The following is a 55,094-nucleotide window of genomic DNA, read 5'->3' as shown; positions in this document are numbered from 1 at the left end:
GATGCCTTGCAGGATGTTCATGTCGTAGGTCACGGCGGCCTGGGTTTGCGCATCGCCGGTGAGCCGGTAGTTCCAGCTGGCCCAGGCGAGTTTGCGGTCGGGCAGCAGGCGCGTGTCGGTGTGCAGCACCACGTCGTTGTCGGCGTAGGGCAGGGCACCGAGAATCTCCTGTTCGGCCTGGCTTGGGTCGGCCAGCAGTGCCAGTGCCTGGTCGCTGTGGCAGGCGAATACCACCCGATCAAAAGCCTCGCTGCCGGCGACGCTGTGGATAACTACGCCGTCCTCTGCGCGCTCGACTTTATGCACAGGGCAATTGAGGCGCACCTGCTCGCGAAAGCTGCGTGTCAGCGGTTCGATGTAACTGCTGGAGCCGCCTTCGATCACGCACCATTGCGGCCGGTTGTTCACCGAGAGCAAGCCGTGGTTCTTGAAGAAGCGTACAAAGAACTGCAGCGGAAAGCCGAGCATGTCGGTCAGGGACATTGACCAGATCGCCGCACCCATCGGTACGATGTAGTGCCGGATAAAACGCTCGCCGTAACCGCCGGCTTCGAGGTAATCGCCCAGCGTCATGTCGGCGCTGATGCGTTGCTCTTGCAGGTCCAGCGGCGCCTGGCGGTTGAAGCGCAAGATGTCGCGCAACATGCCCCAGAACCCCGGCGACAAAATATTGCGGCGCTGGGCAAACAAGCTGTTGAGGTTATTGCCGTTGTATTCGAAGCCTGCGTTTTGATCGCACACCGAAAAGCTCATCTCGGTGGGTTTGAAGCTGACGCCAATCTGCCCCAGCAGGCGAATGAAGTTGGGGTAGGTCCAGTCGTTGAACACGATAAAACCGGTGTCCACCGCGTAGCGTTCACCCTCGACCGTCACATTGACCGTGTGGGTGTGCCCACCGATGCGCTCGCCGGCTTCGAACAGGGTGATGTCGTGGCGGCGGCTGAGCAGGTAGGCGCTGGTGAGCCCGGCGATGCCGCTGCCGATAATGGCGATCTTCACAGGTCGTCCTTCTGCGGCGGCGGGCTGCGCAGCATGCGTTTGCCGATGATCAGTTGCGCACGGTTGGGCAGCTTCGACAGCGGCCACAGGGTGGCGATAAACAGCGCGGGAAAGGCGATTTCCAGCGGGCGTTTATCCAGCTTGGCGAAAATATGCCGCGCGGCCTTGTCGGCGGACCAGCTCAAGGGCATCGGGAAGTCATTGCGTTCGGTCAACGGCGTGTCGACAAAGCCTGGGCTGATCACCGTGACGTCGATGTTCTCCGGCGACAGGCTGATGCGCAGCGACTCGAACAGGTAGCGCAGCCCGGCCTTGGACGCGCCATAGGCTTCGGCGCGTGGCATTGGCAGGTAGGTCACGGCGCTGGCCACGCCGACCAGGTGTGGCGTTTGCCCTTTGCGCAACAGCGGCAGCGCCGCTTCGATGCAATAGCTGCTCGCGAGCAGGTTGGTGCGTACCACGTGCTCGACGATAGACGCGTCAAACTGCCGCGCGTCTACGTATTCACAGGTGCCGGCGTTGAGGATCACCGTGTCCAGTGAGCCCCAGGCCGCTTCGATTTGCTCACCGATTTCGCGCACGGTCTGGCTGTTGGTCAGGTCGCCGGCCACCACCAGCACTTGGCCTGGGTAGCGTTGGGCGAGGGCTTGCAGCGGGCCTTTGGTGCGTGAACTGAGCGCAACATGAGCGCCGCTGTTGAGTAACTCAACGGCCAGTGAGGCGCCGATGCCACTGCTGGCGCCGGTCAGCCAATAACGACGGGGCAATGAATGGCTCATCCGACTCTCCTTTTCAGCCAACTGACAACACGGCCGAGTACCGGCAGGTGTTCATAGAGCAAAGCGCCAGCGTCGAAATAATCGCGATGCCGGTAGACCTTGTCGCGCCACAACAGGTGCGAGCAGCCTTCCACCCGGATCACTTGGCCGCTGTTCAGCCGCGGGTGGCAAAAACTCATTTTCCAGCGCAGGTAGCCTTCGCCTTCGGCCACTTGGTCGAAGCCGTGGAAGTCGAAGCGCAGTTGGCTGACATTGCTGTACAGCTCAGTGAAGTAGCGGTGCATCGCAGGCAGCCCGTGCACTTCGTGCAGTGGGTCGGCGAAGGCGATGTCTTTGCTGTACAGGCTGTCGAGCAGGTGCAGGTTGTGCTTGTCCAACGTGGCAAAGGCCTGGGCGAACCTGCGCAGGAAGTCACTCATGCTCGGCGACCTCCTGGCGTGAAGGCAGGCTGCGGAAGGCGGCCAACGCGCGTTCGCGGGATTTTTTCAGGTCGACAATCGCGCGCGGGTAATCCGCTACGCTAAACAGGCCGCCGACCGCTTCGGGGTTGTGCACTTCCTTTTTATTCAGCGCGGCCAGCTCCGGCAGCCAGTGCTTGATGAATACGCCTTCGCTGTCGAATTTCTCCGACTGGCTCAACGGGCTGAAAATCCGGAAATACGGCGCCGAATCCGTGCCGGTGGATGAGCTCCACTGCCAGCCGCCGTTGTTGGCGGCCAGGTCGCCGTCGATCAGATGGCGCATAAAGAAACGCTCGCCTTCACGCCAGTCGATCAGCAGGTTCTTGGTCAGGAACATTGCCACTACCATGCGCAGGCGGTTGTGCATCCAACCGGTTTCCAGCAATTGGCGCATGGCGGCGTCGATGATCGGCAGGCCGGTGCGCGCCTCTTGCCACGCGGCGAGGTCCTTGGGCGCATTGCGCCACGCTACGGCTTCGGTCTCGGGGCGAAACGCACGGTGGCGGGAAACCCGTGGGTAGCCCACCAGAATGTGCTTGTAGAACTCGCGCCACAGCAGTTCGTTGATCCAGGTAATTGCGCCAATATCGCCGCTTTCGAACTCGCCCTGGTTGCTTTGCAAGGCGGCATGCAGGCATTGGCGCGGTGAAACCACACCGGCGGCGAGGTAAGCGGAAAGCTGGCTGGTGCCGGGCTTGGCCGGGAAATCACGCTCATCTTTGTAGTAGCTGATCTGCTGGTCGGCGAACGCGTCGAGGCGGCGCCGGGCTTCGTCTTCACCGGCAGGCCAGAGTGCGCGCAGGGTTTCGCTGGGCGGCTCGAAACCTTCAACCTGCGTTGGAATGGGGTCGCTTTTCAGGTCCAGCCTGGCCTGGGCTTTGGGGGTTGCCACCACGCGCGGCAAGGCACTGTGCAGGCGCGTGTAGCAGACCTTGCGGAACTGGCTGAAGACCTGGAAGTAAGTGCCGGTTTTGGTCAGCACACTGCCGGGTTGGAAAAACAGTTGGTCCAGGTAGCTGTGAAAGGTCACGCCGTCGGCTTCCAGGGCCTTGGCCACAGCAGCATCGCGGCGGCTCTCGTGGATGCCGTATTCCTCGTTGACGTGCACCGACTCAACCGACAGCTCCCGGCACAGCGCGCTCAGCACGCCCGGCGCCTGGTTCCAGGTGGCGGCGCTGCGGATCAGCAGGGGAATGTTCAGCTCGCCGAGCTTGTTGCTCAAGTGCTGCAGGTTGCGCAGCCAGAAGTCGACTTTGCACGGCGCATCATCGTGGGCCAGCCATTGCTCGGGGGTGATCAGGTACACGGCCGCCATCGGGCCTCGCTGGCGTGCGGCGGCCAGGGCGGTGTTGTCGTGTAGGCGCAGGTCGGTGCGCAGCCAGATCAAATGCATTTAAACAATTCCACGCTGGATCAGTAGCTGGTGGGCCGACAACGGGTCTTCGGCCAAGCACAGTTCAGGGATGTCACGGGTAAATACGGCCAACTCGGTCTGATGGATGCATACCGTTGGTCCGGCAATCAAAATTGGGCAACTGATGCCGCTCAACAGTTTGCCGAGTGCCGACAAGTGGAGGGCTTTGCTCGAGTACAGCAGCACGGCGCGCGGTTGCAGGTGTTCCACCGCCAGTGCCAGTTCGCCGGCCGGCAGTGGCCAATCGAAGACTTCTACCGGGCAGTCGGCGCTGCTGGCCAGCCAGGCGCTGAGCCACAGGTGCGGCTCCAGCGGCAGGTCGGAATGGTTGACCAGCAACAATGGCGGGCCTTGGAGCTGGCGGTTGTTGTGGTAAATCCGCGCGCCAAACTTGCTGCGCAGCCAGGACAGGAAAAACACCCGCTCCATCTGCGCGCCGAATTGGCCCTGCCATCTTTGCTCAAGCTCCTTGAGCAGTGGCAATAACAATTGCTCACACAAAGTCCGCGGCGGGTACAGCGCCATGGCCTGGTTGAAGGCGTCGTCGACCCGGCGTTCGGCCAGTTCGCTGATTGCGTTCAGCAGGTTCTGGCGCAGGGCATGCCATTCGTTTTCGACGGTGTCGGGGCTGGCCTGGGCGGAGTCAATCAGGCCTTTTACCTGGCTGACCGGTACGCCGCGGTTGAGCCAGGTCAGGATGGTGTGGATGCGTTGTACATGGTCGGCGCTGAACAGCCGGTGCCCCTTGGGCGTGCGCTGGGGCACGATCAAACCGTAGCGCCGCTCCCACGCGCGCAGGGTCACGGCGTTAACGCCGGTCTGACGCGCCACTTCGCGAATCGGCAGCCAACCGTCTTCGAGGGCTTGGGCGATGTCTTCGCCGGGTTCGTCTTGCAAGGCAGCTTTCATGGTCTAGATCGCATTACGCAGGCTGAGATTTTCCGGGTGCGGCTGCAGGTAGGCCTGCTGCGCGATGTAGCGATCCGGGTGTTGGCGAAAGTGGTGTTTGAGCAGCGTCAACGGCACCACCAGCGGCACGATGCCGTGGCGATACTGGCCAATGACGGTTTGCATTTCCTGTTTGTCATCGGCGCTGATGGCCTGCTTGAGGTAGCCGCTGATGTGTTGCAGCACGTTGGTGTGGGTGCCACGGGTGGCGCACTTTTTCAGCCCGATCATCAACTCGCTGAAATAGCCGGCGGCCAGTTCGTTGAGATCAATGCCCTTGCCCATGCTGCCGAGCAGCTGGCCGAGGCTTTTGTAGTGCGCCGGGCTGTGGGCCATCAACAAGTATTTGTAGCGTGAATGGAAGGCCAGCAGCCGGTGGCGGGTGAGGCCTTCGGCGAGCAATTGCTGCCAGCTGGCACACACGAAAACGCGGGTCAGGAAGTTTTCCCGCAGTACCGGGTCATTCAGCCGACCGTCTTCTTCCACCGGCAAGTTGGGGTGACGTGCGCAAAACGCCTGGGCGTAAATGCCACGCCCGCCACCGTCGACGGGCGTGCCGTTGTCGCGATAGACCTTGACCCGCTCCAGCCCGCACGACGGCGATTTCTGCATGAAGATGTAGCCGCACAAATCGGTGTGTTCCTGGGCCATTTGCTGGCCGTAGTCGTCGAGTGGCTGCGTGACGTTCAGCTCGCGGTGCACGGTGCCGATGGCTTGCGGGTGGGCAGGGTCGCCGACCAAGCGAATCGGTTCGCGGGGAATGCCCAGGCCGATGGCGACTTCGGGGCACAGCGGCACAAAGTCGAAGTAGTCGGCGAGGGTCTGGCTGCACAGCAGGGATTGTTTGTGTCCGCCGTTGAAGCGCACGTTTTCGCCCAACAGGCAGGCGCTGATGGCGATCTTCGGTTTGACGGTGCTGGACATGGCCGAACCTCTGCAAAATTCCTATACAAGCTAGAAAGCTTGTACAACTAAATCTCATCATAGATTTGATGCTGTACAAGTCAAATATTTTGTACAAGTATTTTCAGGGGCACTACTTCCAGCCGATTTTCCAGGCCTCGGCGTTTTGCAGCGTTTGCCAGGCCAGGCGTTCAGCGCGACGCGTCATGACGGCTTGCAGCTCGATTTCGAGCACGGTGCCTTCTTCGTCACGAAACAGTTCGGTGACCAGGAAGTGTTTTTCCTTGTTGCGAGGCGCGGCTGCTGTCCACTTCGACAGCAGCAACTTGGCGGGATTGATGCGGTTCATTGCAGGTGCTCGATCAGGCGTCGCGCGGCTTCCTGGCCGCTGAGCCAGGCGCCTTCGACCCGCCCGGACAGGCACCAGTCGCCACACACGTACAGGCCCAGGTCGGCGTCGGCCAGCACCCCGAATTCATGCGCGCTGGACGGTCGTGCATACAGCCAGCGATGCGCCAGGCTGAAGGACGGTGCGGGCATGGCGCTGTGCAGCAGTTCGGCGAAGGCACCGTGCAGGTGTTCGATCACGGCTTCCTTGGGCAGGTCGAGGTGCGCCTTGCTCCAGGTGCTGGTGGCGTGCAGCACCCAGGTGTCGAGGGTGGTGTCGCGCCCCGGTTTGCTGCGGTTGCGCGCCAGCCAATCCAGAGGGCTGTCTTGTACGAAGCAGCCTTCCATGGGCGTATCCAGGGGCTTGTCGAAGGCCAGGGCGATGGCCCAGGTCGGGTCCATTTTCACCCCGGCGGCGGCACTTGCCAGTTTGGGTGCGGCGGCCAGCAGCGCCGTGGCCTGTGGTGCCGGCGTGGCGATCACCACATGGCTGAACGGGCCGTGATTGCCGCCGTCTGCGTCGAGCAGGTTCCAGTGCTGTTTGCCCTGGAACACTTCGGTAATACGGCAACCGAACTCCACCGGCAAATCATCCAGCAGCGCACGGGTGATCGCACTCATGCGCGGCGTGCCGACCCAGCGAATCTGCTCATCGGGGGAGGGCGTGAGTTGCCCGGACTTGAAGTTGTAGAGCTGAGGCTTCCACTGCTCGACCCAGCCGTTGCTTTGCCAGCGTTGCACTTCGTTGACGAAGCGCCGGTCGCGGGCGGTGAAGTACTGCGCGCCCATATCCAGTGCGCCGGCATCACTGCGCTTGCTGGACATGCGGCCGCCACTGCCGCGGCTTTTATCGAAGAGTTGCACAACGTGCCCCGCGTCTTGTAACGCTCGGGCGGCGGAGAGACCGGCGATGCCGGTGCCGATGATCGCGATGGGAACAGTCATGGGAGGCCTCGTTTTACCGTTGGGTACAGACTACGCCGACGCCCATAGCTGTACAATATTGTTTTTTGGTATAAGTTTTGGCGTACCTGTTCTTACGGCGTGGCCTATGGTTAAACCCTGGGCTTCAACCAAAAACTGCGCCGGATACAAATGATCCCTCTCTATAAAATAGACCAGTGATCGGCCGCGAACGTTACATGAGGAGTGTCCCATGCACATTTTGCTGACCGGCGGTACAGGCTTGATCGGGCGTCAGCTTTGCATGCGCTGGCTTGCCCAAGGGCATCGCCTGACCGTGTGGAGCCGCGAGCCGGACACCGTCGCCCAATGGTGCGGCCCTGAGGTGTTGGGAGTCGGCCGCTTGCAGGACGTGATCGGCCATGTGGACGCGGTGGTCAACCTGGCCGGCGCGCCCATCGCCGATCGCCCGTGGACGAAAAAACGCAAGGCATTGCTGTGGAGCAGCCGCATCAGCCTCACCGAAACCTTGCTTACCTGGATGGAAGGCCTGTCGCAGAAACCGGCGGTGTTGATTTCCGGTTCCGCAGTGGGCTGGTACGGCGACGGCGGCGAGCGTGAATTGACCGAAGCCAGCGGCCCGGTGCAGGACGACTTCCCCAGCCAGCTGTGTATCGCCTGGGAAGAAACCGCCCTGCGCGCCGAAGCCATGGGCATTCGTGTGGTGCAGGTGCGCACGGGGTTGGTGCTGGCGGCCAAGGGCGGCTTTTTGTCGCGGCTGTTGCTGCCGTTCAAACTGGGGCTGGGCGGGCCTATCGGCAATGGTCGGCAGTGGATGCCGTGGGTGCATATAAAAGATCAAATCGCCCTGATTGATTTTCTTCTGCACAAGGAAGACGCCCGCGGTCCTTATAATGCCTGCGCGCCACACCCGGTGCGTAACCGCGACTTTGCCAAGACCTTGGGCCAGGTGCTGCACCGCCCTGCGTTTATGCCGATGCCGGCGTTTGCCTTGAAGGTCGGGCTGGGCGAGTTGTCCGGGTTGTTGCTGGGCGGGCAGAAGGCGGTTCCCGAACGGCTGCTGGCGGCCGGTTTCACTTTTCAGTTCACTGAGTTGCATGCGGCCCTGGAAGACTTGTCCAGCCGCCTCTAGCCATAGGATGTTGCATGACGGATCACGCGTTGTTACTGGTCAACCTGGGTTCACCGGCGTCCACTTCGGTGGCCGATGTGCGCAGTTACCTCAATCAGTTCCTGATGGACCCTTACGTGATCGACCTGCCGTGGCCGGTGCGACGGTTGCTGGTGTCGCTGATCCTGATCAAGCGCCCTGAGCAGTCGGCGCATGCCTATGCGTCCATCTGGTGGGACGAAGGCTCGCCGCTGGTGGTGCTGAGCCGTCGCCTGCAACAGCAAATGACGGCGCAGTGGACGCAGGGCCCGGTGGAATTGGCGATGCGTTACGGCGAACCGTCCCTTGAAACGACGTTGACGCGCCTCGCCGCCCAGGGCATTGAGAACGTCACCTTGGCGCCGTTGTACCCGCAGTTTGCCGACAGCACCGTGACTACCGTAATTGAAGAAGCCCGGCGCGTGGTGCGCGAGAAAAAGCTCAAGGTGCAGTTCTCGATCCTGCAGCCGTTCTACGATCAGCCGGAATACCTGGATGCGCTGGTGGCGAGCGCCCGGCCGTATGTCGAGCAGGAATACGATCATTTACTGCTGAGTTTTCACGGCCTGCCGGAGCGTCATCTGACCAAGCTCGACCCTACCGGCCAGCATTGTTTCAAAGATGCGGACTGCTGCAAGAACGCCTCGCCGGAGGTGCTTGCTACCTGTTATCGCGCGCAATGCTTCAGCGTCGCCCGGAATTTTGCCGCGCGCATGGGCTTGCCGGAGGGTAAATGGTCGGTGGCGTTTCAATCCCGTCTGGGCCGCGCCAAGTGGATCGAACCCTACACCGAGGCGCGCCTTGAGGCCTTGGCCCAGCAAGGCGTGAAAAGGCTGCTGGTGATGTGCCCGGCGTTTGTGGCGGACTGCATCGAGACACTGGAAGAGATTGGTGATCGCGGGCTGGAGCAGTTCCGTGAAGCGGGCGGCGAGGAGTTGGTGCTGGTGCCGTGTCTTAATGATGATCCGCAGTGGGCGGCGGCGCTGAATACGCTGTGCGAGCGCGCGCCGTTGTAACTCTGACCAAGCCAAACGAGGATTAAATGTGGGAGCGGGCTTGCTCGCGAATGCAGTGTGTCAGCACCTAATGTATTGGCTGACCCACCGCCTTCGCGAGCAAGCCCGCTCCCACACTGACTGTGCCCACTCTAGATTTTGGTGTTATTCGTGATGCGGTTCACCGAGGAACGTCAGCGAAGTGAACAACCCGCGCGTCGCCACATCGGCATTGTCTTTGAGCGGGATCTCCACCTGCGCCGCAATCACATTCAACCCTTCATTCCTCACCAGCACCTGGGCGCGGCCATCCTTGTCGGTCTCGGTGCTCAAGGTGTTTGGCGCATTGCGATAGTCGCCCACCAACTTGATCCCCGCCGCCGGCTTGCCATCCAGCAGCACCCGCACCGGCAGTGAATGGCCCGGCCCTACGGTCAGCGGGTCGACTTCCGGCAGGATCAGCAGCTTGATCTGATCCAGTTTCGGCAACTTCGCCTCCGGCTGGTAAATCGCCAGGCTGTACTTGAACGTCTGCGTTGATTGAATGGCTCCCGGTACGTGGCTGCGGCCCTGGTTAATCCACTGCTTGTCCGGCGTTTGCGACCACATGCCGTTATCCAGGGCCACGGCTAACACGGCGGGCGCTTTGAGCGGCTTGAGGCGTGCGTGGTCGGCCAGGCGCTCCACGGTGACCGGGATCATCCTGGCGCTGGCGTCATACGCCCAGGCGCCGCTGATTTTTTGTGCCTTGAAGGCGTTGTCCTCGGCGCCGTGTCCGTAGATCACTTCGATATTGCCGCGCCGTTGTTCGGTCCACAGGCCGTGGGCAGATACGTGGCTGGCAAACAGCAGGCCGAGCACGGCCAGGGATTTCAGGGCTTGCATGGGGTCGTCCTTTTACAGGTTGAGGGTCAGGCTGACGGTGACGTTGCGCGGCTCGCCGGGTGTGACCCAGTAATTGCTGTAGGAGCGCTCGTAGTACTTTTCGTCAAATACGTTGTTGAGGTTCAGGCCCACGGTGACGTTGTCGCTGGCCTTGTAATGCGCCAGCAGGTCGACGGTGTGGTAGGCGGGCAACTCAAACCGGCTGCCGGCTTCGCCGGAACGATCGCCAACGTAGGTGAACGCCGCACCCAGGTCCGAACCGCGAAGCAGGCCATCCTGAAACTCATACACACCCAACAGACTGCCGCTGCGCTTGGCCACGCCAAGAATGCGGCTGCCGGTGGGGATGGCTTTGTCACCCTTGGTCACTTCGGCGTCGATGTAGGCGAAGGCGCCGATGACCCTTACCGCGTCAGTCAATTGCCCGGTCAGTTGCAGGTCGAAACCCTGGCTGCGTGCCTTGCCCATGGCGCGGTTAGTGTCGGTGGCCGGGTCCAGGGCCAGGACGTTTTGCTTGTCGATATGGAAGGCGGCGAGGGTGGTGCTCAAGCGGTCGTCGAACAGCTCGCTCTTGATCCCCACTTCATAGCCCACGCCTTCTTCCGGCTTGAAGGATTTGCCGCCGGCGTCCAGGCCGTTGTTGGGCTTGAACGAGGTTGAGGCGTTGGCGAACACTCCGACTTGCGGGGTGAGCTGGTAGAGCAAACCGGCGCGCTGGGTGAGGGCGTCATGGGTTTGCCGGCTTTTGGCGTGGTTGCGGGCGAAGTCGTCGGTGCTTTGTTCGACGTGCTCGAAGCGCGCACCGAGCATGCCGCGCAGGCGGTCGGTGAAGATGATCTGGTCCTGCAGGTTCAGCGCCTGGCTTTTCGTCTGTTCGAAGAAGTCGGTGCCGGTGCGTGCGCCGTTGGGTTTGGCCTGGCCATAGACCGGCTTATAGATGTCGATGGGGTAGAGGCTGCCGCCGATGGCCGTCACGCGTTCCTTTTTGCGGTAGTCCTCGTACTCGGTGCCGATCAACAGTTCGTGCTGCCAACTGCCGATGTCGAACAACCCGCGCAGTTCCAGTTGGGTAATGCTGTCGTGCCAACCGCTGGAGCGTTCGCGGTAGCGGCGGTTGACGGTATGGCCGTCGGCGTTCAGCGCGCGACTTTCCGAGGCGTCGCCCCACAGGCTGCCCTGTTTGTAGTGGCTGGCGAGGCGCAGTTGCCAGGCGTCGTTGAGGTGATGTTCAAGGGCCGCCTGGAGGCGGTTGTTGTGGTTGCGGATGTTGCCGTCGTTGGGCTCGCCGAGGAAGGTGGAGCGCGACATACCGTGCGGCGCGACAATGCCGCGGTCGAAGGTTGAGCTGTGGCGTACGAATTCGCTTTCCACCAGCAGGCGCGTGTCCGGGCTCAACTGCCAACTGAAGGATGGCGCGACGAAGACGCGCCGGGCATCCACGTGATCGCGAAAGCTGTGGTTGTCTTCCACTGCCAGGTTGACCCGCGACAGCACGCGGCCTTCGCTGTCCAGCGGGGTATTTACGTCCAAGGCGGTGCGATAGCGGTCCCAACTGCCGGCGCTGGTTTGCACGGTGGTGAAGGCTTGCGGTTGGGGTTTCTTGGTGACGATATTGACTGTGCCGCCCGGATCGCCGCGCCCGTACAGGCTGGCAGCGGGGCCTTTGAGCACTTCAATGCGCTCGATATTGGCGGCGTCCGGCGTGCTCGGGTAGCCACGGTTGGCGCTGAAACCGTCCTGGTAGAACTCAGAGGTGGTGAAGCCACGCACGCTGTATTCGTAAAGCGTCAGGCCGCCGAAGTTGTTTTGCTTGGACACGCCGCCAGCAAATTCCAGCGCGCGCTCCACGCTGGTGCTGCCCAGGTCCTTGAGCACTGTGGCGGGAATTACGCTGATCGATTGCGGGATGTCGCGCAGAGCGGTGTCAGTCTTGGTCGCGCTGGCCGAGCGGGTGGCGCGGTAGCCTTTGACCGGGCCGGTGGCGGACTCATAGGCGTCGGAGGTGACGCTGGTGGTGTCCAGTTCTACGGTGTTGTCTTCGGCGTAGGCGGGGTCGAGCAGCAAACCCAAGGCCAGGCCGGCCATGGGGGCAATTCTTCGAGACGGCATGATAGAGCGTTCCAATGTCTATATTGAAACAATATAACATGCCTAATGAGAATGGATTTCTTTTGAAATATTAGGTTACAGGAGCCCGCGAACGGGCTCCCAACACTGTTATTCCTCTTCTTTCACCGGCGCCGGTGGTGGGCGCAAGCCGATTTCCGCCAGCAGTTTGATCTCTTTACCGTTGCGCATCACCTGGATTGCCACCTTGTCGGTCGGCTTGATCCGCGCCACCTGGTTCATCGACTTGCGGCCATCACCGGCCGGTTCGCCATCGATGCTGAGGATCACATCGCCCAACTGCAGGCCGGCTTTCTGCGCCGGGCCGTCGCGGAAGATACCGGCGACCACGATGCCTGGGCGTCCGGTCAAGCCGAACGACTCAGCCAACTCTTTAGTCAGCGGCTGTACTTCAATGCCCAGCCAGCCGCGAATCACCTGGCCGTGCTCGATGATCGACTTCATCACTTCCATCGCCAGCTTCACCGGGATCGCAAAACCGATGCCCTGGGAGCCGCCGGACTTGGAGAAAATCGCGGTGTTGATGCCGGTCAGGTTGCCATTGGCATCCACCAACGCGCCGCCGGAGTTGCCCGGGTTGATCGCCGCGTCGGTCTGGATAAAGTCTTCGTAGCTGTTGAGCCCCAACTGGTTACGCCCGGTGGCGCTGATGATGCCCATGGTCACCGTCTGGCCGACGCCGAACGGGTTGCCGATGGCCAGCGCCACATCACCGACGCGCAGCCCTTCGGAGCGGCCGATGGTGATCGACGGCAGGCTCTTCAAATCGATTTTCAGCACCGCGAGGTCGGTTTCCGGGTCGCTGCCGACCACGCGGGCCAGGGTTTCGCGGCCGTCGCGCAAGGCCACCACAATCTGGTCGGCGCCGGTGGTCACGTGGTTGTTGGTGAGGATGTAGCCTTCCGGGCTCATGATCACCCCGGAACCAAGGCTGGACTCCATGCGGCGCTGCTTGGGCCCGTTGTCGCCGAAATAGCGGCGAAATTGCGGGTCTTCAAACAACGGGTGCGCCGGTTTGTTGATGACTTTGGTGGTGTACAGGTTGACCACCGCGGGCGCGGCGATGACCACGGCGTCGGCGTAGGTCACCGGACCTTGCACCACCGAGCTGCTTTGCGGGGCTTGTTGCAGGTTCACATCCAGGCTGGGTAAGCCCACCCACTGGGGATAACGCTGAATAATCAGCATCGCGATCAGCACGCCAGCCAACAATGGCCATCCAAAAAAACGCAGTGCCTTGAGCATCAAGTAAGTCCTGACAGGTTGCAGGGGGCGGGAGAGCGCCCATAATGTCGCGCATTATACGAGGCTGCGAGCGCCTCGGAACGGGATATTTAGGAGTCTTTTATGGCCGTCCCCCTTACCACCCTCGTCGAGGAAGCGGACCGCTACCTCGGCAGTGCAAAAATTGCCGATTATTGCCCCAATGGCCTGCAGGTCGAGGGTCGCCCGCAGGTGATGCGCATCGTCAGCGGCGTGACCGCAAGCCAAGCCCTGCTGGACGCCGCTGTCGAGGCTCAGGCCGACTTGGTGCTGGTGCACCACGGTTATTTCTGGAAAGGCGAAAACCCGTGCATCACCGGCATGAAGCAGCGCCGCCTGAAAACCCTGCTCAAACACGACATCAGTTTGCTCGCCTACCACCTGCCGCTGGACCTGCACGCCGAGGTGGGCAATAACGTGCAACTGGCCCGCCAGCTGGACATCACCGTCGAAGGCCCGCTGGACCCGAGCAACCCGAAAATCGTCGGCCTGGTCGGCTCCCTCGCCGAGCCGTTGTCGCCTCGCGACTTCGCCCGCCGTGTGCAGGACGTGATGGGCCGCGAGCCACTGCTGATCGAAGGCAGCGAAATGATCCGCCGTGTCGGCTGGTGCACGGGCGGTGGCCAGGGCTACATCGACGACGCGATTGCGGCCGGCGTCGACCTGTATTTGAGCGGCGAAGCCTCCGAGCAAACCTTCCACAGCGCGCGGGAAAACGACATCAGTTTCATCGCCGCCGGGCACCACGCCACTGAGCGCTACGGTGTCCAGGCATTGGGCGATTACCTGGCCCGACGGTTTGCCCTGGAACACCTTTTCATCGATTGCCCCAACCCGATCTAAAGAACACCAAGGATCAAATGTGGGAGCGGGCTTGCTCGCGAAAGCGGTGTGCCAGTTGATACATATGTCGACTGACACTCCGCTTTCGCGAGCAAGCCCGCTCCCACATTCGACCGAGTAGGGCCAAACTCGGAGGCATATTCATATACCGTTTCGATCTAGCCAGCTCCCTGAATAGAAGAAGGTGCTGTGCTAGCATGCCTCGCTCGAACACGGCCCGCTGGCCGTCCATAAGATCGTTTTTCCGTGAGTAGCCATGGTCGACAAACTGACGCATCTGAAACAGCTGGAGGCGGAAAGCATCCACATCATCCGCGAGGTCGCCGCCGAGTTCGACAACCCGGTGATGCTCTACTCGATCGGTAAAGACTCCGCCGTGATGCTGCATCTGGCGCGCAAGGCTTTCTTCCCGGGCAAGCTGCCGTTCCCGGTGATGCACGTCGACACCCGCTGGAAATTCCAGGAGATGTACAAGTTCCGCGACAAAATGGTCGAAGAGCTGGGCCTGGACCTGATCACCCACGTCAACCCGGATGGCGTGGCGCAGGGCATCAACCCGTTCACCCACGGCAGTGCCAAGCACACCGACATCATGAAAACCGAAGGCCTCAAGCAGGCCCTGGACAAGCATGGTTTCGACGCAGCCTTTGGCGGTGCCCGTCGCGATGAAGAAAAATCCCGCGCCAAAGAGCGTGTGTACTCGTTCCGCGACAGCAAGCACCGCTGGGACCCGAAAAACCAGCGCCCGGAGCTGTGGAACGTCTACAACGGCAACGTCAACAAGGGTGAGTCGATCCGTGTGTTCCCGCTGTCCAACTGGACCGAGCTGGACATCTGGCAGTACATCTACCTCGAAGGCATCCCGATTGTGCCGCTGTATTTTGCCGCCGAGCGGGATGTGATCGAAAAGAACGGCACGTTGATCATGATCGACGACGACCGCATCCTCGAGCACTTGTCTGACGAAGACAAAGCCCGAATCGTCAAAAAGAAAGTACGTTTCCGTACCCTTGGCTGCTACCCATTGACGGGCGCGGTGGAGTCCGAAGCCGAGACGCTGACGGACATCATTCAGGAAATGCTCCTGACGCGAACTTCCGAGCGCCAGGGCCGTGTCATCGACCACGATGGTGCAGGCTCGATGGAAGATAAAAAACGTCAAGGCTATTTCTAAGGGGCTGTCATGTCGCACGTATCTGATTTGATCAGCGAGGACATCCTCGCCTACCTGGGCCAGCACGAGCGCAAGGAAATGTTGCGCTTCCTGACCTGCGGCAACGTCGACGACGGCAAGAGCACCCTGATCGGGCGCCTGCTGCACGACTCCAAGATGATCTACGAAGATCACCTGGAAGCCATCACCCGCGATTCGAAGAAGTCCGGCACCACCGGTGACGACATCGACCTGGCCTTGCTGGTCGACGGCCTGCAGGCCGAGCGCGAGCAGGGCATCACCATCGATGTTGCCTACCGCTACTTCTCCACCGCCAAGCGCAAATTCATCATCGCCGACACCCCCGGCCATGAGCAGTACACCCGCAACATGGCCACCGGTGCCTCTACCTGTGACCTGGCGATTATCCTGATCGACGCCCGCTACGGCGTGCAGACCCAGACCCGTCGCCACAGCTTTATTGCTTCGCTGCTGGGTATCAAGCACATCGTGGTGGCCGTGAACAAGATGGACATCAATGGCTTCGACCAAAGCATCTTCGAGCAGATCAAGGCCGATTACCTGAAGTTCGCCGAGGGCATCGCGTTCAAGCCGAGCACCATGGCGTTCGTGCCGATGTCGGCGCTCAAGGGCGACAACGTGGTGAACAAGAGCGAGCGTTCGCCTTGGTACACCGGCCAGTCGCTGATGGAAATTCTCGAAAGCGTCGAGATCGCCAACGACCGCAACTACACCGACCTGCGTTTCCCGGTGCAGTACGTCAACCGTCCGAACCTGAACTTCCGTGGTTTCGCCGGCACCCTGGCCAGCGGCATCGTGCACAAAGGCGACGAAGTCGTGGTGCTGCCGTCAGGCAAGAGCAGCCGCGTCAAATCCATCGTCACCTTTGAAGGTGAGCTGGAACACGCCGGCCCAGGCCAGGCCGTGACCCTGACCATGGAAGACGAGATCGACATCTCCCGTGGCGACCTGCTGGTGCATGCCGACAACGTGCCGCAAGTGACCGACGCCTTCGACGCCATGCTGGTGTGGATGGCCGAAGAACCGATGCTGCCGGGCAAGAAATACGACATCAAGCGCGCCACCAGCTACGTGCCGGGTTCTATCACCAGCATCGTGCACCGCGTGGACGTGAACACCCTGGCCGAAGGCCCGGCGAGTTCGCTGCAATTGAACGAGATCGGCCGGGTCAAGGTCAGCCTCGACGCCGCCATCGCGCTCGACGGCTACGACAGCAACCGCACCACCGGTGCGTTTATCGTCATCGACCGGTTGACCAACGGCACCGTGGCTGCGGGCATGATCATTGCGCCGCCGGTCAATCATGGCGGTTCTGCGCAGCACGGCAGCCTTGCTCATGTCGCCACCGAAGAGCGTGCTCTGCGCTTTGGCCAGCAGCCGGCCACGGTGTTGTTCAGCGGCCTGTCGGGCGCGGGCAAAAGCACCTTGGCCTACGCGGTTGAACGCAAGCTGTTCGACATGGGTCGTGCAGTGTTTGTACTGGATGGCCAGAACCTGCGTCACGACCTGAACAAGGGCTTGCCGCAGGACCGCGCCGGGCGTACCGAGAACTGGCGTCGTGCCGCTCACGTGGCGCGCCAGTTCAACGAAGCCGGCCTGCTGACCCTGGCTGCTTTCGTTGCTCCGGATGCCGAAGGCCGTGAACAGGCCAAGGCGCTGATCGGTGCCGACCGCCTGCTCACCGTTTACGTGCAAGCGTCGCCGCTGGTGTGCGCCGAGCGTGACCCGCAAGGCTTGTACGCTGCCGGCGGGGATAACATCCCTGGCGAATCCTTCCCGTACGACGTGCCGTTGAATGCCGATCTGGTGATCGACACCCAGGCCCTGTCGCTGGAAGACAGCGTCAAGCAAGTGCTGGAACTGTTGCGCCAGCGCGGCGCGCTCTAAACCTCGCCGCCACAAAAAAGCCCGCCACCGATTACTCGGTGGCGGGCTGATCGTTCCCATGCTCTGCGTGGGAATGCCGCTCTGGACGCTCTGCGTCCGCTCTTGAAGTTGTGACGCGGAGCGTCACAGGAAGCATTCCCACGCAGAGCGTGGGAACGATCATCTGGCTGGGTAATCCCTGTGCAGCTTGTCCAGCAACGCATCCTTGTCTTCCCACAGCTGGTTGATCCAGCCCTGAAACGCCAACCGATACTCACCATCCTGCTCGTAATTCTTGCCAATAAACCCGGCCGGAATCTGCACCTCTTCAAAGTGCACCACCACGTCCTTCACATTCCCACAGAGTAAATCCCAATACCCCGGGCGCCCGGCAGGGTAGTGAATCGTCACGTTCACCAGTGATTTCAACTGCTCACCCATGGCATCCAGCACAAACGCGATCCCGCCGGCCTTGGGCTTGAGCAAATAGCGAAATGGGGATTTCTGCTGGGCATGCTTGCCCGGCGTAAACCGTGTGCCTTCGGCAAAGTTGAATATGCCCACCGGGTTGTCGCGAAACTTCGCACAGGTCTTGCGCGTGGTTTCCAGGTCTTTGCCTTTCTTCTCCGGGTGCTTCTCCAAGTAGGCCTTGGTGTAGCGCTTCATGAACGGAAAGCCCAACGCCCACCACGCCAGGCCGATCACCGGCACCCAGATCAACTCCTGCTTAAGGAAGAACTTCAACGGGCGAATGCGTCGATTGAGCACGTACTGCAGCACCATGATGTCCACCCAACTCTGGTGGTTACTGGTCACCAGGTATGAGTGCTGATAGTCCAACCCCTCAAGGCCAGTCAGGTGCCAGCGCGTGCGGCGTACCAGGTTCATCCAGCCCTTGTTGTTGGTGACCCAGGCTTCATGGGTGTGGTTCATCAGCCATTCACTGAAGCGCTTGGCAAACGGCAGCGCCTTGAACAGCGCGACGATAAACAGAAACGAGCACAGCAGGATCGTGTTCAGCGCCAACAACAAGGACGCGATCACCCCGCGCACGGCGGCAGGTAGAAAATCCAGCATTTAGATATCCATAGGTCGGTTGGCGGCTTGAATCGCAGTCAGTGCGATGGTGTAAACGATGTCGTCGACCTGAGCGCCGCGCGGCAGGTCGTTCACCGGTTTGCGCAGGCCTTGCAGCATCGGCCCCAGGCTTACGCAATCGGCGCTGCGTTGCACGGCTTTGTGCGTGGTGTTGCCGGTGTTCAGGTCCGGGAACACAAACACCGTGGCTTTGCCGGCGACCAGGCTGTTGGGCGCCAGCTGCCGTGCGACGGTTTCGTTGGCGGCGGCGTCGTACTGCAACGGCCCGTCGATCAGCAACGAGCTTTGCTGTTCGTGGGCGAGCAGGGTGGCTTCACGAACTTTTTCCACTTCTTCGCCGCTGGCCGAGTCACCGCTGGAATAGCTGATCATTGCCACGCGCGGGGTAATGCCGAACGCGGCGGCCGAGTCGGCGCTTTGCAGGGCGATTTCCGCGAGTTCCGCAGCGCTCGGGTGCGGGTTCATCACGCAGTCGCCGTACACCAGCACCTGCTCGGGGAACAACATGAAGAACACCGACGACACCAGGGTGCAGCCCGGCGCCGTTTTGATCAGTTGCAGGGCAGGGCGGATGGTGTTGGCAGTGGAGTGAATGACGCCGGAGACCAGGCCGTCCACTTCGTCCAACGCGAGCATCATCGTGGCGATCACTACGGTGTCTTCCAGTTGCTGCTCGGCCATCGGCGCGTTGAGGCTCTTGCTCTTGCGCAGCGCGACCATCGGTTCGACATAACGCTGGCGGATCAGGTCCGGGTCGAGAATCTCCAGACCATCAGGCAGCTCGATACCGTGGGCGCGGGCGACCGCTTCTACATCTGCTGGCTTGGCCAGCAACACGCAGCGAGCAATGCCGCGCGCCTGACAGATGGCGGCAGCTTGCACAGTCAGCGGCTCGCTGCCTTCGGGCAACACAATGCGTTTGTTGGCGGCCTGGGCGCGCTGGATCAGTTGATAACGGAATACGGCAGGCGACAGGCGCATCTCCCGTGGCGTGCCGCAGCGTTGGTGCAGCCAGCGCGCATCGAGGTGGCTGGCGACAAAGTCAGTGATGATTTCCGCGCGTTCGCGGTCATCAATCGGGATCTCTTTGTTCAGGCTGTTGAGCTGATTGGCGGTGTCGTAGGAGCCGGTGCTCACGGACAGTACTGGCAGCCCGGCCTGGAACGCGCCACGGCACAGATCCATGATGCGTGGGTCGGGCAGCGTGTCGCTGGTCAGCAACAGCCCGGCCAGCGGTACACCGTTGATTGCGGCCAGGCTGACCGCGAGGATGATATCGTCGCGATCGCCTGGGGTTACCACCAGCACGCCGGGTTTGAGCAGCTCCACGGTGTTACGCATGGTGCGGGCACAGATGATGATCTTGGTCATGCGTCGGCTTTCATAGTCGCCGGCGTTGAGGATCTGTGCGCCCATCAGGTCAGCCACGTCGCGGGTGCGCGGCGCGTTGAGTTCGGGCTGGTAGGGAATGCAGCCGAGCAGGCGGAAGTCACCGCTGCGCAACAGGGGCGAATGCTCTTTGAGGCGCGCCGAGAAGGCTTCCATGCTTTCGTCGGTGCGCACTTTATTGAGGATTACGCCCAGCACTTTCGGGTCTTTGGGGCCGCCGAACAGCTGGGCCTGCAACTCCACGCGGCCGGACAGCTCGGTGAGCACTTCGTTTTCCGGCGCCGAGACCAGGATCACTTCGGCATCGAGGCTCTTGGCCAGGTGCAGGTTGACCCGCGCCGCATAGCTGGCGCTGCGGGTCGGCACCATGCCTTCGACGATCAGCACGTCCTTGCCCACAGCGGCTTGCTGGTAAAGAGTGATGATCTCTTCGAGCAGCTCGTCGAGCTGGCCGTCGCCGAGCATGCGCTCAACATGGGCCAGGCCCAGCGGTTGTGGCGGTTTCAGGCCGTGGGTGCGCGCCACCAGTTCTGTGGAGCGTTCGGGGCCGGTGTCGCCCGGGTGCGGCTGGGCAATCGGTTTGAAGAAGCCGACTTTCAGCCCGGCCCGTTCAAGGGTACGCACCAGCCCAAGGCTGATGGAGGTCAGACCCACACCAAAATCGGTGGGCGCGATAAAAAAAGTCTGCATGCGAATTCTCTGGAGGTGCATGGCTTCGGTGGCGCTCTATGGCTGAGCACCTACCGGGAATCAGACGCCAAGGTTATCGTTATTCGTGCTGTTGCGCACACCAGCCGCACGCAAAGGGTTGGCCTATTTTTTCAAGGCGTTGCGCGGGGTCGAGTACCCAGGCGCGGGACTGCCAGGGCGGCTGGTGGCGCAGGTGTTGGGTGTGGCCGCAGGACAGCTCGGCGACCCAGTGCCCGTCGTCATCCTGTCGAAAGCCGATGATGAAGGATGCCGTTGATCGGCCCCGTCTGTCCGGGTTGTGTTCGCTTTCGGGCAAATCCTTGTTTAGACTTGTCCGTTCTTCATTCTTATGCAAAAGGTCTCGCCCCATGACGATCGCCGCTAACAAGGCTGTCTCCATCGACTATACCCTGACCAACGACGCTGGTGAGGTCATCGACAGCTCCGCCGGCGGCGCGCCGCTGGTCTACCTGCAAGGCGCAGGTAACATCATCCCGGGCCTGGAGAAGGCTCTGGAAGGCAAGAGCGTCGGTGACGAGCTGACCGTCGCCGTAGAACCTGAAGATGCTTACGGCGAATACTCCGCCGAACTGGTCAGCACCTTGAGCCGCAGCATGTTCGAAGGCGTTGACGAGCTGGAAGTGGGCATGCAGTTCCACGCTTCCGCGCCGGACGGCCAAATGCAGATCGTCACCATCCGCGACCTGGACGGCGACGACGTGACTGTCGACGGTAACCACCCTCTGGCTGGCCAGCGCCTGAACTTCCAAGTGAAGATCGTTGCCATCCGTGACGCTTCTCAGGAAGAAGTGGCCCACGGCCACGTTCACGGTGAAGGCGGTCATCACCATTGATTGTGGTTTGATCAATAGGTAGCAAAACGCCCCGACTGGTTCGGGGCGTTTTTTTTTGCCTGCAATACGCCGCGGTCAAGAATGTGGGAGCGGGCTTGCTCGCGAATGCGGTGGGTCAGTCAGCACATGCATTAACTGATGCACCGCATTCGCGAGCAAGCCCGCTCCCACAGGAGACTGTGGTGATTCTGTAGGCAAACAAAAATGCCCCGGACCTTTCGGTACGGGGCATTTCTTAACTGTTACGCAACCTGGGTTACGCGGCAGTTGTTACCACTTAGGCTGCTGCAGCGACGTTCAGAGCCTTGATGTGGCCATTCAGGCGGCTCTTATGACGAGCGGCCTTGTTCTTGTGGATGATGCCTTTATCGGCCATACGGTCGATAACTGGCACGGCCAGAACGTAAGCAGCTTGGGCTTTTTCAGCGTCTTTGGTGTCGATGGCTTTAACTACATTCTTGATGTAGGTACGAACCATGGAACGCAGGCTGGCGTTGTGGCTGCGACGCTTCTCAGCCTGTTTTGCACGTTTTTTGGCGGAAGGTGTGTTGGCCACCGTCGAGCTCCTCGAAAGACTTTTTAGGAAATAGCAAACAAAATAGGCCGCGAATCATGCCGATGACTTGATGGGTTGTCAAGGGCGGCTGATGCGAACTGCTGAGTGGTCGATCTGAAGAGGCGGGTGATTTATTTCCGGCGCTTGACCTGTAAACTCGCGAGCTTTGGCTCTGTGCTGTTGCAGGCGCGCAGTATCGCATAAGTGGGCGCTTTGTTCGCCTGCTCTTTATCTATAGGCGCAAACTCTTTCAATGAATCTGCTCAAATCGTTGGCTGCCGTCAGCTCTATCACGATGATCTCCCGGGTTTTGGGGTTCGTGCGTGACACCCTGCTGGCGCGCATTTTTGGCGCCAGCATGGCCACGGATGCGTTCTTTATTGCCTTTAAATTGCCCAATCTGCTGCGGCGAATCTTTGCCGAAGGCGCATTTTCCCAAGCGTTCGTGCCGATCCTGGCCGAATACAAGACCCAGCAGGGCGAAGAGGCCACCCGCACCTTTATTGCCTATGTATCCGGCCTGCTGACCCTGGTACTGATGCTGGTGACCATCGCCGGCATGCTCGCCGCGCCTTGGGTGATCTGGGCCACCGCCCCCGGTTTCGCCAATACCCCGGAAAAATTCGCGCTGACCACTGATCTGCTGCGGGTGACCTTTCCTTATATATTGCTGATTTCCCTGTCGTCCCTGGCCGGTGCGATCCTCAACACCTGGAACCGCTTCTCGGTGCCGGCCTTCGTGCCGACATTGCTGAACGTCAGCATGATTATTTTCGCGCTGTTTCTCACGCCGTACTTCGACCCGCCGGTGATGGCCCTGGGCTGGGCGGTGCTGGCCGGTGGCCTGGCGCAATTGCTGTACCAGCTGCCGCACCTGAAAAAGATCGGCATGCTGGTGCTGCCGCGCCTGAACCTCAAGGACACCGGCGTCTGGCGCGTGATGCGCAATATGCTGCCGGCGATCCTTGGCGTCTCAGTCAGCCAGATTTCGCTGATCATCAACACCGCCTTCGCCTCGCTGCTGGTTTCAGGCTCGGTATCGTGGATGTATTACGCCGACCGTCTGATGGAGCTGCCGTCCGGCGTACTTGGCGTAGCGTTGGGCACGATTCTGCTGCCGACCCTGGCGCGCACCTACGCCAGCAAAGACCGTCAGGAATACTCGCGCATTCTCGACTGGGGCCTGCGCCTGTGCTTCATGCTGGTGCTGCCATGCTCCCTCGCGTTGGGGATTCTGGCCGAGCCGTTGACTGTCTCGCTGTTTCAATACGGCCAGTTTGACGCGCATGACGCACTCATGACCCAGCACGCGCTGGTCGCTTATTCCGTCGGGCTGCTCGGTATTATCGTGATCAAAGTGCTGGCCCCAGGCTTTTACGCCCAGCAGAACATCCGCACGCCGGTCAAAATCGCGATTTTCACGCTGATCGTCACGCAACTGCTCAACCTGGTGTTTATCGGCCCGCTGGCCCACGCTGGCCTGGCGTTGGCGATCAGCGCCGGCGCCTGCATCAATGCCGGCCTGCTGTTTTATCAACTGCGCAAGCAGCAGATGTACCAACCGCAGCCGGGCTGGGGCATGTTTGCCCTCAAGTTGCTGGTGGCGGTTGCGGCCATGTCGGCGGTACTGCTCGGCCTGATGCACTTTATGCCAGCCTGGGACCAGGGCCATATGCTGGAGCGCTTCATGCGCCTGGGCGTGTTGGTGGTCGCAGGCGTGTTGGTGTACTTCGGGATGTTGCTGCTGCAGGGTTTCCGACTGCGCGATTTCAATCGCAAGTCGTTGGGATAGAGAGTTTGCCGCGATAAAACGGATGTTTTATCGATTCGATCCATTTGGCCTGCGCTGTTGCCTGTCGTCCGGGGCTGGGTGTGGTTATAATCGACCACTTTATGAGCAAGAAGCGCGTTATGCAGCTGGTTCGAGGTCTCCACAACCTGCGCCCCGAGCATCGGGGCTGCGTCGCCACTATTGGCAACTTTGACGGTGTTCACCGTGGCCACCAGGCTATCCTGGGCCGGCTGCGTGAACGTGCGGTCGAGTTGGGCGTGCCCAGCTGCGTGGTGATTTTTGAGCCGCAGCCACGGGAATTCTTTACCCCTGAAACGGCACCGGCCCGCCTGGCGCGCTTGCGCGACAAGCTGCAGCTGCTGGCGGAAGAGGGCGTAGACCGTGTGCTTTGCCTGGCCTTCAACCAGCGTTTGCAAAGCCTCAGCGCCGCCGAGTTCGTCGACCGTATTCTGGTGGATGGCCTGGGCGTACAGCACCTGGAGGTCGGCGACGACTTCCGTTTCGGTTGCGACCGCGTCGGGGATTTCGACTTTCTGCAACACGCCGGTGTGAATCAAGGTTTTACCGTCGAAGCCGCGCAAACCGTCGAACTGGACGGCCTGCGCGTGAGCAGTACCCAGGTGCGTAACGCCCTGGCCGCTGCCGACTTCGCCTTGGCCGAGCGCTTGCTCGGTCGCCCGTTCCGCATTGCCGGGCGGGTATTGCACGGTCAGAAGCTGGCGCGCCAACTCGGTACGCCAACCGCCAACGTGCAACTCAAGCGCCGTCGTGTGCCACTCACCGGGGTTTACCTGGTGAGCGTCGACATCGACGGCCAATCGTGGCCGGGAGTCGCCAACATAGGCGTCAGACCCACGGTTGCAGGTGATGGCAAGGCCCACCTGGAAGTTCACCTTTTGGATTTTGCCGGTGATTTGTATGACCGGCGTTTGACGGTGGTTTTCCACCAGAAGCTGCGTGAAGAGCAGCGTTTCGCCTCCCTTGAGGCGTTGAAAACGGCGATCAATGCGGATGTCGCCGCCGCCCGTGCACTAGCCGCACCTAGCGCCCATCGCTAACCGAAGAGCCTTAAATGACCGACTATAAAGCCACGCTAAACCTTCCGGACACCGCCTTCCCAATGAAGGCCGGCCTGCCACAGCGCGAACCGCAGATCCTGCAGCGCTGGGACAGTATTGGCCTGTACGGAAAGTTGCGCGAAATTGGCAAGGATCGTCCGAAATTCGTCCTGCACGACGGCCCTCCTTATGCCAACGGCACGATTCACATCGGTCATGCGCTGAACAAAATTCTCAAGGACATGATCCTGCGCTCGAAAACCCTTTCGGGTTTCGACGCACCTTATGTTCCGGGCTGGGACTGCCACGGCCTGCCGATCGAGCACAAAGTCGAAGTGACTTACGGCAAGAACCTGGGCGCGGATAAAACCCGCGAACTGTGCCGTGCCTACGCCACCGAGCAGATCGAAGGGCAGAAGTCCGAGTTCATCCGCCTGGGCGTGTTGGGCGAGTGGGACAACCCCTACAAGACCATGAACTTCAAGAACGAGGCCGGAGAGATCCGCGCCTTGGCCGAAATCGTCAAGGGCGGCTTTGTGTTCAAGGGCCTCAAGCCTGTGAACTGGTGCTTCGACTGCGGTTCGGCCCTGGCCGAAGCGGAAGTCGAGTACGAAGACAAAAAGTCCTCGACCATCGACGTGGCCTTCCCGGTTGCCGATGACGCCAAGCTGGCCGAAGCCTTTGGCCTGGCATCGCTGGCCAAACCGGCCGCCATCGTGATCTGGACCACCACGCCGTGGACCATCCCGGCCAACCAGGCACTGAACGTGCACCCGGAATTCACCTATGCCCTGGTGGACGTCGGTGACCGCCTGCTGGTGCTGGCCGAGGAAATGGTCGAAGCCTGCCTGGCACGCTACGAACTGCAAGGTTCGGTGATCGCCACCACCACCGGCACCGCGCTGGAACTGATCAACTTCCGTCACCCGTTCTATGACCGTCTGTCGCCGGTGTACCTGGCCGACTACGTCGAACTGGGTTCGGGTACGGGTGTGGTTCACTGCTCGCCCGCTTATGGCGTGGACGACTTCGTGATCTGCAAGAAGTACGGCATGGTCAACGATGACATCATCAACCCGGTGCAAAGCAACGGCGTCTACGTGCCTTCGCTGGAGTTCTTCGGCGGCCAGTTCATCTTCAAGGCCGACCAGCCGATCATCGACAAGCTGCGTGAAGTCGGTGCGCTGGTGCAAACCGACACCATCAAGCACAGCTACATGCACTGCTGGCGTCACAAGAGCCCGCTGATCTACCGCGCCACCGCGCAGTGGTTCATCGGCATGGACAAAGAGCCAGTCAATGGCGACACCCTGCGTGTGCGCTCGCTCAAAGCCATCGAAGACACCAAGTTCGTCCCGGCCTGGGGCCAGGCGCGCCTGCACTCGATGATCGCCAACCGTCCGGACTGGTGCATCTCCCGCCAGCGTAACTGGGGCGTGCCGATCCCGTTCTTCCTGAACAAGGAAAGCGGCGAGCTGCACCCGCGCACCGTCGAACTGATGGAAGTCGTGGCCCAGCGTGTTGAGAGCGAAGGCATCGAAGCCTGGTTCAAGCTGGACGCCGCCGAGCTGTTGGGCGACGAAGCGCCGCTGTACGACAAGATCAGCGACACCCTCGACGTGTGGTTCGACTCCGGCACCACCCACTGGCACGTGCTGCGCGGCTCGCACCCGATGGGCCACGAAACCGGCCCGCGTGCCGACCTGTACCTGGAAGGTTCGGACCAGCACCGTGGCTGGTTCCACTCCTCCTTGCTGACCGGCTGCGCCATCGACAACCACGCGCCGTACCGCGAGCTGCTGACCCACGGCTTCACCGTCGACGAGACGGGCCGCAAGATGTCCAAGTCGCTGAAAAACGTGATCGAGCCGAAAAAGATCAACGACACCTTGGGCGCCGACATCATGCGTCTGTGGGTAGCGTCGACCGATTACTCGGGCGAAATCGCCGTGTCGGACCAGATCCTGGCCCGTAGCGCCGATGCCTATCGCCGTATCCGTAATACCGCACGCTTCCTGCTGTCGAACCTGACCGGTTTCAACCCGGCCACCGACATCCTGCCGGCCGAGGACATGCTCGCCCTGGACCGCTGGGCCGTGGACCGTACCCTGTTGCTGCAGCGCGAGTTGCAGGAACACTACGGCGAATACCGGTTCTGGAACGTCTACTCGAAGATCCACAACTTCTGCGTGCAGGAGCTGGGCGGTTTCTACCTCGACATCATCAAGGACCGCCAGTACACCACCGGCGCCAACAGCAAGGCACGCCGTTCGGCGCAGACCGCGCTGTACCACATCTCTGAAGCGCTGGTGCGCTGGATCGCGCCGATCCTGGCCTTCACCGCCGACGAACTGTGGGAATACCTGCCGGGCGAGCGTAACGAATCGGTCATGCTCAACACCTGGTACGAAGGCCTGACCGAACTGCCGGCCGACTTCGAACTGGGTCGCGAGTACTGGGAAGGCGTGATGGCCGTCAAAGTGGCGGTGAACAAGGAGCTGGAAGTTCAGCGTGCGGCCAAGGCCGTCGGTGGCAACCTGCAAGCCGAAGTCACCCTGTTTGCCGAGGAAGGCCTGAGCGCCGACCTGGCCAAGCTGAGCAACGAATTGCGCTTCGTGCTGATCACCTCGACCGCCAGCCTGGCACCGTTTGCCCAGGCGCCAGCGGACGCCGTGGCCACCGAAGTACCGGGCCTCAAGCTGCAAGTGGTCAAGTCGGCCTTCCCTAAGTGCGCCCGTTGCTGGCACTGCCGTGAAGACGTTGGCGTAAACCCTGAGCATCCGGAAATCTGCGGTCGTTGCGTGGACAACATCAGCGGTGCCGGTGAGGTTCGCCACTATGCCTAACACCAGCCGTTTCGGACGTCTGGGCTGGCTCGTACTGAGCGTGCTGGTGCTGGTCATTGACCAGGTCAGCAAAGCTCATTTCGAAGGCGCCCTGGAGATGTTCCAGCAAATCGTGGTGATCCCGGATTACTTCAGCTGGACCCTGGCCTACAACACCGGCGCTGCCTTCAGCTTCCTCGCCGATGGCGGCGGCTGGCAGCGCTGGCTGTTCGCCGTGATCGCCGTGGTGGTCAGTGCCGTGCTGGTGGTCTGGCTCAAACGCCTGGGCCGCGATGACACCTGGCTCGCCATCGCCCTGGCATTGGTGCTGGGCGGCGCGCTGGGTAACCTTTACGACCGCATTGCCCTGGGCCATGTGATCGACTTTATCCTGGTGCATTGGCAGAACCGCTGGTACTTCCCGGCGTTCAACTTTGCCGACAGCGCCATCACCGTCGGTGCAATCATGCTGGCGTTGGACATGTTCAAAAGCAAGAAAACCGGAGAGACCGTCAATGACTGATCAGGTATTGGCTGAGCAACGCATCGGCCAGAACACGGAAGTCACTTTGCATTTCGCACTGCGCCTGGAGAACGGCGACACGGTCGACAGCACGTTCGACAAAGCCCCGGCGACCTTCAAGGTCGGCGATGGCAACCTGCTGCCGGGTTTCGAAGCGGCACTGTTCGGTTTCAAGGCCGGTGACAAGCGCACCCTGCAGATTTTGCCGGAAAATGCTTTTGGCCAGCCCAACCCGCAAAACGTACAGATCATCCCGCGTTCGCAGTTCCAGGACATGGACCTGTCGGAAGGCCTGTTGGTGATTTTCAACGATGCGGCGAATACCGAGCTGCCCGGCGTGGTGAAAACCTTCGATGACGCGCAAGTGACCATCGACTTCAACCACCCGTTGGCCGGTAAAACCTTGACGTTTGACGTCGAAATCATCGACGTTAAAGCGCTCTGATCAACGACGCTGGCTCCTGTGGGGCTGGTTTATGTGGGAGCTGGCTTGCCTGCGATAGCATCACCTCGGTGTACCTGATACACCCAGTCGTCTGCATCGCGGGCAAGCCCGGCTCCCACAGGGGCTCACTCCTGTAGAGTTGAGTCGATCCAATTTCTTGCCCTGCAAGACACGAGGCACAGCATGCAAATCAAACTCGCCAACCCCCGTGGCTTCTGCGCTGGTGTGGACCGGGCGATCGAAATCGTCAACCGCGCCCTGGAAGTCTTCGGGCCGCCGATTTACGTGCGCCATGAAGTTGTCCATAACAAATTTGTGGTTGAAGACCTGCGCGCGCGCGGTGCCATCTTTGTCGAAGAACTCGATCAGGTGCCGGACGACGTCATCGTCATCTTCAGCGCCCACGGCGTTTCCCAGGCCGTGCGCACCGAAGCTGCCGGCCGTGGCCTGAAAGTATTCGATGCCACCTGCCCGTTGGTCACCAAGGTGCACATCGAAGTCGCGCGTTACAGCCGCGACGGCCGTGAATGCATCCTGATCGGCCACGCCGGCCACCCGGAAGTCGAAGGCACCATGGGCCAGTACGACGCCAGTAATGGTGGCGCGATCTACCTGGTGGAAGACGAAAAAGACGTCGCCAACCTGCAAGTGCAAAACCCAGAGCGTCTGGCCTTTGTCACGCAGACCACCTTGTCGATGGACGACACCAGCCGCGTAATCGATGCCCTGCGCACGCGATTCCCAGCCATTGGTGGTCCGCGCAAAGACGACATCTGCTACGCCACGCAAAACCGCCAGGACGCGGTCAAGCAACTGGCGGACGAATGCGATGTGGTACTGGTCGTCGGCAGCCCCAACAGCTCCAACTCCAACCGCCTGCGCGAACTGGCTGAACGCATGGCCACGCCCGCGTACCTGATCGACGGCGCCGAAGACATGCAGCGCAGCTGGTTCGACGGCGTCGAGCGTATCGGCATCACCGCGGGCGCTTCGGCTCCCGAAGTGCTGGTGCGCGGCGTGATCCAGCAACTGCAGGCCTGGGGTGCCACCGGCGCCGATGAGTTGGCCGGTCGTGAAGAGAACATCACGTTCTCGATGCCCAAGGAGCTGCGGGTTCGCTCGCTGCTCTGAGTGCCGAGGTGCCGGAGTCCATCCGGCACAGCGCCTGCTCGGTGGTGTCGCTGCGCAGGCTGATGCGCCCGCTGGGTGCAAGTACTACCTGAAACAGGCTTTGCGCCTGGCCCGTGTCGCACACATGCACGGTGCCTGCACGGAAACCTCCGGCTGAAAATATCGGTTCGCCCAAGCCGCTGAAGCGCACCTGGCTCTTGACCGGCCCATTCCCGACAATCGGTATTTTCCCGCTGTCCTGTCGTTCCAACAGGACTGGGTTGTTGTCGTCCGAGTGGCCGCGTCCGCTTTCGTCCACGATCACTCGCCAGCCCAGGCTCCAGTCCTCCTGCCGTGCATGAATGACCACCGCACGATTGCGCGCAATCGCCTCGGTGCGGGCGTAGCGCAGCCCGCTGGCCAGCGACTGCGCAGCGGTTTGTCGTTGCTGCGACTCAAGCAAACCCCTGAAACCCGGCACTGCCAGGTTCGCCAGGATGCCGCTCAGAAGCAGGCTCAGCAGCAGTTCAATCAGGGTGAAGCCGCGTTGTCTCATGTGCCGTCCCTCCGTGGACGTAGTCAGTGTTTCAGGTGATAGGCCTAGGTATAGCGCCACTCTCTGGGTGTGCAGTGATGGCCTTTATGTCCAAAGTATTTCCCTTTGTTCCGAGAGCAGCGCCGGCCCAAAACCGACGCTAGTCTTGGGCCGCACAGCAGGTTTCTCCTGCTTTTTTTCGGCCTTCGACACGGATGACGACGGTAATGCTTGTTTGCCCCAACACAAACGCTGCCCGTGCTTTGCCCCGGCGCCAATCCGGCATGACGCTGATCGAGGTACTGGTGGCTGTGCTGATTCTTGCCGTTGGCCTGCTGGGCGCGGCGGTTATCCAGCTCAATGCACTCACGTACACCGACAGCTCAAGGATGATCAGCCAGGCCAGCTTCATTGCCTACGACATGCTCGACCGCGTTCGGGCCAACTCGGGCGCCGATTACTCTGGGGGCCGAAACGAAGGGAGCCGAAACGAAGGCGGCCCGCCCAGTACGGCTACCGCCAGCGTACGTGACCTGGACCTGCATGATTTCGAAGCCAATATCATCGGCTTTGCCGGGGCGAGCGCCAAAGGCTCTGTGGTGGTCAGCGGCAGCGAGGTCACCGTGAGTATCAGTTGGGACGATGCCAGGGCAGCGAAAAGCCGCGGCGCGCGGGAAACCTTCACCCTCACCAGCCGCATTGCCGGCGCGCGGGAGGTGGCGCAATGAGTCGCTGTGCGCGGGGTTTCAGCCTGGTGGAGTTGTTGCTGGCGCTGGCTATCGGGTTGGTGCTGATACTCGGGGTCAGCCAGGTCGTCATCAGCGCACGGGCCACCCATGCCAGCCAGCAGGCCGCCATGTTGCTGCAGGATGATGCGCGGTTTGTGCTGGGCAAGATCATTCAGGATGTGCGCCAGGCGGGCATGTTTGGCTGCCTGGCGACGGCCTATATCGATAACGCACCGGCCGCGTTTGAGCGGCCGGTCAGCTGGAGTGCCGCAGGGAGCGCCAGGTCACTGACGCTGGTCACCGCCGATTCGGGAGGCGAGGGCGGCAAGCCCGACTGGACGGTGCTCTCCGATTGCACCGGTACAGCCCAGGCCTATGCGGGCAGCTCGCCAGCACCGGCGCCTGGGCAGATCCGGTTTGCGCTACGCCAGCTCACCTACACCTTTGAAGCCGGGCAGTTGAAGGTCAGTACACCCGCAGCGCCGGCCAGGACGGTGCTGGTGGATAACGTTCAGGCGTTCGACGTCAGTTTTGGTGTAGCGGCCAAGCCCGGCGCCACGCGTGTGGTGCGCTATGACGCCAGCCCGGCGGACGAGTCGCTGATACGCAGCGTGCGCATCCAGATGACGCTGCGAGACCCGGCCGGGCGTGTTCAGGACCAGGTCTACAGCGTCGTGGCCGCGCTGCGCAATCGGCTGGGGTAGGGTGATTATGCTCAGCTATCACGGTTTTTACCTGCGTCAGACCGGCATGGTCCTGGTGATCAGCCTGGTGTTTCTGCTGGTGTTATCACTGATCGGCCTGGCGTCGATGCAAGGGGCTGTGTCCCAGCAAAAGATTGCCGGTGGCATCTGGCATCGTAATCAATCATTTCAGACTGCTGAAAGTGGGCTGAGGCTGGGTGAATTGATCGTGCAACGCACAGGGTCGGTGCTGCCGCTCTGCCAGTCGATCAGCGCCTGCGCGCCCCCGCAGGAGGCGTTTTCGGTGGTGGGTGCCGGGGCGAACCCTGTTTCAGCCGTCAATTGGGCTGCCCTGAAGGGCGGGCTGTATGGCGTTCAATCGCTGGGGCAGGCAGAGGGCGTGGTTGGTCTGCCCGCGCAAACGCCTGTCGCGTTGTTCCGCGTGACGGCTGTCGGGTTCAGTGGTCAGTCGCGCACGGTGCTGGAGACGGTGTATGCGCAGGTCAACGAAGCGCAAGGTCCGAAATTTCGTCGAGTTTTATGGCGTCAACTTCAATAAGGAGCGTATCAATGGGCAAGGATTGCCAAGGTTTTACCCTGATCGAGTTACTGATCGCTGTTGCGATCGTCGCGTTACTGGCCGCAGTCGCCTACCCCGGGTATACCGGCTATGTAAAAAAAGCCTACCGCGCCGAGATCGTTGCGTTGTTGTCTGAGCAAGTCCACTACCTGGAGCGCTTTTACACGCGCAACGGCACTTTTATTGATGCAAGCGGCGTCAGTGTGGGCAATGAACGCTATAGAATCAGCGCAGTATTAAACCCTCAGGAATTTCACCTGGTGGCCGCGCCTGCAGTCGGCTCAGTCATGGCAGGCGACCCTTGCGGTGAGTTCAGCTTGAGCAGTTCCGGCGTGCGCAGCAATCCGGGCGCGGCGCCTGACATGTCGCGCAAGGCGTGCTGGGGGCAATGATGAGAGTGCTGGATGAGTGGGCGCCGAGTGCGCTTTTCCCTTTTTATCGGCTGGATCAAGTGATGGCTAAGCAACAGCAAGTGGTGATTGTCGGTGGCGGAGTAATCGGGTTGTTGACGGCGTACAACCTGGCCACCCAGGGGCAGGCAGTCACACTGCTGGAGCGCGCGGGGCTTGGGCAGGAGTCTTCCTGGGCGGGCGGCGGCATTGTGTCGCCGCTGTACCCGTGGCGCTACAGCCCGGCGGTTACGGCTCTGGCGCATTGGTCCCAGGATTTTTATCCGCAACTGGCGCAACGGTTGTTCGCCGCCACGGGCGTTGATCCAGAGGTGCATACCACGGGTTTGTACTGGCTGGACCTGGACGACGAGGCCGAAGCACTGGCTTGGGCTGCCCGTGAAGGCCGGCCGTTGAGCAAAGTGGATGTGTCGGCTGCCCACGACGCGGTGCCGGTGTTGGGCGGGGGGTATTCCCAGGCGATCTACATGGCGAACGTGGCCAATGTGCGCAACCCGCGCCTGGTCAAATCCCTCAAGGCGGCGCTGTCGGCGTTACCCGGCGTGACTATCCATGAGCAGTGTGAGGTGAACGGTTTTGTCCTCAAGGGCGATAACGTCGTGGGCGTGAACACGGCTGCGGGGCCGATCCTTGGGGATCAGGTCGTGCTGGCGGCCGGTGCCTGGAGCGGGGAACTGCTGGGCAAACTGGGCTTGGCACTTCCCGTAGAGCCGGTCAAAGGCCAGATGATTTTGTACAAGTGCGCGTCAGATTTCTTGTCGAGCATGGTCCTGGCCAAGGGGCGCTATGCGATCCCGCGGCGTGATGGGCACATTCTGATCGGCAGCACGCTTGAACATGAAGGGTTCGACAAGACCCCGACCGACGCTGCGCTGGAAAGCCTCAAGGCTTCTGCGGTGGAATTGATTCCCGCGCTGGCGGACGCCGAGGTCGTGGGGCATTGGGCGGGTCTGCGGCCCGGCTCACCGGAGGGCATTCCCTACATCGGTGAAGTCCCAGGCCTCAAAGGGCTGTGGCTCAATTGCGGGCATTACCGCAATGGCCTGGTGCTCGCGCCAGCATCCTGCCAGTTGTTTTGCGACTTGTTGCTGGGGCGCACACCGATCATCGACCCGGCGCCCTATGCGCCTGAAGGTCGGCTCAACGCTGAATAGACTTCGGGCCTTGCTCCAGGTGTGCCTGGGTGCAGTACCACTGTTGGTTTGAACTCAGTGCGCGATCCTGCGGCAAATGCACGCCGCAGTGGGCGCAGCGCACCATCAAGGCTGCGTCGGGCTCGCCGCTGCGTTGCTGCTTGGCAGCCGGGCTTTTGAATTTGCGCCAGAACCATACCGCGGCAGCAATGACGGCAATCCAGAACAGTAGACGAAGCATGATGGGCAGTTTCTCGACAAGGAATGCGCCAGTTTAGCCAAGGTCGTAGCAGGCGCACAGCGCAATAATGCTGGCCCATAAAAAAGGGAGCCCCGAGGGGCTCCCTTTTTGCGTTGCGTCGAACAATCAGTCGAACACACCGAAGGTCATGTAGCTGAACCACGAACGGTCCTGGTTGTTGCCGAGGGCCTGCGGCTCCTGCTCTTCGATCACGTCGCCGTTTTCGTCGTGCGGCTTGAGCTCCGAAGGAATGGCTTCCTTGGCGTCCTGGTATTGCTTCATCACGTCCTGGTTGGCGCGGGTTTCGCCCGGCGGCAGCGGTGGACGGGATTCGATCAGGCCCAAGGTGTACTTGCTCAGCCACGAACGGTTGTCCGCTTCGGCAACCTGAGGCACGAACTGGCCGTCTTTCAGGCTTGGGTGATCCGGGTAGTTGAGTTTCAGGGTTTCCAGGCTGGTGGCCGCCAGGGCGTCCAGGTGCAGGCGCTGGTAAGCCTCGGTCATCACTGCCAGGCCGTCACCCACGGATGGGGTTTCCTGGAAGTTTTCCACTACATAACGGCCACGGTTGGCGGCTGCCACGTACGCCTGACGGGTCAGGTAGTAGTGGGCCACGTGAATCTCGTAGGACGCCAGCAGGTTGCGCAGGTAGATCATGCGCTGCTTGGCGTCCGGCGCGTAGCGGCTGTTGGGGTAGCGGCTGGTCAGCTGGGCGAACTCGTTGTAGGAGTCGCGGGCAGCGCCTGGGTCACGCTTGGTCATGTCCAGCGGCAGGAAGCGCGCCAGCAGGCCCACGTCCTGGTCGAACGAGGTCAGGCCCTTCATGTAGTAGGCGTAGTCCACGTTCGGATGCTGCGGGTGCAGACGGATAAAACGCTCGGCGGCGGACTTGGCAGCTTCCGGCTCGGCGTTCTTGTAGTTGGCGTAGATCAGCTCGAGCTGTGCCTGGTCGGCGTAGCGCCCGAACGGATAGCGCGACTCCAGGGCCTTCAGCTTCGCTGTGGCGCTGGTGTAGCTATTATTGTCCAAGTCTTTTTGAGCTAATTGATACAGCTCGACTTCGCTCAGGTTTTCGTCGACGACTTCCTTTGTTGACGAGCAAGCAGCAGTCATGGCGAGGATGGCGATCAGCAGCAGGTGTTTCACTTGCATGGCGGCTTGCGTCCCTATGACGGCCGCTGTCTTGGGCGGGGCCGTCCTGTTATGATGAGCGCCCCGTTGAAAGCCTCGGGGCAAAAGACGCCGTATTTAACCACAAGCGCGCAGCCGAAACCAAAGGCTGTGCCACGCCTAGTCTGAGCATGTCCGATAAAATTGAACTTCGCGCAGAGGTGCCGTCCGAATTGGGCGGCCAACGCCTCGATCAAGTCGCCGCACAATTATTCGCTGAGCACTCGCGCTCGCGCCTTTCCGCCTGGATCAAAGACGGCCGCCTGACTGTGGATGGAGCGGTTATCCGCCCGCGAGACATAGTCCATGGCGGTGCGATTCTTGAGCTGACTGCCGAGCAGGAAGCCCAGGGAGAATGGGTCGCCCAGGACATCGAGCTGGACATCGTCTATGAAGACGACGACATCCTGGTCATCAATAAACCCGCAGGCCTGGTGGTTCACCCGGCAGCCGGGCACGCTGATGGCACCTTGCTCAATGCCCTGTTGCACCACGTGCCGGACATCATCAATGTGCCGCGCTGCGGCATCGTGCACCGCCTGGACAAGGACACCACCGGCCTGATGGTGGTGGCCAAGACTATCCAGGCCCAGACGCAGTTGGTCACACAATTGCAGAGTCGCAGCGTCAGCCGCATCTACGAATGCATCGTGATCGGCGTGGTGGTAGCAGGTGGCAAGATCAACGCGCCTATCGGCCGCCACGGCCAGCAGCGCCAGCGTATGGCGGTGATGGAAGGCGGTAAGCAAGCCGTCAGCCACTACCGTGTACTGGAGCGTTTTCGCTCCCACACGCATGTGCGGGTCAAGCTGGAAACCGGTCGTACGCACCAGATTCGCGTGCACATGGCGCACATTAACTTCCCGTTGGTCGGAGATCCGGCCTACGGCGGTCGCTTCCGTATTCCGCCGGCGGCGAGCCAGACCATGGTCGAATCGCTGAAATCCTTCCCGCGCCAGGCACTGCATGCACGTTTCCTGGAGCTGGATCATCCGACGAGCGGTAAGCGGATGAGCTGGGAATCGCCTCTTCCAGACGATTTGGTCTGGTTGTTGTCGCTGCTCAAGCAGGATCGCGAGGCGTTTATCGGATGAGTGACTGGCTGATTCCTGACTGGCCCGCGCCGGCCGGGGTGAAAGCCTGCGTCACCACACGAGCGGGCGGCGTCAGTCTGGCGCCGTTCGACAGCCTCAATTTGGGCGATCATGTCGAGGACAGCCTTGAGGCCGTTCTTGAAAATCGCCGTCGCCTTACCGATGCCTTTGATATTCAGCCTGCGTGGCTGCGCCAAGTCCACGGCACCACGGTGGTCGAAGCTGATCCGTCGCGCACCGCCGAAGCCGATGGCAGTTGGACCAGCACCCCCGGCATTGCCTGCACATCAATGACCGCCGATTGCCTGCCCGCGTTGTTCTGCAACCGTGCCGGCACACGTGTGGCCGCCGCCCATGCCGGTTGGCGTGGCCTGGCGGCAGGCGTGCTCGAAGCGGCGTTCGAACGCCTGGAGTCCGAGCCCGACGATGTGTTGGTCTGGCTCGGCCCGGCCATCGGCCCGCACGCCTTTGAAGTCGGCCCGGAAGTGCGCGAAGCGTTTATGCAGCAGTTGCCCATCACTGCCCAAGCCTTTGTACCAAGCCGTAACCCTGGCAAGTACATGGCCGATATCTATGAGTTGGCGCGCCTGCGCCTGGCCGCTCGCGGTGTCACCGCTGTTTATGGTGGTGGTTTCTGCACCGTGACCGACCCACGTTTCTTTTCTTACCGCCGCAGCGCTCGCACCGGTCGGTTTGCCTCCCTGATCTGGCTTGACCGCTAGACTCTCCTGATCTGCGTCAACTATCCACCGCTTGAATCTCCCAGAATCGACCACATCTATAGGGGTATCTGGCAGGTTTCTTCATTCAGGATGTATTTACAGCTCCGGCCTGCTCAAAAGGAAGGTGACTAATGCGTATTGATCGTTTAACCAGCAAATTGCAGTTAGCTTTATCAGACTCTCAATCCTTGGCGGTGGGCCTCGACCACCCGGCCATCGAGCCTGCGCACTTGATGCAGGCGCTTCTGGAGCAGCAAGGTGGTTCTATCAAACCCTTGCTGATGCAGGTGGGCTTCGACGTCAACAGCTTGCGCAAGGAGTTGAGCAAAGAGCTCGACCAACTGCCGAAAATCCAAAACCCTACCGGCGACGTGAATATGTCGCAGGACTTGGCACGCCTGCTTAACCAGGCGGATCGCCTGGCCCAGCAAAAAGGTGACCAGTTCATCTCCAGCGAACTGGTGTTGCTGGCCGCGATGGACGACAACAGCAAGCTTGGCAAATTGTTGCTGGGCCAGGGCGTGAGCAAAAAGGCCCTGGAGAACGCCATCAACAACCTGCGTGGCGGTGAGGCAGTAAACGACCCGAACCACGAGGAGTCGCGCCAGGCCCTGGACAAATACACCGTCGACCTGACCAAGCGTGCGGAAGAAGGCAAGCTGGACCCGGTGATCGGTCGTGACGATGAGATTCGTCGCACCATTCAAGTGTTGCAACGTCGTACCAAGAACAACCCGGTGCTGATCGGTGAGCCTGGCGTGGGTAAAACCGCGATTGCCGAAGGCCTGGCCCAACGCATCATTAATGGTGAGGTGCCGGACGGCCTTAAAGGCAAGCGCTTGCTGTCTCTGGACATGGGCTCGCTGATCGCCGGTGCCAAGTTCCGCGGCGAGTTCGAGGAGCGTCTGAAATCCCTGCTCAACGAACTGTCGAAGCAGGAAGGGCAGATCATTCTGTTTATCGACGAACTGCACACCATGGTCGGCGCCGGTAAAGGCGAAGGCTCGATGGATGCGGGCAACATGCTCAAGCCGGCACTGGCTCGTGGCGAGTTGCACTGCGTTGGCGCGACCACGCTCAACGAATACCGCCAGTACATTGAAAAGGATGCAGCGCTTGAGCGTCGTTTCCAGAAAGTGCTGGTGGAAGAACCGAGCGAAGAAGACACCATCGCGATCCTGCGTGGCCTGAAAGAGCGCTATGAGGTCCACCACAAGGTGGCGATTACCGACGGCGCGATCATTGCAGCGGCCAAGTTGAGCCATCGCTATATCACTGACCGTCAGTTGCCGGATAAGGCCATTGACCTGATCGACGAAGCGGCCAGCCGCATTCGCATGGAGATCGACTCCAAGCCGGAAGTACTCGACCGCCTGGATCGGCGCCTGATTCAACTGAAAGTTGAATCCCAGGCGTTGAAAAAGGAAGAGGACGAGGCTGCGAAGAAACGCCTGGAAAAACTCCAGGAAGAAATCGTGCGGCTGGAGCGTGAATATTCGGACCTCGAAGAGATCTGGACCTCGGAAAAAGCCGAAGTGCAGGGTTCTGCGCAGATCCAGCAAAAGATCGAGCAGTCGCGCCAGGAGCTGGAAGCCGCGCGCCGTAAAGGCGACCTGAACCGCATGGCCGAGTTGCAGTACGGGGTAATCCCCGACCTGGAGCGCAGCCTGCAAATGGTCGACCAGCACGGCAAGCCCGAGAACCAGCTGCTGCGCAGCAAGGTGACCGAGGAAGAAATCGCCGAAGTCGTCTCGAAATGGACCGGCATCCCCGTGTCGAAAATGCTCGAGGGCGAGCGCGACAAGCTGCTGAAAATGGAAAGCCTGTTGCACCAGCGCGTCATCGGCCAGGAAGAGGCGGTGGTAGCGGTGTCCAACGCGGTACGGCGTTCCCGGGCTGGCTTGTCCGACCCGAACCGTCCGAGCGGCTCGTTCATGTTCCTCGGCCCAACCGGCGTGGGCAAGACCGAGCTGTGCAAGGCTTTGGCCGAGTTCCTCTTTGATACCGAAGAGGCCATGGTGCGGATCGATATGTCCGAATTCATGGAGAAACACTCGGTGGCGCGCTTGATTGGCGCACCACCAGGCTACGTGGGCTACGAGGAGGGCGGTTACCTGACCGAAGCCGTGCGGCGTAAGCCTTACTCGGTGATCCTGCTGGACGAGGTCGAGAAGGCCCACCCGGATGTGTTCAACATCTTGCTGCAGGTGCTGGAAGATGGCCGTCTGACGGACAGCCACGGGCGTACCGTGGATTTCCGCAACACGGTGATCGTGATGACCTCCAACCTGGGCTCGGCGCAGATCCAGGAGCTGGTCGGCGATCGTGAGGCGCAGCGTGCTGCGGTCATGGATGCGCTGACGTCGCACTTCCGCCCGGAATTTATCAACCGGGTCGATGAAGTGGTGATCTTCGAGCCTCTGGCGCGGGATCAGATCGCGGGCATCACCGAGATCCAGTTGGGCCGCCTGCGCAACCGTCTGGCCGAGCGCGAGCTGGACCTGGAGCTGAGCAGCGAGGCGTTGGACAAGCTGATCGCGGTGGGTTACGACCCGGTGTATGGCGCACGGCCGCTTAAACGTGCGATCCAGCGCTGGATCGAGAACCCGCTGGCGCAGTTGATCCTGTCGGGCAGCTTCATGCCGGGGACCAGCGTTGCGGCCACCGTGGACAACGACGAAATCGTCTTCCACTGAGCCCAGCCGGCATGGCTATAAGAGGAGGCCCCGCATTGCGGGGCCTTTTTTTTCGATAGGGCGTTGAACTGTAAGGCAAAGGCTTGTAAAGTGCGCCCCGCAGCAACGTCAGCCCACGGGTTTCTTCTCCCCAAGAAGAAATCAGAAAGAAGCGCAAATCATTGTCTTAAAAGCAATTTAAAGGGTTGACAGGGGTTTTTAAGATTGTAGAATAGCGCGCCTCAGAGACATGAACGTAGCGATACGGACGGGTCGAAGAGAAGGTTACATCGCAGTAAAAGTTGTACATTTGAAATGTGTAGTTCCGTGATAGCTCAGTCGGTAGAGCAAATGACTGTTAATCATTGGGTCCCAGGTTCGAGTCCTGGTCACGGAGCCAATTTCAAAACCGGGGTATAGCGCAGTCCGGTAGCGCGCCTGCTTTGGGAGCAGGATGTCAGGAGTTCGAATCCCCTTACCCCGACCATATTTGGGTCGTTAGCTCAGTTGGTAGAGCAGTTGGCTTTTAACCAATTGGTCGTAGGTTCGAATCCCACACGACCCACCATTTTTGAGACCAGTTAACGCTGGAATCGAATCTTAAGATCAGAGGCCAAAAGCGCTGATCGAAGAAGGCGACTGAGAGGTCGCCTTTTTTTTACCGGGGTATAGCGCAGTCCGGTAGCGCGCCTGCTTTGGGAGCAGGATGTCAGGAGTTCGAATCCCCTTACCCCGACCATATTAAAAATCCTCGTATCGAAAGATACGGGGATTTTTTTTGTCTTTTTTTTTGCTTTATTTGTGCAATTTCCAAACAGGCATTGTGTTCATTGGTGCGTTGGAGTGGTGGGCGCGGCCTCCTAGACTAGGCTTCGTCAATCCAACCAGCCCAAAGGAATTCGCATCATGACACTTGCCATTACCGCTCAACCAACGCGCTCGTTGCCTGCCTTGCTCAAGTCCACGCTGGTGGGGCTCGGCATGCTGATGGGCCTCGGTCAATATGCCGTCGCCGCGGAAACTGCCGCGAACAAGCAGCCGACTATTCGCGCCATGCTGGGCGCCAAGCCGACCGATCAACTCGACCCGAAAACCACCGCCTTGCTGGTCATCGACTTCCAGAACGAATATTTCACCGGCCGCATGCCGATCCCGGACGGCATGAAAGCCCTTGAAAACACCCAGCGCCTGATCCGGTTTGCCGACAAAGAAAAAATCCAGGTCATTCATGTGCAGCACATCGCCCCAGACGATGCGGCGTTATTCGCCAAGAACGGCAAAACCGTTGATTTTCACCCGCTGATGAAGCCTCGCCCGCAAGACATACTCGTGCAGAAGACCACCGTCAGTGTGTTTGCCAGCACCGACCTGGATGCGCAATTGAAGAAAGCCGGCGTCAAGACGCTGATTATCAGTGGCCTGATGACCCACGCGTGTGTCGCAGGCGCCGCTCGGGACGCCGCGCCGTTGGGTTATGACGTTGTGGTAGCATCCGATGCCAGTGCCACCCGGGCGATTACCCGCGCCGATGGCCGTTCGGTCACCAGGGATGAGTTGGACAACTCGGCGCTGGCTGAAATCGAAGACACCTTCGGTTCCGTGCTGACCACTGCGCAAATTATCGCTTTGCCGCTTAACTGATTCCTCAAACCCCATTGGGATCGCCTGTTTTCATGAACCAGCTGTCTGCCATGCGCGCCTTTCGGTGCATCGTCGAAGCCAAAGGCTTTTCTGCCGCAGCAGAGCGCCTGGATACCACGCACTCGACGATATCCCGGCAATTGCAGCAACTGGAGATTGAACTGGGCGCCCAATTGATCAACCGCAATACGCGGCGCTTCAGTCTGACGACGGCCGGGGAGCAGTACTACGCGGCGTGTGTGGATATCCTTGATCGTGTTGACGCCGCATCCCAGGCCATCGCGCATGGGCACCAACGCCCCGCCGGCGTACTGAGAGTCAGTGTGCCGCTGGTGGTGGGGACCCTGGACCTTGCGCACTGGCTGCCGGGCTTTCAGCGACGCTACCCCGATATCGAGTTGCAGTTGTGTTGTGACGATCAGTTCGTCGACCTGGTTGCCGACGGGTTTGATGTCGCGATACGCATCGCCAGCGCCCTGGCGGATACCTCATTGATCGCCCGCACGTTGACGGTTTCCAGCCTGGTGCTGGTGGCGTCAGCAGGGTACATCGGCCGCCATGGTTTGCCGCGTTCGGCCCAGGAGCTCGACAAGCATCGCCTGCTGACGTTTATGGGGGCGTCTTCGGATTGGGCGTTGAGCGCAGCACGTGGCGCGGTGGTCAAGGTCACGCCATCGGGGCGGTTCAGCACCAACACTATCAGTGCGTTGCACGCAGCTACATTGGCCGGGGCTGGCATTGCGTGTTTCACCCAGGCCACCGTGCACAATGATCTGGCGCAGGGCCAGTTGGTGCGCATTCTGCCCAACTACTCATTGGGTGAACGGCATTATTACGCGCTCTATCCACCGTCTCGGCACCTGGCGCCCAAAGTGCGCGCATTTGTCGACTACATGGCCGAGTTCTACCAGCAGAGTTAGCCCAATAAAAAATCCCCCTGTCGTTGGACAGGGGGATTTTTTTGTTGCCATTCAGCCGATCAGTGCAGTTTGAGCCTCGGCTCAGTCCCGCGCCCAATCTTGCTGCCCAGCATCAGCATCGCCGTGCGGAAAAAACCGTACAACGCCATCTGGTGCATGCGGTACAACGACACGTAGAACATCCGCGCCAACCAACCTTCGAGCATCACGCTGCCGGTCAGGTTGCCCATCAAGTTGCCCACCGCCGAGAACCGCGACAGCGAAATCAGCGAACCGTAATCGGTGTACTTGTACGACGGCAGGTCCTTGCCTTCGATGCGCAGTTTCAGCGACTTGGCCAGCAACGACGCCTGCTGGTGAGCCGCCTGGGCGCGCGGTGGTACGTTGCGGTCGGTGCCTGGTTGCGGGCAGGCGGCGCAGTCGCCGAAGGCGAAGATATTTTCGTCGCGGGTGGTCTGCAGTGTCGGCAGCACTTGAAGCTGGTTGATGCGGTTGGTTTCCAGGCCATCGATATCCTTGAGGAAGCCTGGCGCACGAATACCGGCCGCCCACACCTTGAGGCTGGCCGGGATGACCTGGCCGCTGCTGGTGATCAGGGCGTCGGCCGTCACTTCGCTGACCGCCGAGTTGGTCAGCACGGTGACCCCGAGTTTTTCCAGGGTTTTATGCACAGGCCCGCCAATGCGCTCCGGCAGCGCGGGCAATACCCGTGGGCCGGCTTCGATCAGGGTGATGTGCATGTTTTCCGGTTTGATCCGGTCCAGGCCATAGGCCGCCAGCTCATGGGCGGCGTTATGCAGCTCGGCCGCCAGTTCGACGCCGGTGGCACCGGCGCCGACGATGGCGACGCTGATCTGTTCAATGGTATCGGTCTGGCCGGCATGGGCGCGCAGGTAGTGGTTCAGCAACTGCTGGTGGAAACGCTCGGCCTGCTTGCGCGTGTCGAGGAACAGGCAGTGCTGCGCCGCGCCCTCGGTGCCGAAGTCATTGGTGGTGCTGCCGACCGCGATCACCAGGCTGTCATAGCCCAGCACGCGCGCAGGCACCAGTTCGCGGCCCTCTTCATCGAGGGTGGCGGCCAGCTGGATCTTCTTCTGTTCACGGTCGAGCCCGCTCATGCGCCCCAGTTGGAACTCGAAGTGGTTCCATTTGGCCTGGGCGACATAGTTGAGTTCGTCTTCGGAAGAGTTCAGCGAACCGGCCGCCACTTCGTGCAGCAACGGCTTCCAGATATGGGTCAGGTTGGCGTCCACCAGCGTGATGCTGGCGATGCCGCGCTTGCCCAGAGTCTTACCCAGGCGGGTAGCCAACTCCAGGCCGCCGGCGCCGCCGCCGACGATAATAATACGATGGGTCATGGGGATATCTCGCAAGGCTAAAAGAAATCGGAGCAGTTACCCCCGCGAGCGCCAGGCAGCTCATAGCGTCAGGTAACTCAAAAGGCGGCTCAGCAGACCAAGCCCGATCACCGCCACCAGCACCACACCAAGGAGCAGCCACGGCCGGAAAGGCTTGCGCTCGACTCGGTTCTGGGAGAGTTGCAGGTACTCTTCGACATGCTGTTGGTCATCGGGGTTCAGGCGGCTGGTCATAAAGGCCTCGTCAGGTAGACGTTGCGAAAGGGCGCCACGTTACAGTCAGGAGATTGGCGGCATCGCCACAAGCGTAGCCTGTGCCCGCGTCACAGGCTGATGCCCACGTCGAATACTATGCTGCGCCCCAAGTTGTTGCGCAAGAAGTCCGGCGCATCCGGATGGGCGAACAGCACGCGGGCAAAGGTCGGCCCTACCAGCGACAACGAGCGCCAGCCCTGGCGTAAATATTCGGTGGGTGGTGGGAAATGGCTGTTGAGGTCCAGCACTTCGCGCTTGAGGCTGGTGAAGGCGATGAGGTCCAGCTCGCCCAGGTCCATGCCGCGCTCTTTATAGTTGTGCGCTTTTTTGCGCAGGGTCGGCGCCAGGCGCAGCAGGAACTCATGGGCCGGGATGCGCCGCGGCTTGGCCTCGCGCCGTACCAATTGGCTCAGGGAAAACGCACTGCGCCTTCGCAGCAGTTCATCGCGCCATTCGTCGTTCAGGCGGCGCCCTTCATCCAGCACAAAAAACACTTCGAAACTGGCGTCGCGAAACAGCACATCCGGCGGCTCTTGACCGGCGGCATGAAACTCTTCGGCCCGGTAGGGCACATTCAAGCCTTGCAGCAGGCGCTGGCAGACCCAACGCTCACGCTCCCATTTGCGGGCATTGGACAGGAACGCATTGGCTTGTTCGGCCGCTACGGTGAGCAGGCGCAGGTAATCTGAGTCATCCATATTTGCAGCTTAGCGTCCAAATGATGACCGCAGGAAGTCTTGCTTTAAAACGCCGGTGTAGACTGGCGACTCGACTGTCATCCGAACCAAGGAGTACGCGGTGAAGTGTTTTGTGGTGCTGTTTTTGAGCCTTTTGCCCTTGTGGGCCCAAGCCATCGAAGTCGGTGAACGCGTGGCGCCGTGGACCTTGCTCGACCAGTTCGACCAAGCCTACACCCTGGATGACCAAGCGCAGATTCTATTGGTTGCCCGCAGTATGGACGCCGCCAAGCTGGTAGATGCTGCGCTGCAAGGCCAGCCCAAAGGCTATCTCGACGCGCGGCACGCCGTGTTTGTCGCCGATATCCAGCGCATGCCCCGGCTGATCGCCAAGCTGTTCGCCGTGCCGGCCATGCAGGCCTACAACTACCGAGTCATGCTCGACCGCGATGCGCGTGTCGCCCCGCGTTATCCAGGCGCTGTGGATAAGGTGCTGTGGCTGCAACTCGATAACGGCAAGTTGGTCGCGCAACACGAATACAGTTCGGCTGCCGAGTTGCGCCAGGCACTGGAGCAGGTGAAGCCTTGATCAGCGCCGCCGTGCTGGCGCCGCAAACCCTCAGCATCGGCTGGCTGCTGTATGTGCCGGTGGTGATGTGGGCGATCCTGCGCTCGCCATGGGTCGAGCTATTTGCCGACCGTCGGCGTCAGCATTTGCTGTTCGGCACCGTATTCGCGCTGTTTATGTTGTGGCTGGTACGGCGCGATTTCGATACCGGCGTGTCCTACCACTTTATCGGCATGACTGCCGTCACGCTGCTGCTCGATTGGCCATTGGCAATCGTCGGCGGGTTGGCCGCGCAGTTCGGGTTGGTGCTGCTGGGGCGTCAGGATCTGGCCGCTGTCGGCATCAATGGCTTGCTGCTGATCGTGCTGCCGGTGCTGGTGACCGAAGCCTGCGCGGTGCTGGTCGAGCGGGCGCAGCCACGCAATCCCTTCGTGTATATCTTCTGCTCCGGCTTTTTTGCCGCCGCGCTGTCGGCGCTGCTCTGTCTTTTGGCGGCATTGGGGCTGCTGTGGTTCGACGGCCGCTTTGCAATGCCGGAATGGCTGGAAGACTTCGTCGGCTACCTGTGGCTGATTATCTTCCCCGAAGCCTTTATCAACGGCATGGTCGTCAGCGCCCTGGTGGTTTTTTGCCCGGAATGGCTGGAGACGTTCAACCGCACGCGCTATCTCTCGGCGCCCTGGAAGGATGACGATACGCAGCGTTGATCCAGGTCAAATCCCGGGCTGACGCGCACGCCCATGCTCTGCGAAATTCTTCTAGAGGCTTGAATGATGAGTGTGTACGAGTGGGCACGGCAAGAATTGCGCAGAAGCCAGGACGCAGCCCAGGAAATCGGTTTTGACCCAGGCCTTACCCTGCGCGCCATGCTCAGCGCGGTGGTGCAGCAGAGCAAAGGTGTGCGCAGTTTCGAAGACCTGGCCGACGAGCTGCAATACCTTGCAGAGAACCTCGACGACCAGCAGGAATACGCCTTTATGCGGCCTTAGTGTTTAGGCTGAAAGTCTTCGGAGAACAGCTCGTCCTCTGCATCCGGGCTGACCGGAATCTTGTGCTCTTCCGACGCCCAGGCGCCGAGGTCGATGAGTTTGCAACGGTCCGAGCAGAACGGCCGGTTCGGGTTGGTCGCTTTCCATTCCACGGGTGCACCGCAGGTTGGGCAGTCGACGGTCATAGGTTGGCTCATGATCGGCCTCCACGCAAAGTAAGGTAAAAGTGGTGCAGTCGCTCGACCTCGCTGTGCAACCAAGCGAGGTCCTGGTCATTGACCAGCACGTCATCGGCATGGTTCAGGCGGTCTTCACGGCTGGACTGGGCCTTCAGAATCGCCTGCACCTGCTGCTCGCTGATGCCGTCGCGCTGCAGGGTACGCTGAATCTGCAGTGATTGCGGCACGTCGATCACCAGGATGCGCTGGGTCATACTGTACTGGCCGGACTCGATCAGCAGCGGTGATACCAGAATCGCGTAAGGCGACTGCGCGCGTGCCAAGTGGCTGCGAATTTCCTCACCGATCAGCGGGTGCAGCAGGGCTTCCAGCCAGCGACGCTTTTCGGGTACTTCAAAGATCAGCTTGCGCAGCGCGGCGCGGTCCAACTGGCCGTCGGGCTGCAATACGCCCGCACCAAAATGCTCAGCGATCTGCGCCAGTGCCGGCCGGCCGGGCTCTACCACCCAGCGGGCGGCATGGTCGGCGTCGATCAAGTCGATGCCCAGTTCCATAAAGTGCTTGGCCGCCGCGCTTTTACCACTGCCGATGCCGCCAGTGAGGCCAAGAATCCAAGGTGTTGCGACAGAAGTGGTCATCTGAAACCGACAGACTGCAAATAGAAGTCGGTTATTTGACCACCCCAGAGCAATGCAATCCAGCCGGCAATCGCCAGGCATGGACCAAACGGCATCGGAATCGATGCCTGGGGCTTGCGCAAGCGCAACAGAACCAGCCCGGCAGCTACTCCCAGCAGCGACGACATCAGCAGTGTCATCGGCAAAATCTGCCAGCCACCCCAGGCGCCGAGCAAGGCCAATAACTTGAAGTCGCCATAGCCCATGCCGTCCTTGCCGGTAACCACCTTGAACAGCCAGAACACCGTCCACAGGCTCAAGTAACCAATGACCGCGCCCCAGAGCGCATCGGGCAGCGACGTCAGCACGTCAGCGCTGTTGAGGATCAACCCCAGCCATAACAGCGGCAGCACCAGAACGTCGGGCAGCAATTGATGGTCCACGTCGATCAGGCTCATCGCCAGCAAGCCCCAACTCAGCAACATCACCGCGCCGGCTTGCCAGCCGAAGCCGAAATGCCAGGCAACTGTCGCCGAGATCAGCGCGCAGGCCAACTCGGTGAAAGGGTAGCGGGCACTGATAGGTTCCCGACAATGGGCGCAACGGCCCTTGAGCAGCAGGTAGCTGAGCAGCGGAATATTTTCCCAGGCGCGAATCGGTTGATTGCACTGCGGGCAGCACGAACCGGGATGCATCAAGTTATACCTGGCGCCCGCAGGGTCGGCAGGTAAGCCGAGCACTTCCTGGGCCTGGCCGCGCCACTCGCGCTCGAGCATCTTCGGCAGGCGCCACACCAGCACATTGAGGAAACTGCCGACGATCAGCCCAAGCAGCAGCGCTATCGTGACAAAGACCCACGGTTCTTCCTGAAGCAACAGGCTCAAAATGCCGACCCCATTTGGAATACCGGCAAGTACATGGCGATGACCAAGGTGCCGACAATGCCACCCAGTACCACCATGATCAGCGGCTCCATCAGGCTGGTGAGGTTGTCGACCAGGTCGTCCACGTCGGCCTCGTAGTGATTGGCGACTTTTTCCAGCAGGGTGTCGAGGGTGCCGGATTCTTCGCCAATCGCTGTCATCTGGACCGCCATACCGGGAAACAGCCCCTTGCTGGCCATGGATTGATGCAACGGCATGCCTGTGGATACATCGTGACGCATATGCTCGATCGCCTGTTTGAACAACCCATTACCCACCGCGCCTGCCACGGAGTCCAACGCCTGCACCAAGGGCACGCCCGCGGCAAAGGTGGTCGAGAGTGTGCGGGCATAGCGGGCCACGGCGGTTTTTTTCAGCAGTGTGCCTGCCAGCGGCGCGTTCAACAAACCGGTATCCAACCAGTGACGAAAACCTGGCGCTGCGCGGTAGGCCTGGCGCAGGCCCGCCAGGGTGGCGGCCACGCCAAGCGCGAGCATCCACCAGGCGCGCTGGAGGAATTCGGACAGGGCAATCACCGTCAACGTCAGGCCGGGCAGTTGGCCGTCGACCCCGGCAAACAGGTTCTGGAACTGCGGCACCACATGAATCAGCAGGACGCTGCTGACCACGCAGGCGACCACGATGACGGCGATGGGGTAGGTCATGGCCTTCTTGATGCGTGCCTTGAGCTGCTGGCTTTTCTCCAGGTGCACGGCGACCCTTTCCAGCAGGGTTTCCAACGCGCCGGCCTGCTCACCGGCGGCCACCAGGTTGCAATACAGGTCATCGAAGTGACGAGGGTGCTTACGCAGTGCTGCGGCGAGGTTGTTGCCGGCGGCGATCTCCTGTTTCAAGGCCCTGACCAGCTCGCGCATCGGGCGGCTATCGAAGCCTTCGCGGATAATGTCGAAGGCTTGCAGCAACGGAATGCCAGCCTTCAGCAATGTCGCCAACTGGCGCGTGAACAAGGCAATATCGGCGGGTTTTATCGGCGGCGCGAAGCGTGGCAGGCGTGTGGTCTTCTTGCGCACGCGGCCGGGGCAGACCCCTTGCTGGCGCAGCTGCGCCTTGATCAGTGCCAGGTTTTGGCCGACGGTGTGCCCGGACACCCTGCGCCCTTTGCGGTTGATGCCTTCCCAGGCGTAGATCGTTGCAGTGTCATTCATGTCACGTTTCCGCACGCAGCTCGTTGAAGATTTATAGCTTAGTCAGCTGCGGGATTCGGACAGGCTGGCGGCGGGGAGTAAAATGTCAGATTGTGCGTCTTACGCGCGATTGGCTGCTCGCGCATGAGTACACTGGCGCCGCTGCATACTGCGGGGCGCAGGACGCGCCTTGTTATGAGTTCTATATCTGGAGAGTGAAAGTGATGCGTCAGAAAGGCTTTACCTTGATTGAGTTATTGATCGTCGTGGCAATCATCGGCATTTTGGCCACCGTCTGTTTGCCCCTGTACACCAAGCATCAGGCCAAGGCCAAGTTGACGGCGGGTTTGGCCGAAATCTCGGCGCTGAAGGCCGGTTTCGAAGACACCCTCAACCAGGGCACCGTGCCGACCCTTGCCTTGATCGGCGGCATCAGCCCCACCGCCAATTGCAAGATTGACGTGGCCGGTGATGTGGCGACCGGCGCCGGTTCCATCAGCTGTGAAATCCTTGATGCGCCTGCGCCCGTGCTGGGCAAGACCATCACCTTGACGCGCAGCGCCACCACGGGCTGGAAGTGCGCTACCAACGCCGACGCGCAATACGTTGTAAAGGGTTGCGGCGCCGACGGGGCCTGATTGCCGCTGGGCGGTGGGCGAGTTAGTTGCTGCATGCCCAATGCGGTGCTAGCTTTAGCCCACCGCCCGTGTAGCTCAGCCGGTAGAGCAGCGCACTCGTAACGCGAAGGTCGCAGGTTCGATTCCTGTCTCGGGCACAAAGGCAACATTGTTTCAAAGGCAACGTTTCAAAGGCAACGTTTCAAAGGCAGCACTGTTTTCAGATGATCCCAGAATGGTTCTGAAGGCCAGACGAGCCGGCATCCGTGCCCGCTCTTTCGTATCTGCGCAACCTTGATGACCCAGATGCATCCCCATTCCTCGATCTAAGAGAACAACATGACCACACCAGAAATGACCCAGGAACAGCGGCACGAAGCAGCCCTCAAAAAGTACGTCGCGGAGTCGCCGGAACTGCTGGACGAGATCAAGGACCTGAGTGCTGATGATCAGCGCGATCAGATCCAATGGGCATTTGAGGATGAGGCCGAGGCCCAGGGCCTGCAGCCGTGGGAGCTGACGCTCAAGTACACCTCGACTCCGGAAGAATTCGAAGCCGCACGCCTGGCCTTGCACAAGGAGGCCGCCGAGGTGCTGGGTGTCGACTGGAACGAGTATTGCGGGATGAACAACCTCGCGATCTAAGCACCAAGTCTGACGCGAGCTTGTTGTGGAAGGCGCGCTTGGTTGGCGAGTGGGCTTGAACGGGTTAGTGGGTTTGTTGTGGCGAGCGGGCTTGCCCCGCGTTGGGCTGCGAAGCGGCCCCAATACAGGCACCGCGTAGTTCCAGTTAAACCCTGGCGTCTGGTTTCAGGGCCGCTTCGCGCCCCAACGCGGGGCAAGCCCGCTCGCCACGACAGTCCGCTCGCCACGACAGCCCCGCTCAACGCAACAAGCAGCCGCACAATTTTCGGTCATGTGCCTCAGAGACTGAGGCGCATCGACAAATCCACCGCCTTCACATCCTTGGTCATCGCGCCGATGGAGATGTAATCCACCCCGGTTTCAGCGATGGGCAGCAGCGTGGTTTCGTTGATCCCGCCGCTGGCTTCCAATTTGGCCTTGCCGGCGTTCAGGCGCACCGCCTCACGCATGTCATCCAGGCTCAACTCGTCGAGCATGATGATATCGGCGCCCGCCGCCAGGGCTTCGCGCAACTCATCCAAACTTTCCACTTCGATTTCGACCGGCTTGCCCGGGGCGATCTTGTGGGCCGCCGTAATCGCCTGGGCAATGCCGCCACAGGCCGCGATATGGTTTTCCTTGATCAGGAACGCGTCATAAAGGCCGATGCGGTGGTTATGGCAACCGCCGCAGGTCACCGCGTATTTCTGCGCCAGGCGCAGGCCCGGCAGGGTTTTGCGGGTGTCCAGCAGCTTGACCTGGGTGGACGCGACAAAGTCCGCCAGTGACTGAGCGCGGGTGGCGACGCCTGACAACATTTGCAGAAAATTCAGTGCACAGCGTTCACCGCTCAGCAGCGAGCGGGCCGGGCCTTCCAGATGGAACAACGCCTGGTTGGGGCTGACGCGCTCACCGTCGGCCACCTGCCAATGCACCGCAACCCGCGGGTCGAGCTGGCGGAAGACGGCGTCCACCCAGGCGGTGCCGGCAATAACGGCCGAGTCGCGGGTAATGATCGTGGCCTTGGCCAGCCGTTCGGCCGGGATCAGTTGCGCAGTGATGTCGCCGCTGCCGATGTCTTCCAGCAGTGCGCGGCGCACGTTGGCTTCGATTTCGGCGGTGAGGTCGGCAAGACGGAGATTCGGCATAACAGGCTCCACAAACAAAGTGCCTCGATTATAGGGGCAGTGCAGCGATGAACACAGGCTCACCACTCATTTGCAGCGTAATGGCAGAGTTTGCTGGCGCAACTACCCTCATTTGCAAGATAATCTCGCGCCTTGCAATTGGCGTCATAGCTTTGACGTCCTGGTGATAAACGGTTTTTTACAGCTCCAATGGGGCCTGTCGCCGGTATTTCCCCACCCCAACACCGCCGTTTCAGGAGGCCAGGATGCACATTGACGGAAAGGTGGTGCCAATCAACAAGGCACAGGCCACGCCATCGCCGCTCGCGCGCTTGCCGGTGGTGTTGCTGCAAGTGCGTGACAAGGCTGCTCAACAACTGCAACAAGGCTTGCAGGAACTGTTCGATAACGCCGACGACACCCTGTTCGAAATGGCCGACAAGGCTCGCAGCAACGTTGACCATCACATTTTCTTTGAAGCCATGCGCGACTTGCGCCTCAAGCGCAAGAATTTCGAACGCGTGTTCATGGAGCAGCTGTTCGCCGCGTTCGCCAACCTGGGGCAAGCCGGGCGGGGCGATCCGCACTTGGTGCCGGTGTTCTCCTTTGACGCGGCGCCCGGTACGTCCAGCGATGAGCTGGAAAAAGCCGTGGCGCTGGAGGCCATGCTTGGTCGGGTGCGGCATCGCGATGGCCTGGCGCTGGGGCAATTGACCGCGCGCTTGAGCGTGTTGCTCGGCAAGCCCCTGGATGAGCGTGACAACCCGCTGGGACCGGCACTGCTGTGTGAGTTCTTTTTGCGTGCAGGACGCAGCCTGGGGGTGGAGATCCGCGTCAAGCTGATCATGCTCAAGCTGTTTGAAAAGTATGTGCTCAGTGACGCTGACCAGTTGTTCGGCGAAGCCAACCAGTTACTGGTTGCCACCGGGGTGTTGCCTGAGCTCAAGGCGGTGCCGTCACGTCGACCCGGCGGGCGGGCGGCGCGCGAACAACAGCATGAGGGCGGCTCGCCCAGCGTCGACCAGCCCCTTGATGAAACCGGCCAGGAAGCCTTCGCCGCCCTGCAGAAATTGCTGGCTGCCGTGCGTGGCAGCGTAGCGCCGACCCTGGAAGCCAGCGCCGAGCCGCAACCCATTGCCACGCGTGACCTGTTGCGGTTGCTCTCGCACCTGCAGCAATACGTGCCGGAACCCGAGGTTGAGGATGATTTCGACCTGCGCAACCAGCTTGGGCAGTTGTTGACCCGGGTCAGCGTCAAGAGTGGTAAATCCCGCGTCGTGGAAGAAGCGGACGAGGACGTGATCAACCTGATCGCCTTGCTGTTCGAGTTCATCCTTAACGACCGCACCGTGCCTGCGGCCTTCAAGGGCCTGATCGCGCGCTTGCAGATCCCGATGTTGAAAGTCGCGGTGCTGGACAAGAGTTTCTTCAGCCGTACCAGCCACCCGGCGCGGCGACTGCTTAATGAGATCGCTTCAGCCGCCATGGGCTGGAGCCCGCACGCTGACTACCAGCATGACGGCCTGTACCTGCAGATTGAGCAGGTGGTGCAGTGCCTGTTGAATGATTTTGTCGAAGACCCGGCGATTTTTTCCCAACTGCTCGCGCAGTTCACGGCGTTTACCTCGGATGAGCGTCGCCGTAGCGAGCTGCTTGAACAGCACACCCGTGAGGCCGAAGAAGGGCGCGTGCGCACGCAAGCTGCCCGTGAGCGTGTAGCCGGCCTGCTTAACCGGCGTTTGCTGGGCAAGGTATTGCCACAATCGGTGGTGCAGTTTCTCCAGCAGGCCTGGAGCCAGGTGTTGTTGCTGGCCAGCCTCAAGCACGACGAACAGTCGGTGCAATGGCAGGCGGCGGTGCGCACCATGGACGAGTTGATCTGGAGTGTGGGCCTGCAGAAAGACACGCAAGCGGGCCGGCACCTGCTGGAGCAACTGCCTGGGCTGCTCGCGGCATTGCGCAACGGCTTGACCAACGCGGCATTCGATCCCTTCAGCACGCGTGAATTTTTTGTGCGGTTACAGGCCATGCACCTTCAGTCTTGCGAAGGCGAGGGCATCGACGCGTTGATCAAGGTGCGCGAGCCCTTTTCATTCAGTGCCGGGGTGCCTGACCCCGTCGAAGAGCTGCCGAGCGATGATCCGGACCTGCTCAAGGCCCACCAACTGCGCATCGGCGGCTGGTTTGAGTATCGGCAAGGCGCAGGCACCTGCTTGCGGTGCAAGCTGACGGCGATCATGGCACCGGCCAATAGCTATATTTTTGTCAGCCGTACCGGGCTCAAAGTCCTGGAGAAAAGCGCCGGCCAACTGGCCATGGCGTTCAAACGCGACGCGCTGCGCACCTTGGACGATAAACCGCTGTTCGACCGTGCGCTGGCGTGCGTGGTGGGCAACCTGCGTCAACTCAATCGCGGCAAGTGATCGCAACCGCAGGGCTGAACGCGGCATACTGGTAACACCTCGTCTCATTCAAGGAACCTGTATGCAGTTGGACCCCACCAGTGGTTGGTGCCAGGGCATTCGACATTGCCCTTCGCCCAACTTCAACGAGCGCCCCGCAGGCGAAATCTCACTGTTGGTGGTGCATAACATCAGTTTGCCACCGGCGCAATTTTCCACGGGCAAGGTGCATGAGTTTTTCCAGAATCGCCTGGATGTCACGGAGCATCCTTACTTTGAAGGGATTAGCGACTTACGGGTGTCTGCGCATTTTCTGATTGAACGCGACGGCGCGGTGACGCAATTTGTATCGTGCCTGGACCGCGCCTGGCATGCGGGCGTGTCCAGTTTCGCAGGACGTGAAGTCTGCAATGATTTTTCCTTGGGGATCGAGCTGGAAGGGACGGACGAGCTACCGTTTACCGATGCTCAATATACGTCGCTGATCGACCTGACGCGTCAGTTGCTGGCCGCCTACCCGGACATTACCCAGCAACGTATTTGTGGTCACAGTGATATCGCCCCGGGGCGCAAGACCGACCCGGGCCCGGCTTTTGATTGGTTGCGCTTTCGCAGCGCCCTGCAGGATGGAGGACACGCACGATGAGTTTCCTGGTGTTGGTGCTGGCAGTCTGGATCGAGAAATTCTCGGCCCTGCGTCGGCGATTGCAGCGCGACGGCGGATGGTTGCGAGAGCTGGCCAAACTGGAGTCGAGCCCACGCCTGGGCAAGCGGCCGTGGTTGATTCTTGTGCTGCTGGTGTTGTTGCCGGTGGCCCTGCTGGCGCTGTTGCTGGTGGTGCTGGAGCCGGTGGCTTATGGGTTGCTGGCGCTGCCGGTGCACTTGCTGGTGGTGATTTACAGCCTGGGCCGTGGCGACTTGTTGGCCGAGCTTGGGCCGTTTCGCGATGCCTGGCGGCGCGGCGATCTGCAAGCCGCCGAGCATGTGGCCGAACGCGACCTGAAGATTGCGGCCGACACTGGCGAGCAATTGCTGGAGCGTGTGCAAGGCCATCTGCTCTGGCAGGCGTACCAAAGTTTTTTCGCGGTGATTTTCTGGTATTTCTTGCTGGGGCCGGTCGCGGCGCTGGCCTATCGCTTGTTGGCGTTGGCCAGCGAGCATAGCCAGAACCCCTTGGTCGCTGAGCGTGCCGGGCAGTTGCGCCATGCATTCGACTGGTTACCGGTGCGCCTGCTGGCGGCGAGTTTTGCCTTGGTGGGTAACTTTGTCGCGGTCAGCCGAGTGATGCTGCATGAACTGCTGAGCTGGGACATCAGCGCTGCGCAACTGATGGAAAAAGTCGGTTTGGTGGCCGCTGAAATCCCACCGCCGGTGGTGGGGGCTGACGGTATCAACAGCCTCGATCGCCTGTGGGAACTGCTGCTGCGTGCGGCGGTGCTGTGGTACGCCGGGTTTGCGATCTGGACGGTGTTGCCGTAAACGGCTGAACGCGTTTAAAAATGTGGGAGCGGGCTTGCTCGCGAATACGGTAGCTCAGGCACAAATTTGTTGACTGATATTCCGCCTTCGCGAGCAAGCCCGCTCCCACATTTGGTGTGTGGT

Annotated in this window: 56 protein-coding genes and 5 tRNA genes (1 of these 61 running past the window's edge); 35 read left to right on the top strand and 26 right to left on the bottom strand. The window is 60.8% G+C overall.

What is annotated here, in order from left to right; all coding sequences use genetic code 11:
* The 8 genes from HX783_RS08455 to HX783_RS08420 all read right to left on the bottom strand — a co-directional run.
* A protein-coding gene (locus HX783_RS08455) for an FAD-dependent oxidoreductase (RefSeq protein WP_177016577.1) crosses the window boundary here: on the bottom strand, positions 1-999 show its 5' portion. 249 nt of this gene lie to the left of the window's left edge; only the first 999 of its 1,248 coding nucleotides appear in the window; its start codon is at positions 997-999; its stop codon lies off the left edge, out of view.
* Positions 996-1,778 (bottom strand): SDR family oxidoreductase, encoded by a 783-nt coding sequence (locus HX783_RS08450; RefSeq protein WP_177016576.1) that lies wholly within the window; start codon positions 1,776-1,778, stop codon positions 996-998. The genes HX783_RS08455 and HX783_RS08450 overlap by 4 nt, the downstream gene beginning before the upstream one ends.
* Positions 1,775-2,197: a nuclear transport factor 2 family protein gene (locus HX783_RS08445; protein ID WP_159954081.1), complete on the bottom strand. Its 423-nt coding sequence runs from the start codon at positions 2,195-2,197 to the stop codon at positions 1,775-1,777. Before HX783_RS08445 ends, HX783_RS08450 begins: the two co-directional genes overlap by 4 nt.
* A complete protein-coding gene (gene phrB / locus HX783_RS08440; RefSeq protein ID WP_177016575.1) occupies positions 2,190-3,632 on the bottom strand; it encodes a deoxyribodipyrimidine photo-lyase in 1,443 nt (480 codons plus the stop codon). Before phrB ends, HX783_RS08445 begins: the two co-directional genes overlap by 8 nt.
* Positions 3,633-4,562 (bottom strand): MerR family transcriptional regulator, encoded by a 930-nt coding sequence (locus HX783_RS08435; RefSeq protein ID WP_159954083.1) that lies wholly within the window; start codon positions 4,560-4,562, stop codon positions 3,633-3,635.
* A 3-nt stretch (positions 4,563-4,565) separates the two neighbouring features.
* Positions 4,566-5,525, bottom strand: coding sequence for a DUF523 and DUF1722 domain-containing protein (locus HX783_RS08430; RefSeq protein ID WP_177016574.1), 960 nt, complete (start codon positions 5,523-5,525; stop codon positions 4,566-4,568).
* A 112-nt stretch (positions 5,526-5,637) separates the two neighbouring features.
* Positions 5,638-5,853, bottom strand: coding sequence for a TIGR02450 family Trp-rich protein (locus HX783_RS08425; protein WP_159954085.1), 216 nt, complete (start codon positions 5,851-5,853; stop codon positions 5,638-5,640).
* The gene (locus HX783_RS08420; protein WP_159954086.1) at positions 5,850-6,836 is read right to left on the bottom strand and encodes an NAD(P)/FAD-dependent oxidoreductase; all 987 of its coding nucleotides are present in this window, start codon (positions 6,834-6,836) and stop codon (positions 5,850-5,852) included. Before HX783_RS08420 ends, HX783_RS08425 begins: the two co-directional genes overlap by 4 nt.
* Before the next feature lie 211 nt (positions 6,837-7,047).
* Here HX783_RS08420 and HX783_RS08415 point away from each other — a divergent pair, with 211 nt between their 5' ends.
* Both HX783_RS08415 and hemH read left to right on the top strand, forming a co-directional pair.
* Complete coding sequence (locus HX783_RS08415) at positions 7,048-7,947, top strand: TIGR01777 family oxidoreductase (RefSeq protein WP_177016573.1); 900 nt, start codon at positions 7,048-7,050, stop codon at positions 7,945-7,947.
* A gap of 14 nt (positions 7,948-7,961) precedes the next feature.
* Positions 7,962-8,981, top strand: coding sequence for a ferrochelatase (gene hemH, locus HX783_RS08410; protein ID WP_177016572.1), 1,020 nt, complete (start codon positions 7,962-7,964; stop codon positions 8,979-8,981).
* A gap of 144 nt (positions 8,982-9,125) precedes the next feature.
* On the opposite strand, the gene HX783_RS08405 is transcribed toward hemH, so the two are convergent.
* The 3 genes from HX783_RS08405 to algW all read right to left on the bottom strand — a co-directional run bounded on the left by HX783_RS08405 (position 9,126) and on the right by algW (position 13,217).
* Positions 9,126-9,845 carry a DUF4198 domain-containing protein gene (locus HX783_RS08405; RefSeq protein ID WP_177016571.1) on the bottom strand — a complete coding sequence of 240 codons (720 nt, stop codon included), beginning with the start codon at positions 9,843-9,845 and terminating at the stop codon, positions 9,126-9,128.
* 12 nt (positions 9,846-9,857) lie between these two features.
* Positions 9,858-11,954 (bottom strand): TonB-dependent siderophore receptor, encoded by a 2,097-nt coding sequence (locus tag HX783_RS08400; protein WP_256347120.1) that lies wholly within the window; start codon positions 11,952-11,954, stop codon positions 9,858-9,860.
* A gap of 108 nt (positions 11,955-12,062) precedes the next feature.
* Positions 12,063-13,217, bottom strand: coding sequence for a Do family serine endopeptidase AlgW (algW, locus tag HX783_RS08395; RefSeq protein ID WP_177016570.1), 1,155 nt, complete (start codon positions 13,215-13,217; stop codon positions 12,063-12,065).
* Between the two features lie 102 nt (positions 13,218-13,319).
* On the opposite strand from algW, the gene HX783_RS08390 reads away from it, so the two are divergent.
* The 3 genes from HX783_RS08390 to cysN all read left to right on the top strand — a co-directional run bounded on the left by HX783_RS08390 (position 13,320) and on the right by cysN (position 17,160).
* Positions 13,320-14,078 (top strand): Nif3-like dinuclear metal center hexameric protein, encoded by a 759-nt coding sequence (locus HX783_RS08390; protein WP_159954092.1) that lies wholly within the window; start codon positions 13,320-13,322, stop codon positions 14,076-14,078.
* Positions 14,079-14,334: 256 nt separating this feature from the next.
* Positions 14,335-15,252 (top strand): sulfate adenylyltransferase subunit CysD, encoded by a 918-nt coding sequence (cysD, locus tag HX783_RS08385; RefSeq protein WP_017137614.1) that lies wholly within the window; start codon positions 14,335-14,337, stop codon positions 15,250-15,252.
* 9 nt (positions 15,253-15,261) lie between these two features.
* Complete coding sequence (cysN, locus tag HX783_RS08380) at positions 15,262-17,160, top strand: sulfate adenylyltransferase subunit CysN (protein WP_177016569.1); 1,899 nt, start codon at positions 15,262-15,264, stop codon at positions 17,158-17,160.
* A 159-nt stretch (positions 17,161-17,319) separates the two neighbouring features.
* On the opposite strand, the gene HX783_RS08375 is transcribed toward cysN, so the two are convergent.
* The 3 genes from HX783_RS08375 to HX783_RS08365 all read right to left on the bottom strand — a co-directional run bounded on the left by HX783_RS08375 (position 17,320) and on the right by HX783_RS08365 (position 20,686).
* Positions 17,320-18,216, bottom strand: a complete 897-nt coding sequence (locus HX783_RS08375) for an acyltransferase (protein ID WP_177016568.1) — start codon at positions 18,214-18,216, stop codon at positions 17,320-17,322.
* Positions 18,217-20,316, bottom strand: a complete 2,100-nt coding sequence (gene pta / locus HX783_RS08370; RefSeq protein ID WP_177016567.1) for a phosphate acetyltransferase — start codon at positions 20,314-20,316, stop codon at positions 18,217-18,219.
* 79 nt (positions 20,317-20,395) lie between these two features.
* Positions 20,396-20,686 (bottom strand): DUF3565 domain-containing protein, encoded by a 291-nt coding sequence (locus HX783_RS08365; protein WP_159961317.1) that lies wholly within the window; start codon positions 20,684-20,686, stop codon positions 20,396-20,398.
* Between HX783_RS08365 and HX783_RS08360 the strand changes: the two genes are divergently transcribed.
* Positions 20,685-21,170: a peptidylprolyl isomerase gene (locus HX783_RS08360; RefSeq protein ID WP_027606858.1), complete on the top strand. Its 486-nt coding sequence runs from the start codon at positions 20,685-20,687 to the stop codon at positions 21,168-21,170. The genes HX783_RS08365 and HX783_RS08360 overlap by 2 nt on opposite strands.
* A gap of 277 nt (positions 21,171-21,447) precedes the next feature.
* Here the strand turns inward: HX783_RS08360 and rpsT are convergent, their stop codons facing one another.
* Positions 21,448-21,726, bottom strand: a complete 279-nt coding sequence (rpsT, locus tag HX783_RS08355; RefSeq protein ID WP_003171647.1) for a 30S ribosomal protein S20 — start codon at positions 21,724-21,726, stop codon at positions 21,448-21,450.
* A 253-nt stretch (positions 21,727-21,979) separates the two neighbouring features.
* Here rpsT and murJ point away from each other — a divergent pair, with 253 nt between their 5' ends.
* The 6 genes from murJ (at position 21,980) to ispH (ending at position 29,500) form a co-directional block, all read left to right on the top strand.
* Positions 21,980-23,518: a murein biosynthesis integral membrane protein MurJ gene (murJ, locus tag HX783_RS08350; RefSeq protein WP_177016566.1), complete on the top strand. Its 1,539-nt coding sequence runs from the start codon at positions 21,980-21,982 to the stop codon at positions 23,516-23,518.
* Positions 23,519-23,637: 119 nt separating this feature from the next.
* Positions 23,638-24,576 carry a bifunctional riboflavin kinase/FAD synthetase gene (gene ribF, locus HX783_RS08345; protein ID WP_064450635.1) on the top strand — a complete coding sequence of 313 codons (939 nt, stop codon included), beginning with the start codon at positions 23,638-23,640 and terminating at the stop codon, positions 24,574-24,576.
* A 14-nt stretch (positions 24,577-24,590) separates the two neighbouring features.
* A complete protein-coding gene (ileS, locus tag HX783_RS08340; RefSeq protein ID WP_159954098.1) occupies positions 24,591-27,422 on the top strand; it encodes an isoleucine--tRNA ligase in 2,832 nt (943 codons plus the stop codon).
* Positions 27,415-27,924, top strand: a complete 510-nt coding sequence (lspA, locus tag HX783_RS08335; protein WP_177016565.1) for a signal peptidase II — start codon at positions 27,415-27,417, stop codon at positions 27,922-27,924. Before ileS ends, lspA begins: the two co-directional genes overlap by 8 nt.
* A gap of 7 nt (positions 27,925-27,931) precedes the next feature.
* A complete protein-coding gene (fkpB, locus tag HX783_RS08330; protein ID WP_010213263.1) occupies positions 27,932-28,369 on the top strand; it encodes an FKBP-type peptidyl-prolyl cis-trans isomerase in 438 nt (145 codons plus the stop codon).
* Between the two features lie 183 nt (positions 28,370-28,552).
* Positions 28,553-29,500, top strand: a complete 948-nt coding sequence (gene ispH / locus HX783_RS08325) for a 4-hydroxy-3-methylbut-2-enyl diphosphate reductase (protein ID WP_083360219.1) — start codon at positions 28,553-28,555, stop codon at positions 29,498-29,500.
* Here ispH and HX783_RS08320 read toward each other — a convergent pair.
* Complete coding sequence (locus tag HX783_RS08320) at positions 29,454-30,035, bottom strand: GspH/FimT family protein (RefSeq protein ID WP_177016564.1); 582 nt, start codon at positions 30,033-30,035, stop codon at positions 29,454-29,456. The two genes, ispH and HX783_RS08320, sit on opposite strands and share 47 nt — an antisense overlap.
* 206 nt (positions 30,036-30,241) lie before the next feature.
* Here HX783_RS08320 and pilV point away from each other — a divergent pair, with 206 nt between their 5' ends.
* The 5 genes from pilV to thiO all read left to right on the top strand — a co-directional run bounded on the left by pilV (position 30,242) and on the right by thiO (position 33,569).
* Positions 30,242-30,742, top strand: coding sequence for a type IV pilus modification protein PilV (pilV, locus tag HX783_RS08315; RefSeq protein ID WP_177016563.1), 501 nt, complete (start codon positions 30,242-30,244; stop codon positions 30,740-30,742).
* Complete coding sequence (locus HX783_RS08310) at positions 30,739-31,446, top strand: PilW family protein (protein WP_177016562.1); 708 nt, start codon at positions 30,739-30,741, stop codon at positions 31,444-31,446. The genes pilV and HX783_RS08310 overlap by 4 nt, the downstream gene beginning before the upstream one ends.
* A gap of 46 nt (positions 31,447-31,492) precedes the next feature.
* Positions 31,493-31,984, top strand: coding sequence for a PilX N-terminal domain-containing pilus assembly protein (locus HX783_RS08305; protein WP_371317660.1), 492 nt, complete (start codon positions 31,493-31,495; stop codon positions 31,982-31,984).
* Between the two features lie 11 nt (positions 31,985-31,995).
* On the top strand, positions 31,996-32,397 hold the full coding sequence (locus HX783_RS08300) for a type IV pilin protein (protein ID WP_177016560.1): 402 nt from the start codon (positions 31,996-31,998) through the stop codon (positions 32,395-32,397).
* A 62-nt stretch (positions 32,398-32,459) separates the two neighbouring features.
* The gene (gene thiO / locus HX783_RS08295) at positions 32,460-33,569 is read left to right on the top strand and encodes a glycine oxidase ThiO (protein ID WP_177016559.1); all 1,110 of its coding nucleotides are present in this window, start codon (positions 32,460-32,462) and stop codon (positions 33,567-33,569) included.
* On the opposite strand, the gene HX783_RS08290 is transcribed toward thiO, so the two are convergent.
* Together HX783_RS08290 and HX783_RS08285 are read right to left on the bottom strand one after the other, a co-directional pair.
* Positions 33,556-33,789: a PP0621 family protein gene (locus tag HX783_RS08290; protein WP_159954106.1), complete on the bottom strand. Its 234-nt coding sequence runs from the start codon at positions 33,787-33,789 to the stop codon at positions 33,556-33,558. The two genes, thiO and HX783_RS08290, sit on opposite strands and share 14 nt — an antisense overlap.
* 126 nt (positions 33,790-33,915) lie before the next feature.
* Positions 33,916-34,941 (bottom strand): outer membrane protein assembly factor BamD, encoded by a 1,026-nt coding sequence (locus tag HX783_RS08285; RefSeq protein ID WP_159954107.1) that lies wholly within the window; start codon positions 34,939-34,941, stop codon positions 33,916-33,918.
* A gap of 149 nt (positions 34,942-35,090) precedes the next feature.
* Between HX783_RS08285 and rluD the strand changes: the two genes are divergently transcribed.
* From rluD to HX783_RS08240, 9 genes are all read left to right on the top strand, one after another.
* A complete protein-coding gene (gene rluD / locus HX783_RS08280; protein WP_005784662.1) occupies positions 35,091-36,053 on the top strand; it encodes a 23S rRNA pseudouridine(1911/1915/1917) synthase RluD in 963 nt (320 codons plus the stop codon).
* Entirely contained in the window at positions 36,050-36,775 is a 726-nt protein-coding gene (pgeF, locus tag HX783_RS08275; RefSeq protein WP_177016558.1) for a peptidoglycan editing factor PgeF, read from the top strand. Before rluD ends, pgeF begins: the two co-directional genes overlap by 4 nt.
* Positions 36,776-36,906: 131 nt before the next feature.
* Positions 36,907-39,471: an ATP-dependent chaperone ClpB gene (clpB, locus tag HX783_RS08270; protein ID WP_177016557.1), complete on the top strand. Its 2,565-nt coding sequence runs from the start codon at positions 36,907-36,909 to the stop codon at positions 39,469-39,471.
* A 303-nt stretch (positions 39,472-39,774) separates the two neighbouring features.
* A tRNA-Asn gene (locus tag HX783_RS08265) sits at positions 39,775-39,850 on the top strand.
* Between the two features lie 10 nt (positions 39,851-39,860).
* Positions 39,861-39,937: transfer RNA gene (locus HX783_RS08260), tRNA-Pro, on the top strand.
* Between the two features lie 5 nt (positions 39,938-39,942).
* A tRNA-Lys gene (locus HX783_RS08255) sits at positions 39,943-40,018 on the top strand.
* 94 nt (positions 40,019-40,112) lie between these two features.
* Positions 40,113-40,189: transfer RNA gene (locus HX783_RS08250), tRNA-Pro, on the top strand.
* Positions 40,190-40,356: 167 nt separating this feature from the next.
* Positions 40,357-41,091: a cysteine hydrolase family protein gene (locus HX783_RS08245; protein ID WP_177016556.1), complete on the top strand. Its 735-nt coding sequence runs from the start codon at positions 40,357-40,359 to the stop codon at positions 41,089-41,091.
* A 32-nt stretch (positions 41,092-41,123) separates the two neighbouring features.
* Positions 41,124-42,011 (top strand): LysR family transcriptional regulator, encoded by an 888-nt coding sequence (locus tag HX783_RS08240; protein WP_177016555.1) that lies wholly within the window; start codon positions 41,124-41,126, stop codon positions 42,009-42,011.
* A gap of 59 nt (positions 42,012-42,070) precedes the next feature.
* Here HX783_RS08240 and HX783_RS08235 read toward each other — a convergent pair whose 3' ends face one another.
* The 3 genes from HX783_RS08235 to HX783_RS08225 form a co-directional block, all read right to left on the bottom strand.
* Positions 42,071-43,369, bottom strand: a complete 1,299-nt coding sequence (locus HX783_RS08235; RefSeq protein ID WP_177016554.1) for an NAD(P)/FAD-dependent oxidoreductase — start codon at positions 43,367-43,369, stop codon at positions 42,071-42,073.
* Positions 43,370-43,429: 60 nt separating this feature from the next.
* Positions 43,430-43,603: a DUF3094 family protein gene (locus HX783_RS08230; RefSeq protein ID WP_064450648.1), complete on the bottom strand. Its 174-nt coding sequence runs from the start codon at positions 43,601-43,603 to the stop codon at positions 43,430-43,432.
* Positions 43,604-43,692: 89 nt separating this feature from the next.
* A complete protein-coding gene (locus HX783_RS08225) occupies positions 43,693-44,322 on the bottom strand; it encodes a DUF1780 domain-containing protein (RefSeq protein ID WP_083360208.1) in 630 nt (209 codons plus the stop codon).
* A gap of 100 nt (positions 44,323-44,422) precedes the next feature.
* Between HX783_RS08225 and HX783_RS08220 the strand changes: the two genes are divergently transcribed.
* The 3 genes from HX783_RS08220 (at position 44,423) to HX783_RS08210 (ending at position 45,858) form a co-directional block, all read left to right on the top strand.
* Positions 44,423-44,890 (top strand): FAD/FMN-containing dehydrogenase, encoded by a 468-nt coding sequence (locus HX783_RS08220; RefSeq protein ID WP_177016553.1) that lies wholly within the window; start codon positions 44,423-44,425, stop codon positions 44,888-44,890.
* The gene (locus HX783_RS08215) at positions 44,887-45,576 is read left to right on the top strand and encodes an energy-coupling factor ABC transporter permease (protein ID WP_177016552.1); all 690 of its coding nucleotides are present in this window, start codon (positions 44,887-44,889) and stop codon (positions 45,574-45,576) included. Before HX783_RS08220 ends, HX783_RS08215 begins: the two co-directional genes overlap by 4 nt.
* A gap of 66 nt (positions 45,577-45,642) precedes the next feature.
* Complete coding sequence (locus HX783_RS08210; RefSeq protein WP_003171680.1) at positions 45,643-45,858, top strand: hypothetical protein; 216 nt, start codon at positions 45,643-45,645, stop codon at positions 45,856-45,858.
* Here the strand turns inward: HX783_RS08210 and yacG are convergent.
* Genes yacG through HX783_RS08190 form a run of 4 tightly spaced genes read right to left on the bottom strand, consistent with a single transcriptional unit; the run spans position 45,855 to position 48,743 of the window.
* Positions 45,855-46,055 carry a DNA gyrase inhibitor YacG gene (gene yacG / locus HX783_RS08205; protein ID WP_159954185.1) on the bottom strand — a complete coding sequence of 67 codons (201 nt, stop codon included), beginning with the start codon at positions 46,053-46,055 and terminating at the stop codon, positions 45,855-45,857. The genes HX783_RS08210 and yacG overlap by 4 nt on opposite strands.
* Positions 46,052-46,675: a dephospho-CoA kinase gene (coaE, locus tag HX783_RS08200; RefSeq protein WP_177016551.1), complete on the bottom strand. Its 624-nt coding sequence runs from the start codon at positions 46,673-46,675 to the stop codon at positions 46,052-46,054. Before coaE ends, yacG begins: the two co-directional genes overlap by 4 nt.
* Complete coding sequence (locus HX783_RS08195) at positions 46,672-47,538, bottom strand: A24 family peptidase (RefSeq protein ID WP_177016550.1); 867 nt, start codon at positions 47,536-47,538, stop codon at positions 46,672-46,674. Before HX783_RS08195 ends, coaE begins: the two co-directional genes overlap by 4 nt.
* Positions 47,535-48,743, bottom strand: coding sequence for a type II secretion system F family protein (locus HX783_RS08190; RefSeq protein ID WP_177016549.1), 1,209 nt, complete (start codon positions 48,741-48,743; stop codon positions 47,535-47,537). Before HX783_RS08190 ends, HX783_RS08195 begins: the two co-directional genes overlap by 4 nt.
* 203 nt (positions 48,744-48,946) lie before the next feature.
* Between HX783_RS08190 and HX783_RS08185 the strand changes: the two genes are divergently transcribed.
* The 3 genes from HX783_RS08185 (at position 48,947) to HX783_RS08175 (ending at position 49,984) form a co-directional block, all read left to right on the top strand.
* Complete coding sequence (locus HX783_RS08185; RefSeq protein WP_159961324.1) at positions 48,947-49,360, top strand: pilin; 414 nt, start codon at positions 48,947-48,949, stop codon at positions 49,358-49,360.
* 64 nt (positions 49,361-49,424) lie between these two features.
* Positions 49,425-49,497, top strand: a tRNA-Thr gene (locus HX783_RS08180).
* 181 nt (positions 49,498-49,678) lie between these two features.
* Entirely contained in the window at positions 49,679-49,984 is a 306-nt protein-coding gene (locus HX783_RS08175; protein ID WP_177016548.1) for a DUF6388 family protein, read from the top strand.
* A 278-nt stretch (positions 49,985-50,262) separates the two neighbouring features.
* Here the strand turns inward: HX783_RS08175 and nadC are convergent, their stop codons facing one another.
* On the bottom strand, positions 50,263-51,111 hold the full coding sequence (nadC, locus tag HX783_RS08170; protein ID WP_177016547.1) for a carboxylating nicotinate-nucleotide diphosphorylase: 849 nt from the start codon (positions 51,109-51,111) through the stop codon (positions 50,263-50,265).
* A 245-nt stretch (positions 51,112-51,356) separates the two neighbouring features.
* Here nadC and HX783_RS08165 point away from each other — a divergent pair, with 245 nt between their 5' ends.
* From HX783_RS08165 to ampE, 3 genes are all read left to right on the top strand, one after another.
* Positions 51,357-53,513, top strand: coding sequence for a DUF1631 domain-containing protein (locus tag HX783_RS08165; RefSeq protein ID WP_177016546.1), 2,157 nt, complete (start codon positions 51,357-51,359; stop codon positions 53,511-53,513).
* A gap of 61 nt (positions 53,514-53,574) precedes the next feature.
* The gene (gene ampD, locus HX783_RS08160) at positions 53,575-54,138 is read left to right on the top strand and encodes a 1,6-anhydro-N-acetylmuramyl-L-alanine amidase AmpD (protein ID WP_177016545.1); all 564 of its coding nucleotides are present in this window, start codon (positions 53,575-53,577) and stop codon (positions 54,136-54,138) included.
* Positions 54,135-54,971, top strand: a complete 837-nt coding sequence (ampE, locus tag HX783_RS08155; protein WP_177016544.1) for a regulatory signaling modulator protein AmpE — start codon at positions 54,135-54,137, stop codon at positions 54,969-54,971. The genes ampD and ampE overlap by 4 nt, the downstream gene beginning before the upstream one ends.
* Positions 54,972-55,094 lie beyond the last annotated feature (123 nt).

Source organism: Pseudomonas sp. D2002 (assembly GCF_013385735.1).
GTDB lineage: Bacteria > Pseudomonadota > Gammaproteobacteria > Pseudomonadales > Pseudomonadaceae > Aquipseudomonas.
The sequence above is the reverse complement of the archived record's forward strand: the minus strand, read 5'-3'. Positions and strand labels throughout refer to the sequence as shown.

Excerpts from the sequence above, each read along its gene's own strand:
- HX783_RS08450 (WP_177016576.1), bottom strand. The coding sequence starts at position 1,778 with ATGAGCCATTCATTGCCCCGTCGTTATTGGCTGACCGGCGCCAGCAGT.
- HX783_RS08445 (WP_159954081.1), bottom strand. The coding sequence starts at position 2,197 with ATGAGTGACTTCCTGCGCAGGTTCGCCCAGGCCTTTGCCACGTTGGAC.
- phrB (WP_177016575.1), bottom strand. The coding sequence starts at position 3,632 with ATGCATTTGATCTGGCTGCGCACCGACCTGCGCCTACACGACAACACC.
- HX783_RS08435 (WP_159954083.1), bottom strand. The coding sequence starts at position 4,562 with ATGAAAGCTGCCTTGCAAGACGAACCCGGCGAAGACATCGCCCAAGCC.
- HX783_RS08430 (WP_177016574.1), bottom strand. The coding sequence starts at position 5,525 with ATGTCCAGCACCGTCAAACCGAAGATCGCCATCAGCGCCTGCCTGTTG.
- HX783_RS08425 (WP_159954085.1), bottom strand. The coding sequence starts at position 5,853 with ATGAACCGCATCAATCCCGCCAAGTTGCTGCTGTCGAAGTGGACAGCA.
- HX783_RS08420 (WP_159954086.1), bottom strand. The coding sequence starts at position 6,836 with ATGACTGTTCCCATCGCGATCATCGGCACCGGCATCGCCGGTCTCTCC.
- HX783_RS08415 (WP_177016573.1), top strand. The coding sequence starts at position 7,048 with ATGCACATTTTGCTGACCGGCGGTACAGGCTTGATCGGGCGTCAGCTT.
- hemH (WP_177016572.1), top strand. The coding sequence starts at position 7,962 with ATGACGGATCACGCGTTGTTACTGGTCAACCTGGGTTCACCGGCGTCC.
- HX783_RS08405 (WP_177016571.1), bottom strand. The coding sequence starts at position 9,845 with ATGCAAGCCCTGAAATCCCTGGCCGTGCTCGGCCTGCTGTTTGCCAGC.
- HX783_RS08400 (WP_256347120.1), bottom strand. The coding sequence starts at position 11,954 with ATGCCGTCTCGAAGAATTGCCCCCATGGCCGGCCTGGCCTTGGGTTTG.
- algW (WP_177016570.1), bottom strand. The coding sequence starts at position 13,217 with ATGCTCAAGGCACTGCGTTTTTTTGGATGGCCATTGTTGGCTGGCGTG.
- HX783_RS08390 (WP_159954092.1), top strand. The coding sequence starts at position 13,320 with ATGGCCGTCCCCCTTACCACCCTCGTCGAGGAAGCGGACCGCTACCTC.
- cysD (WP_017137614.1), top strand. The coding sequence starts at position 14,335 with ATGGTCGACAAACTGACGCATCTGAAACAGCTGGAGGCGGAAAGCATC.
- cysN (WP_177016569.1), top strand. The coding sequence starts at position 15,262 with ATGTCGCACGTATCTGATTTGATCAGCGAGGACATCCTCGCCTACCTG.
- HX783_RS08375 (WP_177016568.1), bottom strand. The coding sequence starts at position 18,216 with ATGCTGGATTTTCTACCTGCCGCCGTGCGCGGGGTGATCGCGTCCTTG.
- pta (WP_177016567.1), bottom strand. The coding sequence starts at position 20,316 with ATGCAGACTTTTTTTATCGCGCCCACCGATTTTGGTGTGGGTCTGACC.
- HX783_RS08360 (WP_027606858.1), top strand. The coding sequence starts at position 20,685 with ATGACGATCGCCGCTAACAAGGCTGTCTCCATCGACTATACCCTGACC.
- HX783_RS08365 (WP_159961317.1), bottom strand. The coding sequence starts at position 20,686 with ATGGGGCGAGACCTTTTGCATAAGAATGAAGAACGGACAAGTCTAAAC.
- murJ (WP_177016566.1), top strand. The coding sequence starts at position 21,980 with ATGAATCTGCTCAAATCGTTGGCTGCCGTCAGCTCTATCACGATGATC.
- ribF (WP_064450635.1), top strand. The coding sequence starts at position 23,638 with ATGCAGCTGGTTCGAGGTCTCCACAACCTGCGCCCCGAGCATCGGGGC.
- ileS (WP_159954098.1), top strand. The coding sequence starts at position 24,591 with ATGACCGACTATAAAGCCACGCTAAACCTTCCGGACACCGCCTTCCCA.
- lspA (WP_177016565.1), top strand. The coding sequence starts at position 27,415 with ATGCCTAACACCAGCCGTTTCGGACGTCTGGGCTGGCTCGTACTGAGC.
- ispH (WP_083360219.1), top strand. The coding sequence starts at position 28,553 with ATGCAAATCAAACTCGCCAACCCCCGTGGCTTCTGCGCTGGTGTGGAC.
- HX783_RS08320 (WP_177016564.1), bottom strand. The coding sequence starts at position 30,035 with ATGAGACAACGCGGCTTCACCCTGATTGAACTGCTGCTGAGCCTGCTT.
- pilV (WP_177016563.1), top strand. The coding sequence starts at position 30,242 with ATGCTTGTTTGCCCCAACACAAACGCTGCCCGTGCTTTGCCCCGGCGC.
- HX783_RS08310 (WP_177016562.1), top strand. The coding sequence starts at position 30,739 with ATGAGTCGCTGTGCGCGGGGTTTCAGCCTGGTGGAGTTGTTGCTGGCG.
- HX783_RS08305 (WP_371317660.1), top strand. The coding sequence starts at position 31,493 with ATGGTCCTGGTGATCAGCCTGGTGTTTCTGCTGGTGTTATCACTGATC.
- HX783_RS08300 (WP_177016560.1), top strand. The coding sequence starts at position 31,996 with ATGGGCAAGGATTGCCAAGGTTTTACCCTGATCGAGTTACTGATCGCT.
- thiO (WP_177016559.1), top strand. The coding sequence starts at position 32,460 with ATGGCTAAGCAACAGCAAGTGGTGATTGTCGGTGGCGGAGTAATCGGG.
- HX783_RS08290 (WP_159954106.1), bottom strand. The coding sequence starts at position 33,789 with ATGCTTCGTCTACTGTTCTGGATTGCCGTCATTGCTGCCGCGGTATGG.
- HX783_RS08285 (WP_159954107.1), bottom strand. The coding sequence starts at position 34,941 with ATGCAAGTGAAACACCTGCTGCTGATCGCCATCCTCGCCATGACTGCT.
- rluD (WP_005784662.1), top strand. The coding sequence starts at position 35,091 with ATGTCCGATAAAATTGAACTTCGCGCAGAGGTGCCGTCCGAATTGGGC.
- pgeF (WP_177016558.1), top strand. The coding sequence starts at position 36,050 with ATGAGTGACTGGCTGATTCCTGACTGGCCCGCGCCGGCCGGGGTGAAA.
- clpB (WP_177016557.1), top strand. The coding sequence starts at position 36,907 with ATGCGTATTGATCGTTTAACCAGCAAATTGCAGTTAGCTTTATCAGAC.
- HX783_RS08245 (WP_177016556.1), top strand. The coding sequence starts at position 40,357 with ATGACACTTGCCATTACCGCTCAACCAACGCGCTCGTTGCCTGCCTTG.
- HX783_RS08240 (WP_177016555.1), top strand. The coding sequence starts at position 41,124 with ATGAACCAGCTGTCTGCCATGCGCGCCTTTCGGTGCATCGTCGAAGCC.
- HX783_RS08235 (WP_177016554.1), bottom strand. The coding sequence starts at position 43,369 with ATGACCCATCGTATTATTATCGTCGGCGGCGGCGCCGGCGGCCTGGAG.
- HX783_RS08230 (WP_064450648.1), bottom strand. The coding sequence starts at position 43,603 with ATGACCAGCCGCCTGAACCCCGATGACCAACAGCATGTCGAAGAGTAC.
- HX783_RS08225 (WP_083360208.1), bottom strand. The coding sequence starts at position 44,322 with ATGGATGACTCAGATTACCTGCGCCTGCTCACCGTAGCGGCCGAACAA.
- HX783_RS08210 (WP_003171680.1), top strand. The coding sequence starts at position 45,643 with ATGAGTGTGTACGAGTGGGCACGGCAAGAATTGCGCAGAAGCCAGGAC.
- yacG (WP_159954185.1), bottom strand. The coding sequence starts at position 46,055 with ATGAGCCAACCTATGACCGTCGACTGCCCAACCTGCGGTGCACCCGTG.
- coaE (WP_177016551.1), bottom strand. The coding sequence starts at position 46,675 with ATGACCACTTCTGTCGCAACACCTTGGATTCTTGGCCTCACTGGCGGC.
- HX783_RS08190 (WP_177016549.1), bottom strand. The coding sequence starts at position 48,743 with ATGAATGACACTGCAACGATCTACGCCTGGGAAGGCATCAACCGCAAA.
- HX783_RS08185 (WP_159961324.1), top strand. The coding sequence starts at position 48,947 with ATGCGTCAGAAAGGCTTTACCTTGATTGAGTTATTGATCGTCGTGGCA.
- HX783_RS08175 (WP_177016548.1), top strand. The coding sequence starts at position 49,679 with ATGACCACACCAGAAATGACCCAGGAACAGCGGCACGAAGCAGCCCTC.
- nadC (WP_177016547.1), bottom strand. The coding sequence starts at position 51,111 with ATGCCGAATCTCCGTCTTGCCGACCTCACCGCCGAAATCGAAGCCAAC.
- HX783_RS08165 (WP_177016546.1), top strand. The coding sequence starts at position 51,357 with ATGCACATTGACGGAAAGGTGGTGCCAATCAACAAGGCACAGGCCACG.
- ampD (WP_177016545.1), top strand. The coding sequence starts at position 53,575 with ATGCAGTTGGACCCCACCAGTGGTTGGTGCCAGGGCATTCGACATTGC.
- ampE (WP_177016544.1), top strand. The coding sequence starts at position 54,135 with ATGAGTTTCCTGGTGTTGGTGCTGGCAGTCTGGATCGAGAAATTCTCG.